Source organism: Advenella sp. FME57, from assembly GCF_014897675.1.
Classification (GTDB): domain Bacteria; phylum Pseudomonadota; class Gammaproteobacteria; order Burkholderiales; family Burkholderiaceae_B; genus Advenella.
Genome location: NZ_JABUXU010000012.1, coordinates 1 through 56453 on the forward strand (window position 1 = coordinate 1; position 56453 = coordinate 56453).

54 protein-coding genes and 1 pseudogene (1 of these 55 running past the window's edge) are annotated in these 56453 nt (G+C 55.3%); 24 read left to right on the top strand and 31 right to left on the bottom strand.

The window, feature by feature from the left end:
* Nucleotides 1-180: 180 nt before the first annotated feature.
* The 3 genes from INT32_RS14420 (at nt 181) to INT32_RS14430 (ending at nt 3369) form a co-directional block, all read left to right on the top strand.
* Nucleotides 181-1155: a tripartite tricarboxylate transporter substrate binding protein gene (locus INT32_RS14420; RefSeq protein ID WP_193089446.1), complete on the top strand. Its 975-nt coding sequence runs from the start codon at nt 181-183 to the stop codon at nt 1153-1155.
* A gap of 7 nt (nt 1156-1162) precedes the next feature.
* Complete coding sequence (locus INT32_RS14425) at nt 1163-2725, top strand: sulfatase-like hydrolase/transferase (RefSeq protein ID WP_193089447.1); 1563 nt, start codon at nt 1163-1165, stop codon at nt 2723-2725.
* Nucleotides 2726-2883: 158 nt separating this feature from the next.
* Nucleotides 2884-3369: a thermonuclease family protein gene (locus tag INT32_RS14430; RefSeq protein WP_193089448.1), complete on the top strand. Its 486-nt coding sequence runs from the start codon at nt 2884-2886 to the stop codon at nt 3367-3369.
* Here the strand turns inward: INT32_RS14430 and INT32_RS14435 are convergent.
* Entirely contained in the window at nt 3366-4514 is a 1149-nt protein-coding gene (locus INT32_RS14435; RefSeq protein ID WP_193089449.1) for a glycosyltransferase family 4 protein, read from the bottom strand. The two genes, INT32_RS14430 and INT32_RS14435, sit on opposite strands and share 4 nt — an antisense overlap.
* Before the next feature lie 483 nt (nt 4515-4997).
* The gene (locus INT32_RS14440; protein WP_193089450.1) at nt 4998-5210 is read right to left on the bottom strand and encodes a DUF1778 domain-containing protein; all 213 of its coding nucleotides are present in this window, start codon (nt 5208-5210) and stop codon (nt 4998-5000) included.
* A gap of 166 nt (nt 5211-5376) precedes the next feature.
* Between INT32_RS14440 and INT32_RS14445 the strand changes: the two genes are divergently transcribed.
* Together INT32_RS14445 and INT32_RS14450 are read left to right on the top strand one after the other, a co-directional pair.
* Nucleotides 5377-6066: a type 1 glutamine amidotransferase domain-containing protein gene (locus INT32_RS14445; RefSeq protein WP_193089546.1), complete on the top strand. Its 690-nt coding sequence runs from the start codon at nt 5377-5379 to the stop codon at nt 6064-6066.
* Between the two features lie 156 nt (nt 6067-6222).
* The gene (locus INT32_RS14450) at nt 6223-7521 is read left to right on the top strand and encodes a M20/M25/M40 family metallo-hydrolase (RefSeq protein ID WP_193089451.1); all 1299 of its coding nucleotides are present in this window, start codon (nt 6223-6225) and stop codon (nt 7519-7521) included.
* Between the two features lie 170 nt (nt 7522-7691).
* Here INT32_RS14450 and INT32_RS14455 read toward each other — a convergent pair whose 3' ends face one another.
* Nucleotides 7692-8186, bottom strand: coding sequence for a methylated-DNA--[protein]-cysteine S-methyltransferase (locus tag INT32_RS14455; RefSeq protein ID WP_193089452.1), 495 nt, complete (start codon nt 8184-8186; stop codon nt 7692-7694).
* A 311-nt stretch (nt 8187-8497) separates the two neighbouring features.
* Between INT32_RS14455 and hmgA the strand changes: the two genes are divergently transcribed.
* Both hmgA and phaP read left to right on the top strand, forming a co-directional pair.
* On the top strand, nt 8498-9853 hold the full coding sequence (gene hmgA, locus INT32_RS14460; RefSeq protein ID WP_226817078.1) for a homogentisate 1,2-dioxygenase: 1356 nt from the start codon (nt 8498-8500) through the stop codon (nt 9851-9853).
* Nucleotides 9854-9967: 114 nt separating this feature from the next.
* Nucleotides 9968-10402 (top strand): TIGR01841 family phasin, encoded by a 435-nt coding sequence (gene phaP, locus INT32_RS14465; RefSeq protein WP_193089453.1) that lies wholly within the window; start codon nt 9968-9970, stop codon nt 10400-10402.
* Between the two features lie 83 nt (nt 10403-10485).
* Here phaP and INT32_RS14470 read toward each other — a convergent pair whose 3' ends face one another.
* On the bottom strand, nt 10486-11436 hold the full coding sequence (locus tag INT32_RS14470) for a GlxA family transcriptional regulator (RefSeq protein ID WP_193089454.1): 951 nt from the start codon (nt 11434-11436) through the stop codon (nt 10486-10488).
* A gap of 92 nt (nt 11437-11528) precedes the next feature.
* Here INT32_RS14470 and INT32_RS14475 point away from each other — a divergent pair, with 92 nt between their 5' ends.
* The 3 genes from INT32_RS14475 to INT32_RS14485 all read left to right on the top strand — a co-directional run bounded on the left by INT32_RS14475 (nt 11529) and on the right by INT32_RS14485 (nt 14972).
* Nucleotides 11529-12224, top strand: a complete 696-nt coding sequence (locus INT32_RS14475) for a DJ-1/PfpI family protein (RefSeq protein WP_193089455.1) — start codon at nt 11529-11531, stop codon at nt 12222-12224.
* 104 nt (nt 12225-12328) lie between these two features.
* Nucleotides 12329-13594 carry an MASE1 domain-containing protein gene (locus INT32_RS14480; protein WP_193089456.1) on the top strand — a complete coding sequence of 422 codons (1266 nt, stop codon included), beginning with the start codon at nt 12329-12331 and terminating at the stop codon, nt 13592-13594.
* Between the two features lie 43 nt (nt 13595-13637).
* On the top strand, nt 13638-14972 hold the full coding sequence (locus INT32_RS14485; RefSeq protein ID WP_193089457.1) for an HdeD family acid-resistance protein: 1335 nt from the start codon (nt 13638-13640) through the stop codon (nt 14970-14972).
* 167 nt (nt 14973-15139) lie between these two features.
* Here INT32_RS14485 and INT32_RS14490 read toward each other — a convergent pair whose 3' ends face one another.
* The 7 genes from INT32_RS14490 to INT32_RS14520 all read right to left on the bottom strand — a co-directional run bounded on the left by INT32_RS14490 (nt 15140) and on the right by INT32_RS14520 (nt 23409).
* Nucleotides 15140-16126, bottom strand: coding sequence for a DUF4105 domain-containing protein (locus INT32_RS14490; RefSeq protein WP_193089458.1), 987 nt, complete (start codon nt 16124-16126; stop codon nt 15140-15142).
* A gap of 298 nt (nt 16127-16424) precedes the next feature.
* Nucleotides 16425-16913 carry an EF-hand domain-containing protein gene (locus INT32_RS14495; RefSeq protein WP_193089459.1) on the bottom strand — a complete coding sequence of 163 codons (489 nt, stop codon included), beginning with the start codon at nt 16911-16913 and terminating at the stop codon, nt 16425-16427.
* Nucleotides 16914-17195: 282 nt separating this feature from the next.
* The gene (locus INT32_RS14500; protein ID WP_193089460.1) at nt 17196-18650 is read right to left on the bottom strand and encodes a sodium:alanine symporter family protein; all 1455 of its coding nucleotides are present in this window, start codon (nt 18648-18650) and stop codon (nt 17196-17198) included.
* Between the two features lie 111 nt (nt 18651-18761).
* The gene (locus tag INT32_RS14505; RefSeq protein ID WP_193089461.1) at nt 18762-20243 is read right to left on the bottom strand and encodes an aldehyde dehydrogenase; all 1482 of its coding nucleotides are present in this window, start codon (nt 20241-20243) and stop codon (nt 18762-18764) included.
* Nucleotides 20244-20256: 13 nt separating this feature from the next.
* Nucleotides 20257-21120 (bottom strand): 4-hydroxy-tetrahydrodipicolinate synthase, encoded by an 864-nt coding sequence (gene dapA / locus INT32_RS14510; protein WP_193089462.1) that lies wholly within the window; start codon nt 21118-21120, stop codon nt 20257-20259.
* Nucleotides 21117-22496: an FAD-binding oxidoreductase gene (locus INT32_RS14515; RefSeq protein WP_226817080.1), complete on the bottom strand. Its 1380-nt coding sequence runs from the start codon at nt 22494-22496 to the stop codon at nt 21117-21119. The genes dapA and INT32_RS14515 overlap by 4 nt, the downstream gene beginning before the upstream one ends.
* Nucleotides 22456-23409: a 4-hydroxyproline epimerase gene (locus INT32_RS14520; protein WP_193089463.1), complete on the bottom strand. Its 954-nt coding sequence runs from the start codon at nt 23407-23409 to the stop codon at nt 22456-22458. Before INT32_RS14520 ends, INT32_RS14515 begins: the two co-directional genes overlap by 41 nt.
* 236 nt (nt 23410-23645) lie before the next feature.
* Between INT32_RS14520 and INT32_RS14525 the strand changes: the two genes are divergently transcribed.
* Nucleotides 23646-24494: an AraC family transcriptional regulator gene (locus INT32_RS14525; protein ID WP_226817082.1), complete on the top strand. Its 849-nt coding sequence runs from the start codon at nt 23646-23648 to the stop codon at nt 24492-24494.
* Nucleotides 24495-24518: 24 nt separating this feature from the next.
* Here the strand turns inward: INT32_RS14525 and queC are convergent, their stop codons facing one another.
* A complete protein-coding gene (gene queC, locus INT32_RS14530; RefSeq protein ID WP_193089464.1) occupies nt 24519-25226 on the bottom strand; it encodes a 7-cyano-7-deazaguanine synthase QueC in 708 nt (235 codons plus the stop codon).
* Nucleotides 25227-25294: 68 nt separating this feature from the next.
* Nucleotides 25295-26200 (bottom strand): LysR family transcriptional regulator, encoded by a 906-nt coding sequence (locus tag INT32_RS14535; RefSeq protein ID WP_193089465.1) that lies wholly within the window; start codon nt 26198-26200, stop codon nt 25295-25297.
* 107 nt (nt 26201-26307) lie between these two features.
* Here INT32_RS14535 and INT32_RS14540 point away from each other — a divergent pair, with 107 nt between their 5' ends.
* Together INT32_RS14540 and ycaC are read left to right on the top strand one after the other, a co-directional pair.
* Nucleotides 26308-27186 (top strand): pirin family protein, encoded by an 879-nt coding sequence (locus tag INT32_RS14540; RefSeq protein ID WP_193089466.1) that lies wholly within the window; start codon nt 26308-26310, stop codon nt 27184-27186.
* A gap of 92 nt (nt 27187-27278) precedes the next feature.
* Nucleotides 27279-27923, top strand: a complete 645-nt coding sequence (gene ycaC, locus INT32_RS14545; RefSeq protein WP_193089467.1) for an isochorismate family cysteine hydrolase YcaC — start codon at nt 27279-27281, stop codon at nt 27921-27923.
* A gap of 164 nt (nt 27924-28087) precedes the next feature.
* Here the strand turns inward: ycaC and INT32_RS14550 are convergent, their stop codons facing one another.
* Both INT32_RS14550 and INT32_RS14555 read right to left on the bottom strand, forming a co-directional pair.
* A complete protein-coding gene (locus INT32_RS14550; RefSeq protein WP_193089468.1) occupies nt 28088-28474 on the bottom strand; it encodes a DUF2784 domain-containing protein in 387 nt (128 codons plus the stop codon).
* Nucleotides 28475-28690: 216 nt separating this feature from the next.
* Nucleotides 28691-29596 (bottom strand): LysR family transcriptional regulator, encoded by a 906-nt coding sequence (locus tag INT32_RS14555; RefSeq protein ID WP_193089469.1) that lies wholly within the window; start codon nt 29594-29596, stop codon nt 28691-28693.
* Between the two features lie 136 nt (nt 29597-29732).
* Here INT32_RS14555 and trpB point away from each other — a divergent pair, with 136 nt between their 5' ends.
* On the top strand, nt 29733-30944 hold the full coding sequence (gene trpB, locus INT32_RS14560; protein WP_193089550.1) for a tryptophan synthase subunit beta: 1212 nt from the start codon (nt 29733-29735) through the stop codon (nt 30942-30944).
* Nucleotides 30941-31750: a tryptophan synthase subunit alpha gene (trpA, locus tag INT32_RS14565; RefSeq protein ID WP_193089470.1), complete on the top strand. Its 810-nt coding sequence runs from the start codon at nt 30941-30943 to the stop codon at nt 31748-31750. The genes trpB and trpA overlap by 4 nt, the downstream gene beginning before the upstream one ends.
* A gap of 102 nt (nt 31751-31852) precedes the next feature.
* Here trpA and INT32_RS14570 read toward each other — a convergent pair whose 3' ends face one another.
* The 8 genes from INT32_RS14570 to INT32_RS14605 all read right to left on the bottom strand — a co-directional run bounded on the left by INT32_RS14570 (nt 31853) and on the right by INT32_RS14605 (nt 39582).
* Nucleotides 31853-32839 (bottom strand): MDR family oxidoreductase, encoded by a 987-nt coding sequence (locus INT32_RS14570; protein ID WP_193089471.1) that lies wholly within the window; start codon nt 32837-32839, stop codon nt 31853-31855.
* Nucleotides 32840-33037: 198 nt separating this feature from the next.
* Nucleotides 33038-33805, bottom strand: coding sequence for an IclR family transcriptional regulator (locus tag INT32_RS14575; RefSeq protein ID WP_193089472.1), 768 nt, complete (start codon nt 33803-33805; stop codon nt 33038-33040).
* A gap of 91 nt (nt 33806-33896) precedes the next feature.
* Entirely contained in the window at nt 33897-34508 is a 612-nt protein-coding gene (locus tag INT32_RS14580; protein ID WP_193089473.1) for a cysteine dioxygenase, read from the bottom strand.
* Between the two features lie 81 nt (nt 34509-34589).
* Nucleotides 34590-35336 (bottom strand): enoyl-CoA hydratase/isomerase family protein, encoded by a 747-nt coding sequence (locus INT32_RS14585; RefSeq protein ID WP_193089474.1) that lies wholly within the window; start codon nt 35334-35336, stop codon nt 34590-34592.
* Nucleotides 35333-36829, bottom strand: a complete 1497-nt coding sequence (locus tag INT32_RS14590) for a class I adenylate-forming enzyme family protein (RefSeq protein ID WP_193089475.1) — start codon at nt 36827-36829, stop codon at nt 35333-35335. Before INT32_RS14590 ends, INT32_RS14585 begins: the two co-directional genes overlap by 4 nt.
* 40 nt (nt 36830-36869) lie before the next feature.
* A complete protein-coding gene (locus INT32_RS14595; RefSeq protein WP_193089476.1) occupies nt 36870-37850 on the bottom strand; it encodes a tripartite tricarboxylate transporter substrate binding protein in 981 nt (326 codons plus the stop codon).
* Between the two features lie 123 nt (nt 37851-37973).
* Entirely contained in the window at nt 37974-38315 is a 342-nt protein-coding gene (locus INT32_RS14600; RefSeq protein WP_193089477.1) for a carboxymuconolactone decarboxylase family protein, read from the bottom strand.
* Between the two features lie 64 nt (nt 38316-38379).
* The gene (locus tag INT32_RS14605; RefSeq protein ID WP_193089478.1) at nt 38380-39582 is read right to left on the bottom strand and encodes a mandelate racemase/muconate lactonizing enzyme family protein; all 1203 of its coding nucleotides are present in this window, start codon (nt 39580-39582) and stop codon (nt 38380-38382) included.
* Between the two features lie 391 nt (nt 39583-39973).
* On the opposite strand from INT32_RS14605, the gene INT32_RS14610 reads away from it, so the two are divergent.
* The gene (locus INT32_RS14610) at nt 39974-40963 is read left to right on the top strand and encodes an NAD(P)-dependent oxidoreductase (protein WP_193089479.1); all 990 of its coding nucleotides are present in this window, start codon (nt 39974-39976) and stop codon (nt 40961-40963) included.
* 72 nt (nt 40964-41035) lie between these two features.
* On the opposite strand, the gene wrbA is transcribed toward INT32_RS14610, so the two are convergent.
* Together wrbA and INT32_RS14620 are read right to left on the bottom strand one after the other, a co-directional pair.
* Nucleotides 41036-41635 (bottom strand): NAD(P)H:quinone oxidoreductase, encoded by a 600-nt coding sequence (gene wrbA / locus INT32_RS14615; RefSeq protein ID WP_193089480.1) that lies wholly within the window; start codon nt 41633-41635, stop codon nt 41036-41038.
* 275 nt (nt 41636-41910) lie between these two features.
* Complete coding sequence (locus INT32_RS14620) at nt 41911-42510, bottom strand: TetR/AcrR family transcriptional regulator (RefSeq protein ID WP_193089481.1); 600 nt, start codon at nt 42508-42510, stop codon at nt 41911-41913.
* A 138-nt stretch (nt 42511-42648) separates the two neighbouring features.
* Here INT32_RS14620 and soxC point away from each other — a divergent pair, with 138 nt between their 5' ends.
* Together soxC and INT32_RS14630 are read left to right on the top strand one after the other, a co-directional pair.
* Nucleotides 42649-43992, top strand: coding sequence for a sulfite dehydrogenase (gene soxC / locus INT32_RS14625; RefSeq protein ID WP_193089482.1), 1344 nt, complete (start codon nt 42649-42651; stop codon nt 43990-43992).
* Nucleotides 43979-44554, top strand: a complete 576-nt coding sequence (locus INT32_RS14630) for a cytochrome c (protein ID WP_193089483.1) — start codon at nt 43979-43981, stop codon at nt 44552-44554. Before soxC ends, INT32_RS14630 begins: the two co-directional genes overlap by 14 nt.
* Before the next feature lie 247 nt (nt 44555-44801).
* Here INT32_RS14630 and INT32_RS14635 read toward each other — a convergent pair whose 3' ends face one another.
* From INT32_RS14635 to INT32_RS14660, 6 genes and pseudogenes are all read right to left on the bottom strand, one after another.
* Nucleotides 44802-45536 carry a GntR family transcriptional regulator gene (locus INT32_RS14635; protein WP_193089484.1) on the bottom strand — a complete coding sequence of 245 codons (735 nt, stop codon included), beginning with the start codon at nt 45534-45536 and terminating at the stop codon, nt 44802-44804.
* Nucleotides 45537-45597: 61 nt separating this feature from the next.
* Entirely contained in the window at nt 45598-46353 is a 756-nt protein-coding gene (locus INT32_RS14640; protein ID WP_193089485.1) for an aspartate/glutamate racemase family protein, read from the bottom strand.
* On the bottom strand, nt 46350-47786 hold the full coding sequence (gene hydA, locus INT32_RS14645) for a dihydropyrimidinase (RefSeq protein WP_193089486.1): 1437 nt from the start codon (nt 47784-47786) through the stop codon (nt 46350-46352). Before hydA ends, INT32_RS14640 begins: the two co-directional genes overlap by 4 nt.
* An 11-nt stretch (nt 47787-47797) precedes the next feature.
* Nucleotides 47798-48529, bottom strand: a complete 732-nt coding sequence (locus tag INT32_RS14650) for an aspartate/glutamate racemase family protein (RefSeq protein ID WP_193089487.1) — start codon at nt 48527-48529, stop codon at nt 47798-47800.
* A 78-nt stretch (nt 48530-48607) separates the two neighbouring features.
* Nucleotides 48608-49921: an MFS transporter gene (locus INT32_RS14655; protein WP_193089488.1), complete on the bottom strand. Its 1314-nt coding sequence runs from the start codon at nt 49919-49921 to the stop codon at nt 48608-48610.
* A gap of 527 nt (nt 49922-50448) precedes the next feature.
* Nucleotides 50449-50771 (bottom strand): annotated as a pseudogene (locus INT32_RS14660) (type II toxin-antitoxin system HicB family antitoxin).
* 300 nt (nt 50772-51071) lie between these two features.
* On the opposite strand from INT32_RS14660, the gene INT32_RS14665 reads away from it, so the two are divergent.
* The 6 genes from INT32_RS14665 to INT32_RS14690 form a co-directional block, all read left to right on the top strand.
* Nucleotides 51072-52088: a LacI family DNA-binding transcriptional regulator gene (locus tag INT32_RS14665; RefSeq protein ID WP_193089551.1), complete on the top strand. Its 1017-nt coding sequence runs from the start codon at nt 51072-51074 to the stop codon at nt 52086-52088.
* Nucleotides 52089-52123: 35 nt separating this feature from the next.
* A complete protein-coding gene (locus tag INT32_RS14670; protein ID WP_193089489.1) occupies nt 52124-53137 on the top strand; it encodes an ABC transporter substrate-binding protein in 1014 nt (337 codons plus the stop codon).
* Between the two features lie 73 nt (nt 53138-53210).
* A complete protein-coding gene (locus INT32_RS14675; RefSeq protein WP_193089490.1) occupies nt 53211-54038 on the top strand; it encodes an ABC transporter permease in 828 nt (275 codons plus the stop codon).
* 9 nt (nt 54039-54047) lie between these two features.
* Nucleotides 54048-54848, top strand: a complete 801-nt coding sequence (locus INT32_RS14680) for an ABC transporter permease (RefSeq protein ID WP_193089491.1) — start codon at nt 54048-54050, stop codon at nt 54846-54848.
* A 12-nt stretch (nt 54849-54860) separates the two neighbouring features.
* Nucleotides 54861-55916 (top strand): ABC transporter ATP-binding protein, encoded by a 1056-nt coding sequence (locus INT32_RS14685; protein ID WP_193089492.1) that lies wholly within the window; start codon nt 54861-54863, stop codon nt 55914-55916.
* A 4-nt stretch (nt 55917-55920) separates the two neighbouring features.
* On the top strand, nt 55921-56453 hold the 5' portion of the coding sequence (locus INT32_RS14690) for a phosphodiesterase (protein WP_226817088.1). Its footprint extends 292 nt past the window's final position; 533 of the gene's 825 nt are visible here — the first part of the coding sequence; its start codon is at nt 55921-55923; its stop codon lies off the right edge, out of view.

Consider the following 56453-nt stretch of genomic DNA (forward strand, 5'->3'; position numbering starts at 1 on the left):
CCCGCGCGGGGTGCTTCGTGCGTCCTCCATTGCGTCCCCCCTTGGCCGATGATCCCGTGCCATACGCGTTATCTGCCGCCAATTCAGCTAAAATAATGAGCTTATCAATGCTCTGTTGCTGCTGCGCTCGCCTGTCGTTGCTGGCGCGACATGGGCCATAACGAAAATCGGGAGACTCAGATGATGATACGTTTCAAGCCGTGGTTTCTGGCTGTCGGGCTGTTGCCGGCAGCGATGACAGCATGGGCGCAAACCCCCAAGTTTACGGAACCGGTCACATTAACGGTTGGATATGTTCCCGGAGGGGCAAGTGATAACGCGGCGCGGATTCTGGCCAGGGCTCTGGCCAAGGAAATCGGAGTGCCCGTCATTGTGGAAAACAAACCGGGCGGCGGCGGCAGGATTGCTGCGGCTGACCTGAAAAACACAAAGAAAGGCGCGAACGTTCTGATGCTGGGAAACCCGGCAGTCACCGTGATTGCGCCGATCGTTTTTTCTGATCTCAATTACGATCCGCAAGCGGATTTCAAGCCGGTTTCTCTCGTCACCGAATATAGTTTTGCGCTTGGCGTGCCGGCATCCAGCAAGATCAATTCAGTTGAGCAATTCGTACAATGGGCCAAAGCCAATCCGCAGCAGCTCAATATCGGCGTGCCGGCAACAGGCAGCCTGCCTCACTTTTTTGGCCTCATGCTGGCCGACACACTCGGACTGAAGCCGGAAATTGTCGGCTATAAAGGATCATCGCAATTGCTCACAGACCTGGCGGGCGCCAATATTCCGGTTGCCATCGATACGCTGGATACCTTCATCCCCATGGCCAAAGGTGGCAAGGTGAAGGTGTTGGGCGTTTCCAGCGAAAAGCGGGACGCAAGCCTGCCCGATGTCGCGCCGTTTCACGAGGCCGGGATCAATATCCGAGCGACAGGCTGGAACGCCGTATTTGCGCCGTCCTCCATGGACGATGAAGTTGTGACCTATCTGGGCGATGCCATCAGTAAAGCCATGGCTGACGCGACGGTTCAGAAAGAGATCCGTTCGGTCAATCTTGTCCCAGTGCAAGCCAATGCCGCACAGACACGCAAGGCGATTGATGCATTCAGACAGCAATGGGAACCTGTTGTTCGTGATTCCGGCTTCAAGGTAGGCAAGTAAACAAGATATGGCAAAAGTAAAAAACGTATTGTTCGTCATGGCGGATCAACTTCGGGCCGATCATCTGAGTTGTTATGGGCATCCCCATCTTCAGACGACGCATATTGACAGCCTTGCCAGGCGGGGCGTCCTGTTCGAGCAGGCCTTTGTCAACTCGGGGGTGTGCGGGCCGTCTCGGATGAGCTATTACACCGGTCGCTATCCGTCCTCACACGGCGCAACATGGAATCGTGTGCCGTTGTCCATTGACGAAGCGACCCTGGGCGAGTATCTGAAGGCACGCGACATTGATCTGGTGCTGGCCGGCAAGACCCACGTGATGCCGGATAACCACGGACTGGAGCGATTGAACATCGATGGCCAGAGCGAACTTGGCGTGCTCTTGCGACAAGGCGGTTTCGTGCAGCTTGACCGCTATGACGGTCATCATGAACCCGGGGCAGAAAGCGGTTATCCTGCTTATTTGAAAGCGCAGGGCTACGATAGCCCGGATCCGTGGACCGACTATGTCATTGCGGTAGAGGATGACCAGGGCCAGGTGCAAAGCGGCTGGCATATGCGCAATGTCAATTTTCCTGCCCGGGTAAAAGAAGCGCATTCCGAAACCGCATATATGACCAATTGCGCCATATCGTATATGCAATCGGCCGGCGATAAACCATGGGTGATGCACTTGAGTTACGTCAAGCCGCATTGGCCTTATGTGGCGCCGGCTCCGTATCATGCAATGTACTCGCCGCAACAGTGCCTGCCCGTGCGCCGGACCGAGTACGAAAAAGAACATGCGCACCCGGTGGTGCAAGCCTATCGCCAGCAGGAGGAAAGTCTCAGTTTCTCCAGCGATGAGTGTGTGGCGCGGGTGCGCCCGGCTTACCAAGGACTGATCAAACAGCTGGACGACCATCTGGGCAGGCTTTTCGATTACATGGAATCTGCGGGTCTGATGGACAACACACTGGTCATCATTACCGCCGATCATGGTGACCTGCTGGGCGATCACTGGCTTGGCGAGAAGGAACTATTTTACGATGTCGTGCAACGGGTTCCGCTGATCATCTATGATCCTTCCGAGCAGGCCGATGCGACCCGCGGCCGACGCGAATCACGGCTGGTGGAAAGCGTGGATATCGTGCCGACCATATTGGCGGCGCTGGACATGCACATCCCGGCCCATCGGGTTGAGGGGCGGCAGCTTCAGCCTCTCGTCCATAACGAGTCGGTAACCTGGCGCGATTGTGTCTTTTCTGAACTGGATTACAGTTATCGGCAAGCCAGACTGACGTTGGGCAAATCCACAAGCGAATGCCGGGCGTGGTCGGTGCGTACAGACCGGTGGCGTTATGTTTACTGGAGTACAGAGAGACCCCAGTTGTTTGACTTGCAGAACGATCCGGACGAATTCAATGATTTGGGGGACCACCCCGAGTATGAATCGATCAGGCGTCAGATGAAACAGCGGCTGCTGGACTGGTTTGCCGGCCTTAAACGGCGCACGACCGTGACCGAAGAGGAAGTGGATAAGCAGACGAATAAATACAAGCAGGCCGGCGTGTTCTACGGGCAGTGGTGAGTGGAATCAGAGTGACATATTTACCCGGATCGGCCTGTGCGATGGGCAACAGGGCTGGCGGATCACTGGCGGCTGCCGGCAATATGGCAGAACGGATGCACATGTGTCCGTGGCACGAGCCTGCCTGTTGATTGAATTGGCTGCCAGGATTGAACTTGATGTCATCTGAAATATTGCGCTGGCTGATCGCGATCATCGTGATCGCACCGGTACCGCCGGTGTTCGCGGCAACCTGGCTTGAAGGCTGGGTAGTGGCGGTTGCAGACGGAGACACGCTGACCATCCTGGATAAGGCCAGGCAGCAGCACAAAATCCGGCTGGCCCAGATTGACGCACCGGAATCCGGTATGCCATACGCACGGGCTGCCAAAAAGTTTTTGTCTGATACCGTCTATCGCAGGACCGTGACAGTGCAGGCAGGCAAACGCGACCGCTATGGACGGGTGGTTAGCACCGTTTATCTGGACCAGGAAAATATTAATATGCAGATGGTTTCCAGTGGCTACGCATGGGCCTATCGGAACTATGTCACGGACACTGCCTATTACAAAGCGGAAGATCTGGCCCGACGCCTGCGTCGCGGCTTATGGAAAGACAAAAAACCTGTGCCGCCCTGGCAGTGGCGTCGTCAGAAACAACGCTAGCTAATGGCTGCAGCCTGAGGGCGTGCATGGCGTTGCAGGGCCTTGCGATACACGTTTTCTGTCGCGCTGATAAATTTTGCCTGACCGAAACGCTGTTCGCTTTTGCTGCGGGCAGCGCGCCCCATATTGCGCAGATCGTAATGACCCTGAACGATTTGCTCCAGCAAGGCGGCCAAAGCTTGCGGATCGCGCGGCGGGATCACCCAGCCGTCCGTTTCGGCGTCAATGTTTTCCGGAAGTCCCCCTTGCCGGGTCACGATTACCGGTTTGCCCATAGCCATCATTTCACGGCATGCGAACGATATTGTTTCAACACGATAGGATAGAACAAAGCCGACATCAATGGCGCCGATAAAGGATCGGACATCGTCCAGATCGCCCACGAAACTGATGTGCCTGGTCATGCCCAGTTGCTGCACTTCATCCAGCAGCTTTTGCGGGGCGCGCGGGCCGGCGATCGCAATATGCAGGCGATCGAGCCGGCGCGGGTCCAGTTGCGCCAGCGCGCGCACCATGTCTATCCAGCCCTTGTACTCTGTCGTACCGGCGTTGCTGCCCAGCAGAATGCGCGAATCGTCGGCCAAACCCAGAATGGATTGACGCATCGAGCGGGTATCGCCGCCGTTACGAGCGCTAAAATAGTCTGTATTGATGCCGTTGTGAATGGTCGTGACGCCGGCTCGATCGTAGGGGCCGCCGGCCAGTCGATCGGCGACAAAATCACATACGGCAATGCAGTGATCTGTCCCGAAACGGGCGCGCAGCCGTGAACCGACAGAGTCTGTTGCATGGTCATTGTGTTTAGTGAAAACAATCGCAGGCTTGCGGCGCAACCCCAGCATGGCAAGCATGACCAGGCGGTGATCCGCAGTCCCGTTGACGTGTACGACATCATATTGGCCCTTGCGCATAATACCGCACAGGTGGGTGGCTGCGGCTGGCAATTGTTGCAGTTTGCTGGGGTAATCCTGTGCGTATACCTGAACCTCGTCAATTGCACTTGCAATACGGAAGAGGGCGCTTTGCGCAGGAACGGCAACTGCAATATCGTGATCGGGGTTAAGCCCGGCGATCAGTCTGCTGATGTACGAGGTATGGCCCCCAATGCCGGGGCTGGTGTGAAAGTTGGTATACAGTATTTTCATTTTTTGGTTGGGGTTCCCGGTTGATCTGGACCAATTGCCTTGTTGAAGGCCCGACTGGCTAGAGGATCCACGATCAGCGTGAGCAATGATTGTGCATGGCACAAAGCTTACTACCGCCCTCGTAGACAGCCGATGGGCGGTAACCGTAAGAAAGATTCTTGATGGCTTGAATACAGGAAAATGTGTAATAAAAAGTGCAACTTGTGTCATTCGTTTCTACATGCACCAAAAGCAGGCAAAACACGAGCAGGCACCGATATCAGACGGACTGCCACGCCGCGTTCTTTAAACTCTTAAAGTGATAAAAAAAAATCATATACTTCAAAAAAAAGACTGCCCGGTGCTGGCACTGGCAAGTATCGGATTCATATCGCCCACGCCAGTTAGTGCGCTAGCGGTGGTGGTGCAAGTTGCAGGAGAGCAGGCCGGGGTGAAAGACCTCGGTAGGCGTTGACCGAGTGCTTGTGAAACGGGAAAAATCTATTAACGAATGCGCTCATGGTTGGCATCGGGCGCGAGTGCAACCGGGGCGCCTGAATGCAAGGCGCTACGGGCCGCTTCCCTTGCCGCGACGACGATAAAATCGGTGCGTGTCATGCCGCGAGCGCTGGCAGCGCGATCGATCAGCACAATATCGTCATTTTTGATCCGCAGACTGCATGCATCGCGTCTGCGGTTGGTCGATTGCGTATTCATGATGGCTCCAGTCTGTGCGCAAGGCGGTCCGTGCAGCTGGTGTCATTGTAGGCGGCGCATCTTTCAGTAATTTGACACTGTTTGTTCGTGGCGCGTGTGATAATGAATTGCTCTTTGGCTCGGTTTTTTGCAATGCTACTATTGAATGGTACAACAGGAGAATATGATGAAGATTTTGATGATACTCACCTCACACGCCACACTGGGTGCGACAGGCAAACCAACCGGCTTCTGGTTGGAAGAATTTGCGGCTCCTTATTATGCGTTCCTCGATAGTGGCGCCGACATCACGCTGGCGTCTCCGCTGGGCGGACAGCCGCCGCTGGATCCAAAAAGCGATGAGCCAGACGCCCAGACAGCAGCGACTCAACGCTTCAAGAACGATCCGCAGGCACAGTCCGTGCTGGCAACTACGCAGCGTCTGGCCGATGTGAAGGCCGGATCATTTGACGCCGTCTTTTTCCCCGGGGGACATGGGCCCTTATGGGATCTGGCGGAAAACGGCTACGTCATGGCGTTGATCAAAGACGTTTATTCAAGTGGCAAGATCGTGTCCGCTGTCTGTCATGCTCCCGCTGTGTTTCGCCACGTGAAAACGGCTGAGGGTCAGTTTCTGGTTAACGATAGGAACGTGACTGGATTCAGTAACGCAGAAGAAGAGGCGGTGGGACTGACCGATGTTGTTCCCTTTCTGGTTGAGAATATGCTCAAAGACCATGGCGCCCACTATACCAGCGGCGATGATTGGCAGCCGCATATCGTTGTCGACGGCAGGCTAATTACAGGGCAGAATCCGGCCTCTTCAGTTGGTGTGGCCGATGCGGTGATCAGGCAGTTGCAGCAGAACAAATCATAAAGCATCGCATGTTGGTTCGCCCTGGCGCATCGCTGCCGGTATTGCTCGCATGCCGCCCGGTTCTGCAGCGTCGCCACGGTAGCGCGCGCAGCCTTGCATTGCTGCAGACACTGGTAAAAAATAAAATTTAACAACGTGTTTTTGCAAGGAGACAATATGAAACACAAAAGCAGACCGCCGCACACAACCGGATGGCAGCTGGCCACCGGCACTGCCCTGGCCCTGGCGACTGGCATTGTGCTGGCTGCACCCGTGGCCAAGGTGCATGACCTGGCCAAGAGCGAACAGCCAGCCTACCTGGATACACTGCGTGACTTGGTGCACATTGAGTCCGGCAGCAGGGATATTGAAGGGGTAGCGAAAATTGCGAGGTTTGTCGCTGACCGGCTCAGGCATTTGGGCGCAGAAACTGAGATTATCGAGCCCAAGGATGTCTATCGCATGGACGACACGCCCGAGAAAACCGGGCCGGTCGTGCATGCAACCATCACAGGGACAGGGCAATCAAAAATCATGATGATTGCGCATATGGATACCGTGTACCAAAAAGGGGACCTCAAAGATCAGCCGTTTCGTGTTGATGGCGACAAGGCCTATGGTCTGGGTATTGCAGATGACAAACAAGGCGTGGCTGCCATCCTGCATGTGGTTGATATGTTGAAAAAACTGGACTACAAGCAGTTTGGGACGGTGACCGTGGTCTTGAACTCTGATGAGGAAATCAGCTCGCCGGGCGCTCGTGCGTTGATCACGAAATTTGCCGAGGACCAGGATGCGGTATTCTCCTTTGAAAGCGGAGGCAAAGACGGGGGTGTGCGGCTAGCAACCAGCGGTATCGGTGCGGCGTATCTGAAAGTCCATGGCAAATCGTCCCATGCAGGAGCCCGGCCCGAAGGCGGCGTCAATTCATTGTACGAGCTGGCGCACCAGGTATTGCAAATGAAAGACTTGTCCAAACCCGAAGAAGGTCTAAAGTTAAACTGGACCCTGGCCAAGGTGGGCACGGTACGCAACATGATTCCAGCCGAAGCGACTGCTCAGGCCGATGCGCGGGCATTGAAGGTGCAGGATTTTGACGCACTGGAAAAAGCCATGCAGGAAAAAATCAAGAACACGTTAGTGCCGGAGGCCAAGGTAGCGCTTAAATTCGAAGTGCGGCGTCCGCCGCTTGAAGCCAGCGAGATTGGTCGCAAACTGGCTGCGCATGCCCAGGGCATTTATAAGAATGAGCTGGCGCTGGACATGAGTGTGGCCGACAAGGCGACCGGTGGCGGAACCGATGCGGCGTTTGCCGCTGTGAAAAGCCGCGGGGGGGTGATCGAAGGCTTTGGCCTGAGCGGATTTGGCGCACATTCGAACAATGCCGAATATGTGCAAATTCCAACCATTGTGCCGCGTTTGTATCTGGCTACCCGCATGATCATGGACATATCGGAAGGAAAAATGACGCCCTGAAGCTGGTTGATTGGGTCAAAGACAGTGCGACCGGCGTTTTTCAGCCGATGCCGCGTAGCACTGTTCTGCAGCGCATTTATCAGCCCACGGATAGCACCCACGAAACTGCACCCCAAAGGTTGGATTGATGTCCAACTTATGGGGGCAGATCACACGCCGTGAGCTGATGACTATTGCAGCGGCATCGACTGGCTTTCCAGCTGCAACAGTGTTCGCTTGGCATCCAGGCCACCTGCAAATCCGGTCAGTTTGCCCGAGCTGCCCACGACGCGATGACAAGGCGTGACAATGGATACGGGATTGCGGCCGACTGCTGCGCCAACTGCACGGGAGGCTGCAGGGTTTCCTGCCAGTTGGGCAAGTTGCCGATAGCTGCGGGTCTGCCCAAAAGGAATGGTCAGCAACAGCGCCCATACTTTTTTCTGGAATGGCGTGCCTTGCATATCCAGATCGAGCTCAAAGCGATCGCGCTTGCCCGCAAAATATTCCTTCAGTTGTGCTTGCGTCTGCTGCAATACAGGATGCGTATCGTCACGCTGCAGGCTGCCCAACTTCACACGGCCGGGTCTGTCGTTCTCCCACAATATGGCGGCCAGGGCATTGTCTCTGGCAACCAGTGTCAGCTCGCCTAAGGTAGAGGGCATGATGGTGTATGAATAGGGCATTCTGATTTCTCCGGTTGCGGACCAACTCTGAATATCACAGGCCAGTATAACGATGGTTTGAGATAGCCAGGCGTCACGATGATGTTCGAGGGTCAGGTTTGATAACAACGGTGTCACTATACTGCGATCCGGCTTTGGCCACACTCCGCCTCTTGCGCTTGAATCAGGCGGGTTTTCCCATGCATTTGCCTGCTGTAGACCACCGCAAAAGAAGTCACCCCGCGTGGCGGCTGGGCTATACTTTCAATATCGATGATCATGCCAGGCGCAATGATCACAAGTGGAGTAATACGCCTACAGGAGCATACGGAATGAACCATAACAGCCAGATTGATGCCAGCACCCGGCAGGATGTATCCTCCAGCGGTGGCCACGATCTTGCCTACCAGAGCGGCTTTGGCAATGAATATGCCAGTCAGGCCATTGCCGGTGCGCTGCCGCAGGGCAGGAACAGTCCCCAACAGGGCCCGCGGGGTCTGTACACCGAACTGATTTCAGGGACCGCCTTTACCGCGCCGCGCCATGAAAACCGGCGCACCTGGATGTATCGCCGTCAACCTTCCGTTGTCGCCGGTCACTATGAACCTTTTGAGCAGCCATATTGGCAAACGGGGGCGGATCCGACGATTGCCTTGCCTCCCGAGCCATTGCGCTGGGCGCCCTGGAGCAATGATCATCCCCAGGCCGATTTCATTGACGGCATGCGAACCATTGCGGCCAATGGCGGGCCCGACGTGCAAAGTGGTGTGGCGATCCATATCTATATTGCCGATCGTCCGATGGCCCGACGAGCGTTGGTCAATGCAGACGGCGAGATGCTGATCGTGCCGCAACAGGGGACATTGCTGATTACAACCGAAATGGGCCTGTTACAGGTTCAGCCACGGGAAATTGTCATTATTCCCCGTGGTGTTGCATTCAAAGTCGAGCCAATAGACGGCACCGGGCAGCCGGCCCGGGGCTATGTCTGCGAGAATTACGGGGCGCAGTTCCGTTTGCCGGAGCTGGGGCCGATCGGTTCCAACGGCCTGGCCAATGCGCGCGACTTTCTGGCCCCGGTTGCCGCTTTTGAAGATACCGTGGGCGAGTATGAACTGATCCGAAAATTCGGCGGCCGTCTCTGGCGTGTGCCCCTGCATAGTTCACCCTTCAATGTCGTGGCCTGGCATGGCAATCTGAGCCCGGTGAAGTATGACACGGCGCACTTTATGACGATCGGTTCCATCAGCTACGATCATCCTGATCCATCCATTTTCACCGTTCTGACGTCGCCCAGTGACACGCCGGGCACCGCCAACTGCGATTTTGTGATTTTTCCGCCGCGCTGGCTGGTAATGGAAGACACCTTCCGTCCACCATGGTTTCATCGCAATTTCATGAGCGAGTTCATGGGGCTGGTGTATGGTCAATACGATGCCAAGCCGGGCGGATTCAAGCCGGGTGGCGCCAGTTTGCACAACTGCATGGTGCCTCACGGCCCGGATGAAGAGTCCTATGGCAAGGCAACGGCCGCTGAGCTCAAGCCGCAGAAGCTGGATAACACACTGGCATTCATGTTTGAAAGCCGCTACCGTTTTGTACCCACCCAGTTTGCAATGCAGGGGCCCGAGCTTGATAAAAATTATATTGACTGCTGGATGGGGTTGAAAGACCGGTTCGAACGCTAGGCAAAGCGGGCTGACCCATATGGCGGTCATCATTTTCCCGCGCACGCGCGTTTTCATGTTAATTTACTATGAAGTTCATCGCTATTATATTTCTATATACCAAGGAGACGTGCCATGGCTAAAAGTACGAAAGACGATGCAAACCAGAGCGCAGGCAACCCTTTTGCTGAACTGAGCAAAATGTATGAACAGTTTCAGGTTCCAGGACTGGATTTTTCTGCGATCGCAGATGCACGTCGCAAAGATGTGGAAGCGTTGGTGCAGGCCAATAAGGCTGTTTATGATGGCATGCAGGCGCTCGCTGCCAAGCAGGCCGAGATGTTCCGGCAGGCGATGGCCGATATTCAGGGCGCAGCTGGCACTGCAGGCACCAACCCTGCCGCGCAAACCGAACTGGCGCGCAAGGCCTACGAAAAAGCATTGGTCGATATGAAAGAGCTGGCCGAGATTGCGCGGCAATCCCAGACCGAAGCAATGGCCAGCATCAGTGAGAGGGCGACTCAGAATCTGCAGGAAATTCGCGATATGGTCAAAAAGCAATCGGGATAAGTTTTTTGTGTTTGCAACAGGCGCGCAGGCGCAGATTCGTGCCGGCGCGGCCGGCATCAGGTTCAGGGGCGCCCCGTCTCTAATTAGCGCCGCTCAGCTGCAAGCATGCGTCTTCTGATGACCTGCGGGGGATGACCCGTCCAGCGGATGAACGCACGGCGCATGCGCTCCTGGGTCCCAAAACCGACGGCTGCCGCAATCTGCTGGATATTGCCGGTGCCCGACTCCAGTCGGGTGCGGGCCGCTTCTATTCTTAATCGCTCGATTGCCCGTGCCGGGGTCTCTCCCGTCTCGGCTTTGAACATTCTGCTGAACTGACGCACACTCAGGCATGCAATTGCAGCCAGTTGCTCCATATCCCTTATCTCGCGCAGATGCTGTTGCGCATAATCCATCGCCTTCCTGATACGTGCCGTTTCCGGCTCCATCTGCAAAATGGGCGAAAATTGCGACTGGCCGCCAGCTCGCCTTTGGGATACCACCATGTGCTGCGCCACATCACGTGACATGTTACTGCCGCAGTCGTGTTCGATCAGCGCCAGCGCCAGGTCGATGCCGCTGGTGATGCCGGCGGAGGTCCAGATATTGCCGTCGCGCACGAAGATCCGGTCGCCATCCATGCGAACCTGCGGATAGGCTTTCTGCATGCGTGCCACCTGCTGCCAGTGTGTTGTCGCTCGCTTTTGATTGAGCAGCCCCAGTTGCGCAAGAATAAATGCACCGGTACAGACACTGGCAATACGCCGCGATTTTGCTGCCGCCTTGGCAAGCCGCTGCAACGCCGATTCATCTTCAAGCAATGCGCCAACGCCCTGACCGCCGCAGACAATCAGCGTGTCAGGCGCCTGGTCTTCAAGTTTTTCAGACAAGACACTCACACCACCGGAACTGGTAATGGCCCCGCCGGTCGCCGACAGCAATGAAATCGTGTAGGGCGAAGGAGCCTGGCGCGTGCTGGCGATCTGGAACGCGGTGTGCGGGCCGGACAGATCAAGCAGCTGGAAGTCTGGAAAAATATAGAAGGCGATCTTCATGATGGCTGAAAAGGTTGGAAATGTGTCATTCAGGACAAGTATAGCTGCGTTAGACTGCATTGATCGCGAACCGTTACTTTTTGGAGAACGCCATGGCTGAACCGGATGTTGCACCCATTACCATTGTCATACCGCTCTACCAGGGCGTGACCCAGCTGGATTTCACCGGCCCGCATCAGTTCTTTTCCCGCTTGCCTGGCACCGAGGTGATTGTGGCGTCAATCGAAGCCCAGCCTGTCAGCGCCGATGGGCTTGTTTTTTCCGGATTACATGACCTGGGCCAGGTGAGCCGCTGTGATGTCCTGTGCGTGCCCGGTGGCCTCGGGTGCACCGAGGCGATGGAGTCAGATGACTATATGAACAGCATCCGGCGTCTGGCGCAGGCAGCCACATATGTGACCTCGGTGTGTACGGGTTCGCTGATTCTGGGCGCGGCTGGTTTGCTCAAAGGCAGGCGTGCTGCGTGTCACTGGGCATGGCGTGACCAGTTGCCGGCCTTTGGCGCCATTGCCGATGAAGGCAGAGTAGTCCAGGACGGTAATATCATTACGGGAGGCGGTGTTACCGCCGGTATTGATTTTGCGCTTACGGTGATCAGTGAATTATTTGACGAGCGCACTGCGCAAATGATTCAGCTTGGACTTGAGTACGCGCCACAGCCGCCGTTTGACGCAGGCAGACCCGAGCTGGCGCCTGCCTTGGTTCTGGATGAAGTAACCCGGCGCATGTCCGCCAGTATGGCGGAGCGCCGGTCCCAAATAAGCAAGGCGGCGCAGCGCCTGGTATAGCAATAGCGGGTGCGCAAGGAAGTTAGCCATTCTATAACCATCACGTCCGTGATATATTGCATGCATTGCAAAGTGTGACCAAAATATATCCGGAACGTATGCCTGTGTTCGAGCCAAAAAACCGCGCTGCTGCCTCTGTCCTTGGATGGGCCCTCTTGTACTGGGCAGCAGCCTATATCTCCCTGATGCTGGACGATCCGCTGTCGCACGTGGGCTTTGTCTGGTTCCCCGCAGGCGTTGGCGTGGCCGCTTTTTTGGTCAGCGATTATCGGCGCTGGCCCTGGTTGCTGGCGGCGTTTTTTATTGCCCATCTGATTGCGGATATCAACTTCGGTCATGATATTCCCATCGCCGTGCCGCTTGCGATCATTACGCTGACCTCGGATATGGCCACCGCCTGGATCGTGAGCAGATATGCTCAGAACAAAGATGGTCTGCAGATCGTGCTGCGCTGGATAGTTGCCACATTCGTCATCAGTGCAGTTGCCGCGGTACTGAGTGCCGGGTGGCTGACACTGTTTGATAATGCGCCGTTTGACGAACTGGTCTGGGTCTGGTGGGGGGCGCATGCCTCGGGTGTACTGTATCTGACCGCTGTCGTGATGGGGCTGCGTGGCTATCAACTTGGGAGTACCAACACCGGTACCAAAGCGATCGTGGTGGGAGTGGCGTCCCTGATACTGATGGTAATCTGTGCATGGCTCATTTTCGACGCTGAGCAGATGGACATGACACGCCGTCATGCGCCATGGCGAGCCACGCTGGTATTTGCGCTGACCGGAATCCCTGTTGTTCTGGCTGTGGTCGCAGCGATTTCCTGCGGCAACCGCATGGGCTCGCTGGCCCTGCTATGTCTGGGCGCCATCGTTATCTATCATTCTTCGCAAGGCACGGGTCCGTTTTTCCTCAAGTCGCTGCGGCCGGGCGAGTCGCTTTTGCTGGCGCAGTGCTATTTGGTGGGCACCGCGCTGTTGATTGTTTTTCTGCGCGTCTTTACACAGACGGTCAAGCGATATGGCGGGGTCCGGGAGCAGCGACAGGAAACGGCTTTCATGTACCGCCTGGACGCCACTAGTGGGCATATGGACTGGGACGGTCGCATCCATGAGGCCCTGGGCACGGACCAGGAAACCATGAGCAGCGCAACGCAGATTCTGGCCATGGCGCATCCCGATGACCGTTCTGCACTTGCGGCCATGTTGGCAACCGATGGCGACAAATCAGGTGGTGAGCAGGCAGCGGAATTTCGATTGAAATCGGCGGCAACCGACTGGATTCGGATCCGCGCGACTGCGCCCGTGCTTATCAGCGAGCCGGACAAAGCCATTCTGGTTGGCACCTGGCTTGTTGGGCAAGGGGGGCAATCATGATGAGAAAATCCACTGCCTGCGCTGGGTTTGGCTGGAGCGTGTCATGATACAAATCGCTCTGCTATTGTTTGGCGCCAATTTCGTTCGCCGCAATGCTTACCTGCTGGGTATTATGGGGTTTTTATGGCTGGTGGCAGGACTGGTGATTTTCGTGGATGCGTTCGATGGCGTGCGTTACTTTCCACTGACGCTTTTCGGTGTGCTGCTGCTGATCGAAAGCGTGATTACGTTAAGCGTGGCCTCCAGTGGTATTGGCGCGCAAAAGGCAGTGCTATATTTCAAGGGCGGCGGTTTCTTCCTGATTTCGTTGTTGATCCTTGCCAATGAAACCATCAGCAATATGCTGCTTGCCCTTATCCTGGGCATGGCTTATTTTGTGATGGGCCTATTGCAGATGGCTTCGGCATGGGTGGTTCGGTTTCCCAACTGGCGTACTGCGTTTGGGTTCGGCCTGGCAAAAATCGGTTTTGCCCTATTCATGTTCGGCCCTTATCCCAGCCATTACTCGGCAACGATTTCAGTCTTTATCGGTATCACCCTCATGATGGGCGGTCTTGTCACGCTGAACGTTTTTTTAAGGGCGCGTCAGTTGAAGGATGGCACATCCGTATTCGAGCTGTTCGTGCCTTCGGATGTGCTGCCCAAAATCCGCAAGTCGCAGTTGTCCCGACCCGTCAATGACAACGCGCCGTCTGGCCAGACCCAGAGCGAACCCTTGACAGTGCATGTCTGGACCCCCGAAGGCTCATCCAAAGGCGCGCCCGTGCCGCGTCCGGTCATTAACCGGTATATAGCGGCAGTGGATATCAATGGCGTTATCTCCACGGGACATGCTGCGCTGGAGAGGCTGCCCGATACCTATATCAGCCTTTATCCCGGTAGCGATATCGACCGTTCACCCTCCGAGTTCTTTCGCATTCTCAAGGCGACTCGTGACAACGATGTGCCGGGACAATTCCAGCCGGATTACAGTACTGAATCGGCGGCCTGGTGTCCGTCAAACTGGCAGATAAAATTCAATACCTACAATCCGGACGGCCTGCTGCGGTTCTGGCAGGAGTATAGACAGCATGAAATTTACAATCTGACTTACCGCAACTGTTCCAGTTCAGTCAGTTATGCGCTGGAGGCTGCGTTGGACGGCGTACTGCATGACAGGGCTTCGCGCTCATGGCAAGAGGTATTGCGGGTCATGGTCATGCCCGAATTATGGATTGCGGCCCAGATCAGAAAACGCGCTACCACCATGGCATGGACGCCGGGCCTGACGCTGGACTATGCGCGTGCGTTGCGCGCTGTGGTGCACCCGGTCAGTACACCGTGGTTTGCTCGCTTGCTACGTGTGAGCAAGGCCTCGAATGTCTCCATTTCCGGATAAGCCGGCGCATGTGTGCGCAGAACCCCGCAGTGGACAACAACCTGGATTATAGCGGCCCCATTGGACCTTATTGGCGGTCTCATCGGTGGTCCCCATAGCTGATCCCCATAGACGATCCTACCGGCTGTCCTTATGATTCATCATGGCTGTGCGGCTCACGCCGTGATTCAGATGCCTGGCACGCCATCGCGGATGACACGCGAGTAGTTGCTGCCATCCGGGTTGGCGCGCGCCCGATCTGTATAGCGTGCGCGGTTGCGATATTCCTTGATTGAATCGGCACCTCGCAAAGCGCCGACCTTGTACAAATACTCCGGCAGGTAGCCGGAAGCCAGCAGTCGCCAGTTCAGTGGTAGCCCGGGCACAATACGATCCATCATCCGGAATATCAGCGTCGTACAATTTGCCGTGATGGTATGGTAAAAACGTGGCGTGTGAACCAGCCGGTTGGCTTCGTCCAGATATGCCAACAGCAGCGATTGCCGTGCCGCCGGCGCCATATGCACACGATATAAATAACCGTCTTCCTGACGGATATTGCTGCGCACGAAAAGCACATCCTTTTCATCGGCTGCGACAATGCTCAATTCGTACATTTTGAAAAAACCGCCCAGCTCGGAGAAGGCATCGCCAACTTTACGGCGGATCTCGACTGAAAAAACCAGATGCTCATCATCGTTGAAACCGAAAGAAACCAGTGCATGCGCAATGGCGGGGCCGCTCCAGTAGGAAAGGACAAGATCTACCGACGTCAGTTTGCTCAAATCATACTGCCTGGTCTCCCATTGTTCCGTAAAGTGCTCGGGCGAATGCCAGATGAAATTGCGTACGTTTTCAATCGTCATGGTATTGCCAGCCAGTGAGCCGTGCGCCTGGCGAGATACATCGGGTATCCAGTTGCGATCGTTGGCGGCACGAATAGTTCGCCACCAGTACACCAGCGCCAGTATCGACAGGGTATAGGTGATGCCGGCGATGGTTTGCAGGGGTTCAATGGTCGGATTGAGCAGGGCGGCCACAAAGAGGGCGCTGACCAGCGCCCACAGAGCGATCAGCAATCTGCGCCGCACTTTCTGACGGGTGAACTGCACCCATAACGCCAGCGTGCCCCAGATAAAAACGGCGATGACAATGAATGCCAACGTTATTATCATTGTGATAATTGCCAGAGAAAACAACGGTAAACCATATTACAGTAATTTGATGATTCTTTAAAGACAAGCGCCAGGGCACCCGTCTGCGGGCGCCGTTGCCGGTGCTCGGTTATGTGCTGCCTTGCAGGCCTGCTTAGCAACGATATGAGTGGCGGGGCCGCCGTCACCGTCACCTGCGCCTGCTTATACCCGGCCCAAAAAAACACACCGTGGTGTCAGCACGGTGTGATTCGTTTGGCTGCGTCAGTGTTGTCAGCCGTGGCCATTATGAGTAAAGCCCGGCTTGTCCGGGCGTCTGTTATTTGAGCTGACCGTCTTTATTGGTGTCAGCAGCATCAAAGTCACTGGTGACCTGTGTGATCATCTCGTCACTACTGATCTTGCCATCCTTGTTGGCATCAACGGCGGCAAACTGCTCTGTCGTCAGAATAGTTCCGACTTCTTCTGCTGTCAGCGCGTTGTCGCTGTTCTTGTCCAGATTTTTGAATGCGGCGGCCATTGCCTGATTGTATTCTTCTCTGCCAACAGAGCCATCCTTGTTCAAATCAAGCTTGACCAGTTGATCTTGCGGGATTTCTCCACCACTCGATGGCATGGCAGCCTGGGGCATGCCCTGGCCACCTGCGGACGGTGCTGCCTGTCCTGATGGTTGTTCCATGGTCTGGCCGGTACCCTGATTCGTTGTCTGGGCCGTGGCGCTATTGGCGAGAAACATGGCAGAGCCAAGGCTGGCGCTGACTGCGAGTAAAGCGGCGGCAGTTTTGCTTCTCAAAAATGTGTTACTCATATATGAAACTCCTTTCTTTAACGGCGACAGGCAAAAAGCTACCTGTAAATGCCCGTTGCGACAGGTTTGTGGTGAACGACAGGCTCCTGCAGCACCAAATCGACTTTTTATACTAACACCATTCAATCGGCTATTTCATTTGGAATAATGAGGAGATGTAACGGTTTGATTCGCTGCAAAAGCAGGCGTGGCGGGCCTGTTTTCCTGTATTCCATCACAGATTTACCCCTGTTGCTGTGGCGGACAGCAGCGTGCGCCGCTGCGGCCGCCATGCCGCACTAATTAGCGAGTTTTATTGGCTTTCTCGCTATACTCAATCCAGAAGTCTGCATTGTCTACGCCTGCTATCCGGGGATCAAACACGGGGTCCAGACCGGCTTTTTTCTGACGGTCATAATCCTTGAGCACCTTGATCGCCGGTTTGCTCAACAGCACAATGGCGACAAAGTTCAGGTAGCACATACTGCCAAAGCCGATATCACCCAGGCCCCACATCAGGCTGACCGACTCGACGCTGCCCAGATAGACGACAACGAGAAACACAATTTTCAATACGAATTTCAGTATGGGATAGCGCAATTTACTGTCCAGATACACCATGGTGGTTTCAGCGATGTAGTAGTAAGCCATCAACGTGGTAAAGGCAAAGAGGAAGATCGCAACGGCGACAAAACCACTGCCATAATCGGCAAAAAGGGTGGACACTGCCGTCTGGGTATACGCAGTGCCGGCAACCAGTCCTGGTACATGTTCTACCAGCGGCGACGCCGCGCCAGGCGGGATAACGTTGTATGACTCCGTCATCAGGATCATCAATGCCGTAGCGGTGCATACGAGGACAGTGTCGATATAGACCGAGAAGCCCTGTACCAGTCCCTGTTTGGCCGGATGCGAGACTTCCGCAGCAGCCGAGCTGAAGGTGGCTTCACCTGCCCCGGCGACATTGGAAAATACCGCGCGGCGTACTCCCCATGCTATGGCGGTTCCGACAATGCCACCGAAAACGGCATCGGCGCCAAAAGCGCTGGCGACAATAAGTTGCAGCAGTGCAGGAATTTTTTCGACGTTCGCCCCCAGAATGATCACCATCAATATGACATAGGCAATAGCCATGACCGGCACGACCTTATCGGCGACCCGGGCAATGCGCTTGATGCCTCCGAAGATGATCAGGCCGAGTAACGCAGTCACAATGAGGCCAGTGATGTACGAAGGCAGTCCGAAGGCGGTCGAAAAGGATTCGGCAATGGTGTTGGCCTGTATCCCAGGCACCAGCACGCCATAGGAAAGGCAAATGACCGTTGCTGCCACGACTGCGAAGGCCTTCAGGCCCAGGCCTTTTTCGATATAGTAGGGCGAGCCGCCGCGATACTGGTCGTCTGCCCGCTCCTTGTACACTTGCGCCAGGGTTGATTCAATAAATGCACTGGCGCCGCCCAGTAATGCCATCACGATCATCCAGAAAACGGCGCCCGGCCCGCCTGCCGCGATGGCAGTAGCCACCCCTGCGATATTGCCCACACCCACGCGGCCCGATAGCGCCATGCAAAATGCCTGAAAGGAAGAGATGCCATCGGCAGATTCCTTGCGTTCGCGCAACAGCCGAATCATTTCGAAAAAATATCTGAACTGAACGGCGCGGGTGATGATGGTAAAGTAAAGACCCACACCCAATGCAAGATACACGAGGGTGTCCCCCCAGATATACCCGACCAGGGTATTGACGAGTTGCTCCATGATTGACTTCTCCTTTGCAAGCGGTCGTGGCATGTTCTGCCAGCGTAGTTTTTGTAATCAAGCGGGTAAAAAAAAGGCAGACCGGACGTACCGGTTTGCCTTGTCATGCAGTCAGTTCACATACCAGATGGTTTTGGTTTGCAAATACTGGTCAAGCGCCTCTACACCCTTGTCCCGACCACCGAAACCGGACTGCTTGTAGCCGCCAAAAGGCGTTGCAATGCTGCCTTCCGAGAAGCCGTTAACCGACACCGTACCGGCCTTGACGGCTCGGGCAACATGATGGGCTCGTCTCAGGCTGCGTGTGTAAAAGGATGCGGCCAATCCGTAGTTGGAGTTGTTGGCAAGATCAATGGCCTGCTGGTCCGTGTTGAAACTGGTCACTGCCAGCAATGGGCCAAATACTTCTTCCTGGAAAATGGTCATTTCAGGTGTGATATTGTCGAAAATGGTCGGTTCGATATACCATCCGCTTCCCAGGCCGTCGTGAATATTGCCGCCTGCAGCCAGCGTGCCTCCCTGGGCCAGCGTTTTCTCCAGATAGGTTTTGACCTTGTCGAAATGGGCCTGTTCGATCATTGGACCGATGGCGACTGTCTCATCGCGCGGATCGCCCACTTTCCAGTCGGCCAGCCCTGCCTTGAGTCTGGCCAGAAGTGCCTCTTTGATGGATGCGTGCACAATCAGCCGGGATCCGCAGCTGCAATTTTCGCTCATGTTCCAGAACGCAGCAGCCAGGATGGATGGTGCGGCGGCTTCCAGATCGGCATCTTCGAAAACGATTTGCGGGCTTTTTCCTCCGCACTCGAGCACGATTTCCTTCAAATTGCTTTGGGCTGAATACTGCAGAAAATAACGACCCACTTCGGTGGAACCGGTAAAGGAGACCATGTCGACGTCATCATGTCGACCTAGTGCTTCGCCTACCTTTTCCCCCAGGCCGCAAACCAGTGTGAGCGCACCCGGCGGCACGCCCGCCTGATGCGCCAGCTGCACCATGCGATAGGCGCTGAGCGAGGTCAGTTCTGCAGGCTTGACCACAACTGAATTGCCGGCCGCCAGTGCGGGCGCCACTTTCCAAGCGAACATCTGGGCAGGAAAATTCCATGGCAGGACAACCCCAACGACGCCCATGGGCTCCCTGACAACCAGGCCCAACGCTTCTTTTCCAGTAGGCGCCACCTTGTCGAACAGTTTGTCGATGACTTCTGCGTACCAGTAAAACGTCTCGATGGTGGCCGGCATATCGGTGTTGATGCATTCAGTAATCGGCTTGCCTGCATCGATACAGTCGAGTGCCGCCAGTTCTTCCAGGTTGGCCTGGAGCAGGGCGGCCCAGCGCAACAGAATTTGCTTTCGTTCTGCCGGCGCAAGTTCCGACCACTCACCTGACACAAACGAAGCGCGCGCAGCGGTGACAGCTGCATCTATGTCGCGACCCTCACCGTCGGCAATATGGCCGATCACCGAGTTGTCGATCGGGCTGCGGTTCTCCAGTTTGCCGCCTGTGCTACTGTGATTCGGGATCAGGTGGCCGGCCCAGAGTTCTGCCCGGGCCGCCTGTTCAAAAATGGTGTCTTTGGTCAATGTCATCTCAAACTCCGGTTTATTTGAGCAGCGCAAGAAATTCCTGCTTCTCGTTGTCGGACAGATTGGCCAGCGGCAGACGGACATTGCCTGCATCGAACGTGCCACGCAGGCAGCCGATTTTTGCCTTCTGGTTGTAGTTGCCAGACTCCATGGAGTGGATGGCCGGATACATATCGGTCATGATTTTTTTTGCCATGTCCCAATCCTTGCTGGCGGCTGCGTTGAACAAGGCAATTTGCTCGTCCGGGAAAACATTCGCGGCACCTGCAATCCAGCTGCTGGCGCCCCAGAAAAAATAGTCGACTGGCTGATCATCACAACCGCAAATCACCTGGAAATCATCGAAGTTGGCCTGAATCATGCGTAATGCCTGACTGAAATTGCCACTGCTTTCCTTGATTGCCTTGATGTTGGGATGGCGCGCCAGGCGTGCTACCGTATCGAACTCGATTTCGACGCCGACGCGCGCGGGGAAGTTGTACATGATGATAGGCAAGTCAGTGGCTGACGCGACATATTCAAAAAATGCAATGATTCCCTCCTGGCTGGGCAGGCTATAGGGCGGGACCGACAGCATCAGGCCGTCGTAGCCCAGACGCTTGGCTTCGTGTGCACGGCGTACCGCAACGTCGGCGGACAAGTCGCTGATTCCGGCGATCAGCGTCGCCTTGCCTTTGCCTGCCTGGGCGATTGTCTGCAGGACCGTGGCGCGTTCTTCTTCCGAAAAAGTGTAATATTCCCCGGTGGTGCCGCAGGCCACCAGGCCGGTCACTCCTTTGTCGATATAGGCCAGCGCCAGTTCATGCAGACGGGCGGTATCGACTTTGTTATTCGAGTCAAACGGTGTGACCATGGGTACTAGAATGCCATTCAGATTCATTGTGTTGCTCCTTTTTGATGAGATGCGTGAAAACGGTGTAAGCGATAGGGGCGTACGTCAACGCCCGGCTCGGTATTGAAGTACAGTGCCTGGACCAGTTCAGCGGTAACGGCAGCCTGGGTCAGTCCCAGGTGCTGATGACCAAATGCCAGCAGCACCGGCCCCTGCCGATCGATGACCGGCAGCGAGTCGGCAATGGAGGGACGAAAGCCCATCCAGGATGTCGCATCCGAATTATCCAGGGGGGCGTTCATCATCGGCTGCGCCAGTTGCAGCAATTGCTGCGCGCGCTGCATGTTGGGCGGTGCCTGCAAACCGGCAAATTCCACTGTTCCGGCCAGCCTCAACCCCTCCTGCATTGGCGTCATGATGAAGCGCCGGTCGATGCTCGATACCGGGACAGACAGTCGTGCTGTTTCGTTCGGCAGCATCAGGTGATAGCCGCGCTCTGTATCCAGTGGCACATCAACGCCTGTAAGCTGGCGCACCAGCGGTCTGGAATGGGCGCCTGCACAAACGACAACATGCTTTGCGCACCACTGGCCCGATGACGTATGCAATAGCACAGTGTGATCGTCCTGAACGCCTGCCTGCAAAACCTTGCAACCTTCGTATAGCTGGCCGCCCATTTGCGTGAATGCGGTCTTTAAATGTCCGGTCATGGCATTCAGGTTTGTCACATGACCGGTCTGAGGATAGAAAAGCGCGCCCAGCTGATTGGCTGCCAGTGCGGGCTCCCGTTCGCGCAATGCGTTCGTATCCAGCCAGTTATTGGCAATGCCCATGGCATTGAGGCGTGCGCCATGCTGTTGTAATCCGGCGACGCTTGCCGGGTTTTCTGCCAGCAACAACGATCCCTGTATTCGGATCCATTGCGACAAGCCCCATTCCTGGGAGAACGTCTGCCACGCGTTCAGGCTCTGTTGGTTAAGCGCCAGCAAGGCCTGATGGATTTGCTCTGCGCGGGCGGGGCGCATATTGGTCAGCAATTTGAACAGCCAAGGCATGATCTGCGCAAGATAGCGCCAGTCCAGTCGCAACGGACCCATGGGGTCCAGCAGCATGCGTGGCAATTGCCGGACAATAGCCAGATCGGCAATGGGGAAAACCTGCTCAATGGCAATATGCCCTGCATTGCCGCAAGAGGCGCCACCACCGGCCTTGTCCGTCTCCAGCAAGACCACTTGCACGCCTGCGCGTTGCAGGCTGACCGCAATGCTCAGGCCGATGATGCCTGCGCCAATGATAATCAGGCGAGCGCAAGAGGGCGCGCCTGTCACGTCTGAAAATACCAGGAGCGTGGTGAGGCTGCAGCGGGAAACAAAGCGGTGCTGTTCATTGTGCAGCGATCCCCCATTTGAAAGGATCACGGTCATCAAGAATCAGGCAGTTCTCGGCGCACATATAGGCATTGCCGCGGATCACAGGCACGATCCCGTCGCCACTGACCTCCGGGCGATAATAGGCAGTAAAATGGCTGCCGATCACACTGGCCTGGCGCCAGCTTTGCCCGGGTTCAAGCAACCTGTCTGCAGCCAGGCACGCCAGTTTGGCGCTTGTTCCCGTTCCGCAAGGTGAGCGATCATAGGCCTTGCCCGGACACAGGACAAAACTCTGGCTATCGGCCGAGGCGGACTGCCCGAACAGTTCGATATGATCGATATCACCGCCATTTTCTCCGGTAATGCCAGCGGCGGTAAGTGCCTGTCGAATGGCCCAACTGATGTGAGTCAACTGATCGACATTGTCAATATGAATATCAGCAAGCGCCTGGTTCACCAGGAAAAACCAGTTGCCGCCCCAGGCTATATCGCCTGTGACCGGACCGATTTCGGGCACTTGCACTGTGACGTCTTTGCGATACCGCCAGGATCGCACATTGCGCACTGATACACTGCCATCCTCATGCAGGGTGCAATGAACATTGCCTACCGGTGTCTCGATGGTATGCTCCCCGGCCTGAATGCGTCCCAGATAGGCGAGCGATGCGATCAGACCAATGGTGCCATGTCCGCACATGCCCAGATACCCGCTGTTATTGAAGAAAATAACCCCGGCAGTCGCTTGCGGATCTATCGGTTCACACAGCAATGCGCCGACCAGTATGTCGTTGCCACGCGGCTCCAGGATAATCGCCCGGCGTAGCAGGTCGTATTTTTCTTTGAAGATATCCAGCTTATCGGCCATGGAGCCGCCGCCCAGGCTGGGAAATCCTTCGTAGACCAATCGGGTCGGCTCTCCTTCGGTATGGGAGTCGATGACGTGCAGTTTTTTATATCGATCATGCATAAATGGTGTCTTCGCTAAAACAGGAAAGGGATGAATGTTCATCGAGTCCTGATTAGCTTGATCGAAATAGCGGTCCATGTCTTGACCGTTTTCTCCATTTCTATGTCGAAAACTGCATAGCCGGGTTTGCAGGGCGGTGGTAATATCGGCAATATGCACCGCTTGCGGAAATGATCAGGATTTTCCCGAATCCGACTCCGTTTTTGGCTGCAACGCGGACAGAATGAAAAATGCAAATGGCAAATGAACTTTCCTTATCGAGACGCGATCCGCTTCTTTCAGGCAGACCGTCTGAAGCTGCACCCATTGCAGATCTGGTCAATGCGGTGGCTGAGAACTTTCGGCCGCAGAACCTGGAAGCGCTATTGAGTCATCTGTCGATTCTTGCGCCGATTTTCGATGCTTTACCCAATGTCGTGTTTTTTATCAAGAATACGCGCGCAGAGTATGTCCTGGTCAACCAGACATTGGCCAAGCGTTGCGGTCTTGAGTGTGTGGCAGATGTGCTCGGCAAGCCGTCGCGGGACGTGTTCAATACGCGACAGGGTAATGAGTATACGGAGCAGGATTATCGTGTGCTGCATACCGGCAATTGCATTGCCGACAAGCTTGAGCTGCACTTTTATAGTTCAGGTGAGCTTGGCTGGTGCCTGACGCACAAAATGCCGATATACGGTGCTTGCGGCGACATTATCGCGATGGCCGGCGTGTCTGTCGATATCCAGTCGGACGAACTGAACCAGCCTGGCACCAATGAAAGACTGGAGAAAGTAGAAAGTTATGTGCGTACGCATTTTGATCAGGTGATACGCATGGAGACGCTGGCCGATATTTCAGGGCTATCGATGTCGCAGCTGGAGCGAAACTTCAAGAAGATATTCCATATGACCCCCCTGCAGTTCATTCAGAAAACCCGTCTGGAGCATGCGCTGCGCCTGCTTGATCAGAACATGACAATCACCGAGATCTCCGCTCGTTGTGGTTATACAGACCACAGCGCATTCAGTCGGCAGTTCAAGCAGCTTACGGGCGTATCACCTTCGCAATTCAAGGAAAAAAGAGCGGGCCATCACGCTATGGTGTAGCAGCCGCCCTGTGGGCGGCGTGGTTCAATGGTTTTCGTGGGCGCTTTTGTACAGTTCATAACCCTTGCGTCGCAGGTCACAGGCCGGGCATTGATTGCAGCCGTAACCCCATGGATGGCGATGTTGCCGGTCTCCCAGATAACAGGTATGAGTGTGCTCTTCAATGAGCTGCACCAGCGGTTGTCCGCCCAGTGTTCTTGCCATGTCCCAGGTTTTTTCCTTGTCAATCCACATCAACGGGGTTTCAATCACCATGGGTCGATCCAGGCCCAGACTGAGTGAGACCTGCAGCGATTTGAGCGTATTGTCGCGGCAGTCGGGATAGCCAGAATAGTCGGTTTCGCACATGCCGCCAACCAGTACTTCCAGCCCGCGCCGGTACGCCAGCGCAGCGGCAAAGTTGAAGAACAGCAGGTTGCGCCCGGGTACAAAGGTGTTGGGCAGGCCGCTTTGTTCGAACTCGATGGCTTTGTCCTGCGTCAGTGCCGTATCGCTGATTTGCCCCAGTACTGACAGATCGAGCATATGATCATCGCCAAGCTTGGCGCTCCAGGCGGGAAAGTGCACGCGCAACTGTTCGATGACCTGATCGCGGCACGTCAATTCAATGGCGTGCCGTTGCCCATAGGAAAAGCCAATGGTTTCTACATATTGGTACCGGTCCAGCGCCCAGGCCAGACAGGTGGTGGAATCCTGGCCACCGGAAAAAAGGACAAGCGCCTTGTTATTCATGTCATATTTCCTGTGTAATATAAAGTGGACTGACCGCTATCATATCAAGCCCACGTGCCGGTGGCGTTTCAATCCTCCTCCAGTGCATCAAAGCGCTGGACCAGGTAGTCAATCAACGCCCGCACGGCTGGCATCTGGCCGCGTCGCGATGAAAACACCGCATGGATGATTTCGCGCCGGGGTCTCCAATCGGGAAGCGGCCTGACCAGTGTGCCTTGTGCGAGCTGATCACAGACCATCAGGGTTGGCAACTGCACGATACCGACGCTCGCCAGGGCTGCAATACGCAGGCCGATCATGTCGGTTGTGATCAGGCGGGGAAAGTGATGAATCACGGCCTGGGCAGAGTCTGGCCCGAATAATGTCCAGGCATAGTGCTGTTGCGGCTGACCCAGGCCAAGGCTGGGCCAGTCCGCCAGGTCGGCCGGCGCGGCAGGAAGGCCATGGCGTTCCACCAGCGCAGGGCTGGCGACCAGGCACTGACTACGGTCAGACAGAGTACGCATGATCAGATTGCTGTCCTGTATTGGTGGCGGGCGCACACGAAGGGCAATATCAATGGCCTCTGCCACAGGGTCAACCCGCCGATTGGTGGCGTCGATCTGTATGGTGACTTGCGGGTACAGCATCATGAAGTCGGCAAGCATGCACCCCACATTTGTTTGAAGCAGGGCGATGGGGCAACTGATGCGTATGACGCCACGCGGCTCGGCCCGGGTCATATCGATGATCGCCTGGGCGGCTTCGGCCTCGATCAGCATCGCTTTGCAGTGTTCGTAATACGCCAGGCCGACGTCGGTTATGCCGAATTGGCGGGTGGAGCGGTGTATCAGGCGTACGCCCAATTGCTCTTCCAGCATTCTGAGCTTGCGGCTGAGTGTGGATTTTGGGATGCCAAGCGCCCTGCCGGCAGGCGCCAGGCCCTTGTGATCGACAATCTGCACGAAGTAATAAAGGTTATTGAGGTCTTGCATCCTATTTATCGTTCCATTACTGGAACGATGTCTCCAATTTTTAGATCTACCGGAAAAGTCGTTCCAAGTTTATGCTATCTGTACTGTCACTACAAGGAGATGACGAAATGAAAAAAGTACTTGGAATCTATAGCGCACCCCGCCCTCATTGGGTAGGAGACGGTTTTCCCGTCAGGTCCATGTTTTCGTATCAAAGCCATGGCAAACAACTGAGCCCCTTTTTGCTGCTGGATTATGCTGGTCCGGCCGATTTTGGGCCAGTTCAGAAAAAACGCGGGGTGGGTCAGCATCCTCACCGGGGTTTCGAGACGGTTACGATCGTCTATAAGGGCGAAGTTAGCCATCGCGATTCAACCGGGCAGGGCGGCACAATCGGTCCCGGCGATGTGCAATGGATGACGGCGGGCGCCGGCATATTGCATGAGGAATTTCATTCAGAGGCCTTCACCACCCAGGGTGGTGCGCTGGAGATGGTGCAGCTGTGGGTCAATTTGCCGGCCAAAGACAAAATGGCCGCGCCGGGTTATCAGGCGGTGCTCGATAGCGATATACCCATGGTGGCGCTGCCGAATGACGCTGGCTCGGTACGCGTGATTGCAGGTGAATATGGGCAAGAGAAAGGACCTGCACACACGTTTACGCCAATGCATGTCTGGGATATGCGCATCAAGCAAGGCGGCATTACCGAGTTTGAGGTCCCTGAAGGCTGGAGCACTGCGTTGGTTGTATTGCGTGGAACCGTGCTGGTCAACGGCGATACGGTGGCGCGCGAAGCGCAACTGGTAGTGCTGGACCAAGCCGACCGCCACATGGCTATCGAGGCAAACAACGATGCCGTTGTCTTGTTGCTCAGTGGCGAGCCGATTGATGAGCCGATTGTTGGTTACGGTCCGTTTGTCATGAATAGCCAGGACCAGATTGCCCAGGCCATCAGCGACTTCAATAGCGGTCGTTTTGGCCAGATGGCTGAAGTATCAGCACCATAGCGGTTGTGCTGCATTTTTAAAGCGATGGGCGCCCAGCCCATCGCGCAACATGTGTGTTGCAGTATTTTTTTAATTATTCAGGAGAATGAACAATGAGCGCTTCATCCACTCAATCAACAACATACAAGCGTCTGGACAAGGATCAGGCTGCAGTGCTGCTGGTCGATCACCAAACTGGCCTGCTTTCCCTGGTGCGGGACATTGATCCGGACAAATTCAAAAACAACGTGTTGGCCTTGGCCGATCTGGCCAACTATTTTAAGCTGCCGACGATTCTTACGACCAGTTTCGAGGAAGGCCCCAATGGTCCCCTGGTGCCCGAGTTGAAAGAGGCCTTTCCCGATGCGCCTTATATCGCACGTCCGGGCCAGATCAATGCCTGGGACAATGAAGATTTCGTCAAGGCGATTGAAGCGACTGGCAAAAAGCAGCTGATTATTGCCGGTGTGGTAACCGAGGTGTGCGTCGCGTTTCCTGCCTTGTCAGCCATTGAGGCCGGGTATGAGGTGTTTGTGGTAACAGACGCTTCAGGCACATTCAATGAGATCACACGCCATTCCGCATGGAATCGCATGTCGGCAGCGGGCGCTCAGCTCATGACCTGGTTCGGGCTGGCAGCCGAGCTGCACCGCGACTGGCGCAATGATATAGAAGGCCTGGGAACCCTGTTCTCCAACCACATTCCAGACTATCGAAACCTGATGACCAGCCATGCCAAGCTGACCTCCGGAAAGTAAGCCCTGGCACTGCCGATGCTGACCCGAGCTGGTTGTATTGGCCAGCACCGGCCATCCCCAGTAGAGCGGTGCATCAGAGTTGTCGATCAATGCAATGGATGCACAGTCTGGTGTTCAGCCCGAATTCGTGTTGGTAAAGTGCATGGAGCGCCCGCGGGTGCTCTTCATTGGTTTCTGTCGGCCGTTTTCTGTCTGCCATAGCGCCGCCACACCAGGATATAAATAATGACATTCAGGATAACCAGGCCGGCCGCCAACAGTACCTGTACTTCCCGGGTAAGCCCTGGCGGGTAAATGACCAATAACAGATAATGCTCCAGAAAACCGCCGGTATAGGCTTGTTGTCCTGCCATGTCCCGTAATGTATTTTCCAGTGGTGTCAACGGGCAGATGGCGCCCAGCCCGACAATGGCGGCGCCCCAGACCAGCGCCGGTACATGCAGCCAGATAATGTGAAAGCGCAGCAAAACAAGCAGCCCGCCGAATATGGCAAACAGAATAAAGGCAAAATGCGCAACTAGAACCAGGTCGGCAAGCACGCGATAAATCATGGTTTTCCTATTGGCACTCTTGGCAGGAAGTAACATAAGCGCTGCCTGGACCATGCAAGCTACGCCAGTCATCTATACACCGCCCGCATCTGTTCACGGTGGCGTGCTTGCAATGCTGTGAGCGTGTATGACGGACAGGCGGGGCGTAAGTGGTATGAACGGCCAGCCTTGCGTATATTCTAGGGCAGCAGGCGATTTATCACAAATGTATAAATACTAGGATTTGGGCTGGCCTGCGAAATCCAGCGCCTTACCCAGCCAGTCTGCCAGCAGGGCAGAGCGCTGATCCGCACGGGCTCGCGGCACCCAAAGACTTAAGCGTGCGCTTGTTTGCACAAAGCCCCAGGGCGCCTCCAGCCGCCGGGCGGCCAGGTCATCGGCGACGACCTGTTTGGGGGCGATAGCCACGCCCAGGCCTGCCGTAGCCGCTTCCAGAAGGTAATAAAGATGCTCGAATGCGGTACCCAACTGCAGATTGTCGGCAGGTAATTGGTTTGCCTGCGCCCATTGGGCCCAAGCCTGCGGCCGGGACGCCGGATACATAAGCGGCTCGTTCAATAGCGCGCTTACCGGGGCATCGACCAGGGAACCATAGTTGACATATCTCGGACTGATCACGGCGCCGATATATTCCGCGCCCAGGTCATGCACGAGCATGTCATCAGGCCAGGGAGGGGCTGCAAAGCAAAGGGTTGCGTCGACATTGGGATTGCGTGGGTCCAGTTCTCCTTCTCCCGCAGTCAATTGCAATCGCAATTGGGGCAGGTCCTGATTGAGTTTGTCCAGCCTGGGGATGAACCAGCGCGCCAACAGGCTGCCCGGACAGGCAAGCACAAACGGCAGGTTACCGCTACGATGGCGGATCTCGGCGCAGGCGCTGCGTACCCGGCCAAAGGCCGCGGCACTGGCGTCACGCAGCAATACGCCGGAATCTGTGAGTTTTATACCACGTCCTTCTTTCTCGATGAGCGCGATGCCAAGGGAAGACTCAAGCACCCGGATCTGCCGGCTGATCGCTCCGTGGGTAACGTGCAGCTCATTTCCCGCTTTGCTCACGCTGAGCAGGCGCGCTGCAGCTTCGAATGCAAGCAAGGCGTTAAGGGGTGGGATATCTCTGGTCATAATGTGTGAGTTTATTTGACATATCAGGGCTATTTTATCGCTTTTTTTATAACGGCAGCTGGCTTATGCTGTATTCATGGAAACAGGCTTTCCGATCGAAACTGGCGGAAAGCAAATGACAGGAGAATGGACACCCATGGTTTCATTGAATACAGATACCGGCGCGGCGGGGATGTTTGGCGACTTTGGCGGGCAATACGTGGCCGAAACACTGATGCCGCTGATTCACGAACTGGCTGCCGAATACGAAAAAGCCAAGACCGATGAGCGCTTTCAAAAGGAATTGGCCTATTTCCAGCGGGATTATGTGGGACGACCCAGCCCGCTCTATTATGCAGAGCGGCTGACCGAACACCTGGGCGGGGCAAAAATTTATCTCAAGCGTGAGGAGCTCAATCATACCGGGGCTCACAAAATCAATAACTGTATCGGCCAGATTCTGCTGGCGCGACGCATGGGCAAGAAACGAATTATTGCCGAGACCGGGGCCGGAATGCATGGGGTCGCAACAGCGACTGTTGCCGCCCGCTTTGGTTTGCAATGCGTCATTTACATGGGTAGCACCGATATTGATCGCCAGCAGGCCAACGTATTTCGTATGAAATTGCTGGGGGCGCAGGTGTTGCCTGTCACAGCAGGCACTGGCACGTTAAAGGACGCCATGAACGAGGCCTTGCGTGATTGGGTCACCAATGTCGACACTACTTATTATCTGATTGGTACGGTGGCCGGCCCTCATCCCTATCCCACTATGGTCCGGGATTTCCAGGCAGTGATCGGCCGGGAAACCCGTGAGCAGATGTTGGCTCAGGAAGGCCGCTTGCCCGACTCGCTTGTCGCCTGCGTAGGGGGCGGTTCCAACGCGATAGGGCTGTTCCATGATTTTCTGGATGACAAGGATGTGAAGATTATCGGCGTAGAAGCGGCCGGCCATGGAATTGAAAGCGGCAAGCATGCGGCGAGTCTGAACGGGGGCGTACCTGGCGTATTACACGGCAATCGCACGTTCTTGCTGCAGGATGACGATGGGCAAATTATTGATGCCCATTCAATATCTGCCGGCCTGGATTATCCTGGCATCGGTCCTGAACATGCCTGGCTGCACAGCATTGGACGTGTGCAATATACGGCAATAACAGACGATGAAGCGCTTGACGCCCTGCATCAATGTTGCCGCCTGGAAGGTATTATTCCCGCGCTGGAAAGCGCTCATGCGCTGGCCGAAGCGTTCAAGCAGGCGCCATCGCTGCCCAGGGATCACCTGATGGTCGTGAACCTGTCCGGGCGCGGAGACAAGGATATGCAAACTGTGATGCAACATAGCAAAGAGAAGGAGCAACAAGCATGAGTCGCCTGCAACAGCGTTTTGCACAACTTAAGAACGAGAATCGCGCGGCCCTGGTCACGTTTCTGACTGCCGGTGATCCCGACTATGATACCGCCGCAGCCATTCTTAACGGATTGCCACAAGCGGGCGCCGATATTATCGAACTGGGCATGCCGTTTACCGATCCGATGGCCGACGGTCCTGCCATTCAGCTTTCCAGCCTTCGCGCACTGGCACAGGGTCAGAATGTTGCCGCCACCCTGAAAATGATCGGCGAGTTTCGGCAGCACGACAACGAAACGCCAATTGTGCTGATGGGGTATTTCAACCCTATTCATCGCTATGGCGTGGATCGGTTTATTGCCGACGCAGGCAAGGCTGGGGTAGATGGGCTGATTGTGGTAGATCTGCCAGCCGAACACGATCGTGATCTTTGTCTTCCGGCGCAGGCTGCCGGCATTGATTTTGTACGCTTGACCACACCCACTAGCGATGACGCGCGTTTGCAGCAGATCCTGGGCAATGCCGGCGGCTTTGTCTATTACGTTTCTGTTGCGGGCACCACCGGCGCCGGTTCAGCGACCATAGAGCATGTTCAGCAAGCCGTCACACGGATTCGCAGACATACCGATCTACCGGTAAGCGTGGGTTTCGGGATTCGTACTCCGGAACAGGCGGCCAATATTGCCAGAGTGGCCGATGGCGTTGTTGTCGGCTCGGCGTTGGTGCAGAAGATTGCAGAGGCAAACAGTGGTGAGCAGGCCCGGGTCGATGTGCTGGAGCTGTGCAGTGAATTGGCACAGGCGGTGCGCAAGGCGCGTGGTTGATTGGTGTTCATTACGTATGTGTTATTGAAAAAAGATGGCCAGGCTGCGAGAAGATTCGCGACCTGGCCATGTCCAACGACTGAACTCGATTGTGAACGTTGTCTAACGATTCACATCCACAACAATTCGCCCGCGCACTTTTCCTTCCAGAATCTGGCCGGCCAGGGGAATGACTTCATTTAAACCGACCGTCCGGGAGCCAATCAATGCCAGCTTGGCCGGATCCAGTTCCTTGCTCAGCCTATCCCAGGCCTGCTGGCGTTCCTTGACCGGGCAGTGTACGCTGTCGATCCCGACCAGCGTAATGCCGCGCAGAATGAATGGCGCGACGGACGCAGGAAAATCCAGACCTTGCGCCAGACCACACGCGGCAATCGCACCGCGATACTTGATGCCTGCGCAAACATTGGCCAGCGTGTGGCTGCCGACACTGTCCACGGCGCCTGCCCAGCGTTCCTTGCCCAGCGGTTTGCCGGGCTCGCTCAGGGTATTGCGATCAATAATTTCGGCGGCACCCAATTTTCTCAAATAATCTTCCTCTTGCTGCCTGCCGGTGGATGCGATCACGCGGAATCCCAGAGAGGAAAGCAGCGCGACGGCTACGCTGCCGACGCCGCCTGCCGCACCGGTCACAAGGATGTCACCCGATTCGGGCGTCAGGCCGTTGCGTTGCAGCGCCATGACACACAGCATGGCAGTGTAGCCGGCAGTGCCGATGGACATCGCCTGCTCGGGTTTCATGCCCGAGGGCAGGCGGATCAGCCATTTGCCGTTGACGCTGGCCTGCTGAGCCAGGCCTCCCCAATGGGTTTCGCCTACGCCCCAGCCATTGAGGATCACGGCGTCCCCCGTCTTAAAATCCGGGTGCTGGCTTTGCCTGACGGTACCGCAAAAGTCAATGCCCGGTACCATGGGAAACTGCCGGACCACTGGTGATTTTCCTGTAATAGCCAGTCCGTCCTTGTAATTGATGGTTGAATATTGCACATCGACAAGAACGTCTCCTTGGGGCAACTGCGCCTCGTCCACGGACGTTGCTGCGGCACGGTATCCGGCATCATCTTTTTCAATCAATATGGCGTTGAACATTCGGTATTTCCTCCAATTGGGTGAATGACTGGTTGCTCAGCAAGTGCGTCTGCTGAGCTGATGGCTTCAAGCACACAGCCTGTTTAGCTTGTAGGCAGCGCGAGTCGCCATGGCTGGCGGCTGATCGTCGCTATGCAAAGTGTGGCTTATTTATGTCTCATACAGCACATTCCATTTCAGTTGAGATACTCACGCGGGCTACGTATCGGGCTTGGCCGTTTTTGCGGTGTAGCCCAGCTGTTGCGAAATTGCGCCGGCGCACTGGATGACTTCGGGAACCAGTTGGCGTATGCGAGCGGGTGTCAGGCGATCCAGGGGTGCCGAAATGCCAACAGCTCCCATAATTTGTCCCAGTCCGTTAAAAATGGGGACCGCGATTCCCCCAACGCCGTCGCGCCACTCGCCGCGATTGACGGCATAGCCCTGTTTGACTGTCCGGGCCAGCGCGCGCCGCAGTGTATCCAGGTCTGCCATGGTTGCGGCTGTATGCTTTTGCAATTGCCCGGCGTGGCTGTCCAGAAAACTGTCTGTCTGATAAGCCAGAATGGCCTTGCCTGTGGCGACAGCATAGGCGGGAGCCCGTCCGCCAATCATGGAGTAAGCGCGAATTGGCTGCGGGCTGTCTATCTTGTCTACATACACGACATCGAACCCGTCCAGTACAGACAGGTGGATGGTTTCTCCGGTGCTTTCTGCCAGCACGTGCATGGCGCCAGAGGCGATGCGCCGCAGATCCAGCTGCGCCAGCTGGTTCGCTGCCAGTTCAAACAGCCGGATACCCCCTATGTAGTTGTCCTGGTCATCGCGTGCCACAAAACCTGCATGAATAAGTGTCTGCAAAGTGCGGTGCGTATTGCTGCGTGTCAGACCGACTTTATCGGCCAGTTCCTCGATGGTCCGGATTCTCTCGGTAGAGCCAGTAACGACTTCCAGCACCTTCAGGCCTTTGATGAGTGTTTTATCCATGACGTTATATATCCTTCCCTGTACGCTAAGTGATAAGGCGACAGAATACATCAGAGGAGGGGGAAAGAACGCGTTCGTCATACCGGCGACATCAGGTTTTTCGGCTCGCAGAACGATCCCAGACATTGGGAATCAGGTCAGAAGAGTAGCCGGAGATAAACGTTTTTGGCTGACCGCTTGCAAGGTCGAAAACATGCCGGCTGACCGCGCCGATGTTGCCGCCATAAAGATGAATACTGATAGAAGGCTTATCGTCGTATGCATTGAATACCTGATGTATATCGCCTTCTGCCGGCAGCAGCGCGTCGACCATGCCGGGTTCGAGCCGGTCTGGTTCTCCGTCTGCAGTGAGCGAGCCATCCGGATTGGTGCGATAGCGCTGACTCAGTTCTGCACCGCGCAACATGCCAATATACCCCCACACCATATGGTCGTGAACCGGTGTCTGTTGTCCGGGACCCCATACAAAACTGACCAGTGAGAAGCGCTCCAGGGGATCACAGTGCAGGAGAAACTGTTGGTAAAAAGTGGGGTGCGGCACGGTGCAGAATTCGGGCAGCCAGTCGTCCTGGGCAACGAGATCTGCTAGCAAGGACTTCATGCCAGCCGGTGGTTGCTGATTGTCATCATGGCCGTCCATGAGTCTGGTGGCTGCTTGAATAAAATCGCTCAGGCGGTTCAGGTTCGGCGTATTCATTGTCATTTGTCTCTTGGTTTGTTTCAATAATTTCCATTGCTTTGCAGGCGGCGTGAACGCTCCCTGTTTATAGAATCATGCACGGTTTTACTGTCCTTTGAAAGCCGGCGGGCGTTTTTCGATAAAGCTTGCCAAACCTTCGGCAAAGTCGGCACTCTCGAACACCCGCTGGTTCTCCCGCCAGGCATGGCCGGCGATTTCTACCGGACTCATGGGCGTGGTCTGGGCGGCCAGGCGCTTGAGCATAGTCATCACCAATGGGGCATTGGCGGCCAGGCGTCGCGCCAGTTTCATGGCTTCGACCATATGCTGACCTGCCGGGACCACACGGTTAACCATACCAACATCATAAGCGCGCTGGGCGGTAATTGGTTCGCCAAGCAACATTAATTCCATTGCCACCTTATGCGGAATCCTGGCTGCTGCCGATGCAATCATCCCGCCGGCAAAGCCCAGCTTGGCTTCCGGATACATGAATTTGGCGTCTTCGGTAGCCACGCACAGATCGCACATCAGCGTCAGGACAATGGAGCCGCCAATGCACCAGCCGCTGATCGCCGCGATGAGCGGCTTTTCCAGCAGAACGCCGACATTGGGCGTGAAGCTGCGGTAATCGGGCGGTGCCGTAGAGGCCATGTCCTTGCCGGCAGAGAACGCCTTGGTGCCAGCACCGGTAAGAATGCCGACGCGATCTTGCGCGCTGTCATTCAGGCGTTTCCACGCCAGGGCCAGGCCGGCTTCCACCTCAGGGCCGATGGCATTCATGCGGTCTTCGCGATTGATGGTGATAATGGCAATACCATCACGGGATTCATAGGTCACGGCATCGGTCATGTCAGCTCCTTCAGGGTTTGTTTCAGTTGGTGTTTGAGTACCTTGCCATTGGGGGCAATGGGCATATTGTCGACAAAAAAGATTCTTCCAGGCCGCTTGTATGGAGAGAGGCGATCTTGCAAGAACAGGCGTACGTCTTCCTCTTTCAAGCAGGCGCCCGGGTATAGTTCGATCATTGCCACGATCTGCTCGTTGCCACAGATGGTGTGTCCCAGCACTGCCGAATGCTGAATCTGTTCATGGGCATTCAATGCGGTTTCAACCTCAAGTGGCGAAACATTGAAGCCGGAACGGATAATCAGATCCTTGGTGCGTCCTTCAATATTGATGCGCCCATCGGGCAATTGTCTGGCCAGATCCTCTGTGTTGAACCAGCCATCGGATGTCAGGACTGCCGCAGTTCGTTGTGGATCCCGAAAATAGCCTTTCATGATATTGGGACCTTTGACCCACAATGAGCCTTGCTCTCCCTGCTTGACTGGTCTATTTTCAGCATCCAGGATTGCAATCTGCACGCCAGGGTTGGGCGGTCCCACGGCACAATCAGGATTCGCAGATTCCAGCCGGGTCCAGCAGATAGCCGACCCTTCGGTCAGGCCGTAACCATTATGCAGTGTCAGACCGAAAGTCTGCTCCGCCTGTCGCTTGAGGGTGGGATCCAGCGGAGCGCCTCCTGCCGCAATGACTCTGAGCGTCGTAGACTTTAAATCCCGTATTTGTTCCGATTTGGCCAGGCGGGAAAACATGGCGGGGGCACCCTGCAAAACAGAGATACCTTCCCGGTTCAGACTGTTCAAGCAATGGGCAATGGTAAAACGCGGCACCAGTTGCACATGGGCGCCAGAGGCCAGGGTGCCAAGCAGACCCGAAGACAGGCCCATGACATGTGTAATGGGTAAAATGCCGTACACCCGATCCTCGGGTATCAGGTGTCGCTGCTGCTGCATCAGTGAACCAATATAAAGCAAGTTGCCGTGTGTGAGCATCACGCCCTTGGGGGTGCCGGTGCTACCAGTGGTGTAGATCAGCGCAGCCACCTGGTCCTGCGCCGATGCGTAACACGGCTCTGGCAATGTATCCATTAGCGGGCCCATTGCCAGTGTCCCAAACGGCGTCGTTACCGGTTGCGCTTCGTGACGGTTGGCATGCTCGCTTGCCGAAGGCGAGTTCTCGGTCAGGTAAAGAATACGTCGAGGCTCGGCATGGCTGCATACAGCATCGGTTTCAAGCGGGGCACGGCGGGCATTTTCCAGGACAACCCAGATATCATCAAGCCCGGCGGCAAGAATGAGTGTTGCCAGCACAGTGCTGTTTTCCCCGATCAATGCAAGGCGATCGCCGGGCCGAAGGCCGCAACTGGCCAGAAAGCGCCGGCAATCGGCCACAGCCTGGTTCAACTGCCCATAACTGAGAGAGCGGATCTCGTCCGAAATCGCCGGGTTGTTCGGGGTATGTTCTGCCCAATATTTCAGTACATCACCTAGTCGTCGCATCACGGTTCCTGTTGTATGCGTATTGCCATGTCGTGCTGTGTCATTTAGCCTGAACATTCATCTCTTTGGTGATCGCGGCCCATCGATCAATTTCGCTATTGACGTAATCTGCAAATTGCTGCGGATCCGACGGCTTTGGCGTGGCGCCCAGTTGCTTCAGGGTATTCAATACTTCCTGGCTTTGCAGCGCGTCTGCGGCTGCCTTGCTTAGCGCATTGGTGATCTTGTCTGGTGTCTTGGAAGGCACCCAAAACCCGTACCAGGCGGTAACGTCATATTTAGGCAATGTTTCTGATATGGCGGGGATATCCCTGGAATAGGGCGATCGCTGCGCAGTGGTAACGCCCAGGCCACGCAACTGGCCCGAATCTATGTAAGGCCAGGCTTCGTTGGCAAACACCATGGTCGTCTGATTGCCGATCGTCGATTGAATGGCGGGCGCACCACCCTTGAACGGCGTGTTGATAAGCTCAATGCCAGCCATGACCTTGAACAGTTCGCACGACAGGTAGGGCGAGGAGCCGACCCCAGAGGTTGCGCAACTGAGTTCCCCGGGTTTCTGCTTGGCAAGCGCGATCAGTTCGGCAACATTCTTTGCCGGTACCGATTTGCCCACGGCCAGAAAATTGGGCACGGATACAATTTGCGCGACCGGCTTGAGATCTTTGCTCAGATCATAAAGCGGGTCCTTGTAGAAATACATGTTCAGTACATTTGAAATACTTCCCAGCAAAATCGTGTAACCGTCAGGCTCTGAACGCACCACTTGTTGCGAGCCCAGCATACTGCCGGCGCCAGGCTTATTTTCCACAACAATTGTTTGCTTCAGCTCCTTGGCCATTTGGTTTCCAACCGCGCGACCCAGAATATCGGTGGCGCCGCCTGGGGCATAGGGCACAATCAGGCGTATTGGCTTATCGGCGGGCCAGGCGGCATAAGCACTGGCAGATGCCAGTATGCACGCAGCGGCCAGCGCTATTGATGTTCCCAACCGAACTGCTTGTTCTGTTTGTCTGCTCATTTTGTTTCTCCTTTGGGTACTTCCTGATCTGAAAGTGATAACTGTTACCCGTGGCTTGGAATTATTGTTGCCACGCCCCCGCAAACTGCGCCCGGTAAAAATTCCTTTTCACCGGCAGAGACTTCATTTGTCCATTTGCTCAAATGCTTCAATTGCACGTACTGAATACACATAGGCTGCACCGGCGTTAAGCGCCACCGCGGTGCCAAGGGCCTCGCTGACTTCTTCCACGGTTGCGCCCGCCTTCTGGGCTGCGGCAGCGTGCGACGAAATGCAGCCGTCGCATCGCGTGGTTACGGCCACAGCCAGCGCAATCAATTCACGCGTCTTGTCGTCCAGGTGCCTGGCTTGCCCAAGCGCCTCGTTCAGGCCACGATAGGCCGTTACCACCGCAGGGTTATGTTTGGCAAAAGCGGCGCCACCCTTGCGAAGATTGCTCAGTGTTGAATTCCAATCGTTGATCATGTGGTTGTCTCCTTGGTAAATGATGAGAAGTCACTGCGTTGTTGAAAAAATGGTCGTTGGCAAACTATCGGGACTGGCGCGGCTGGATCAATCCGCCACCTGGTTTTGGCGGGTGCGCCCTGATGGCTTCTTCGACGGGTTCTGTTCCCCAGCCCGGGCGGTCCGGAACGATCAGGTGCCCGTCGATATACTCAGGAACGTAGGTGAACAATTCCCTGTCCCAGGAAAGCCGGTCGATGTCCGTCTCCATGATGCGAAAATTAGGCACTGCGCTTGCAAAATGGGCGTTCATCATGGTGCACAGATGGCCGTAAAAATTATGCGGAGCGACATTCACTTCGTGGATATCGGCCAGGTTGGCGATCTTCATCGACTGCCATGCACCATTCCAGACGACATCGACAATCGCAACGTCAACGGCATTTTTCTGAAAATAAGGCAGGAACTCCCGGGCGCCGAACAGGGTCTCGCACGAACTGACCGGATGCGGGCTGTGATTCCGTATATAGGCAAGCGCATCGGGACTATAGCTGTCAATTTCCACCCAGAAAATGTCATGATCGGCAATTGCGCGCAGAATCTTCAGGTAACCCTCTGTCTTGAAATTGAAATTCAGATCCAGCAGGATCTCCATGTCCTGTCCGGCACCGTCACGCAATGCCTCCAGGCAATCGCGCAGGTTTCGGATGATCCGGCGATCGGCATTCAATTCAGGATGGAACGGAGCGGCAAAACCCGGGCGCCAGGCGTAGGCCGGACCCTCATCAAAAATGAACGTGTTGGATTTGAGTGCAGTAAAACCGCGCTCACGCGCCTCGGCCCCCATGGCCTTGACGCCGTCCAGATCTGTTACGGCAGGCCCAAAAAACTTTGGATGATTGATGCGCCAGGCTGGGCAATGAGACCAGTAAACGCGCAGCTTATCGCGTACTTTTCCGCCCAGCAATTCATAGCAGGGCACGCCAAGTGATTTGGCGCGCACGTCCAGCAACGCATTTTCCAGGGCGCCAATGCCTTCGGCAACCACTCCGCCGGCTGCGGGTCGGGTTCGGCTGTAGGCTTCGGCGTAAAACCGTTCCTGGCTGGGTACCGGATTGCCGATAAGCATTTCGCTCAGCTTCTGAATGACCGCGGTAACGCCGGGGGAACCGAAGCCTTCGTCAAACTCCGCCCATCCGCAAATACCGGTGTCGGTCGTGATCTTGACGAAATAGTAATTGCGCCAACCGGCGTCGCAGGACAGCGTCTGGACATCTGTGATATTCAACTTAGGCTCCTTTGACTCCGGTTTATAAACTGGAGGGTATTAATTTATAAATCCCAATTATTAGGACGGACGTTCTTAAAAATAGGAAGTTTTGGGAATACTAAAACAATTCGGTAGGAATGAAAAGCTCTTTCAAAAAATTTTCATATGAAATAACGATGCCGAGCATGGACCGGGGGCGTGCAACACCGTTTATCAGGTGTGGCGATATTTCAATTGTCATGGGTCTAGATCGGTTGCTGTGGGTTTTCCCTGATGGCGCGCTTTGCACCATTCCACGGTACACTTCGCATTTGCAAAAAAGCTTTTGAAGTGCGCGTCATTTGTTGCGCGCACAGTCGATGCCTAGACGTTGTTCCATTGACGTATCAACCCAAACCAGGGAGCGCCCGTGAGTGCGATTGTGCTGCTGACCAACCCGATTGATTCCAGCGAAACAGAACGCCTGCGTGAACATGCGCAAGTGCGCGTTGCTTCGTCGCTGGATCCGCAGGTGCTTGCCAAAGAGATACGTGACGCCGACGTGCTGATTGTGCGTTCGCCCGTTGCTGCTGAGGTTCTGGCGCATGCTGATCGTCTTCGCGGTATTGTCAGGCACGGTGCCGGGGTCGATATCGTTCCGGTTGCGCAAGCGACCGCCAGGGCAATCCCGGTGAGCAATGCACCCGGTGCAAATGCCGTTGCCGTGGCGGAGTATGTGGTGGGTCAAATGCTGCTGCTTTCACGTCGCCTGCATACGGTAGATGCGTTGCTTCGCAGCGACGGATGGAGTGCATCGCGTGCGCTGTCCGATGGTGCCATTGAACTTCATGGAAAAACGGTCGGTATTATTGGCGTCGGTGCCATTGGCCAGGCGCTGGCCCGCATCTGTCATTATGGGTTCGGCATGTCCGTCATCGGCAATCGCCGCGATCCGAGCAAAATGCCCGACTACATCGGCGCAGCATCCATTGACGATATTTTTCGAACGGCCGACTTCGTGGTGCTTGCCTGCCCGCTGACCGCAGAAACCAAAGGCCTGGCAAACCAGCGAACATTGGGCCTGATGAAGCAGGGCGCCAGTATCATCAATGTGGCGCGTGGCGCGGTGATAAACCAGGCCGATCTCGTTGATGTGCTGGTGCAGCAGAAAATAAGCGCTGCACTGGATGTTTTTGAATTGCAGCCGCTACCTGACGACTCACCACTTCGTACGATGACAAATGTCATTCTCAGCAGCCACATCGCGGGCATTACCCTTGAAAGCATGCGTCGCATCAGCGAGTTGTCAGTAAACCAGACGCTGGATCTGCTTGCCGGAAAACTGCCAACGCCATTGGTCAATCCTGAGGTAACGCAGCGGGCATTGGAGCGGATGGAAATGTTGAAAACGTCGTTCTGATATAAAGGTAGGCCTTTCTTGTCTCTTGAGAAAGCCGGGCTCGCCCATCAGACCAGCGCCGGCGCTTGTTCCTCATCCCTTCAATTTAACCGCTACTTTTGCCACGTACTCACCTTGATGCCTGGCGATACCAAGCTCACGCTCGTCAGGCTGGCGCGAACCATCTCCGCCGGCAATGGTAGAGGCGCCATAAGGGGTCCCGCCGCCGACTTGCGATATGTCGAACAGGGCCTGGCTCGTGTAGCCGATCGGTACGATAATCATGCCATGGTGGGCAAGGGTGGTCCAGGTAGAGGTGATGGTCATTTCCTGGCCGCCGCCGGTGCCGGTAGAGGTAAAGACACTTGCAATTTTTCCGGCAAGGGCGCCTTTGGCCCACAGGCCACCGGTTTGATCCAGAAACGTACGCATCTGGCCTGCCATATTGCCAAAACGGGTTGGCGTACCAATAATAATGGCGTCGTAGTCGGCCAGTTCCTGGACAGACGCGACAGGCGCAACCTGGTCCGCTTTGCCACCCGCGTTGCCAAAGGCCTCTTCATTCATCGTTTCGGGCACGCGCCTGATAGTGACCTCGGTGCCCTGTACAAGGCGGGCACCGTCTGCAACGCTGTTTGCCATGGTCTCGATATGGCCATACATGGAGTAGTAAAGTACAAGTATCTTCGTCATGCAAAAACTCCTGTCATTGGTAAATGAACCGGCTGGCGAATGCTTGCCGGGTACGAACGAAATGCGATATGTTCAGTATAGTAAAAACGAGAGTCGTGCAGGTGACAGCAGTTCACCGCTGTCGAATAAACAGCGGCGAAAACGTTTGCAGGCAGGAAGCTGCAACGAGCGCTGACCTTAACCTTTTCCCTGTGTGCGTACGAACTGAGTACTTCAGAAGTCTTTAGTGAAACAATGGGCGTCTTGGACAAACGTGCCTGCGACGCGTGGCCGGATTACTTTCGCAGACCTTTTAACGCGATGTCGTTGAAGGACGCAATTGCGCCGGCCAGTTCATCGGCCCGTGCGGGGTTGAGCCAGATATAACTGTAATAATACATTCCCAGCACGGCTTTCATGCGCACCCGCGAGTAGGGCAGCAGGGCCCCTGTCTGCGCGCCGCGTTCGACTGTTTCCTTCCAGAGAGATTCGTATTTGCGGTGCAGGTCGATTACCTTTTGGCGGCGCTCGCTGCCCAGGCTCTGTATTTCGCGAAAGCACACCGTCAGCTCCGGAAGATTTGCTGCAATCACTTGCAGCAGATCCTGTCCGAGACGTTGCAGACAGCGCTCGGGATCCGCCTCGTCCCTTAACGTTTGCCGGCCCTTGTGCACCAACTCTGTCATATAACGGGTGCAGATATCGTCCAGGACATCGTCCTTGCTACGGAAGTGATGGTAGAACGCGCCGCGACTGATTTGCAGCGCGTCGCACAGCGCCTGCATGCCAACGGCATGAAAACCGTGGGCAGCAAAAAGTTGCGCTGCTGTTTTCAGGATGCGCTGTTGCAGGGTTTGCCCGGACGGGTCCGTAGCGATGACTTCGGTTGTGGCCATGGTGGCGCGTCATGTGATGTTAATGAGCCAATTTTAGCAGCAAGTTGCGCTTGCCAAGCAAGGTAGATATCGTTATCATGCATAAAACCGATCGGTCGGTCGGTGTGTTTTATGACATTGGCAATGTGGGGAGATAATATGAACGACAATGATGCATCAACACCGGCAGTTGCCGAGCCTGCGGCGTCGCAGGTGACGCCTGTGCCAGCAGGGACCCGGGCCGGTCGACGTAATTTTCTTTTGCACAGCAGCGCTGTAGTGACGGCAGTGGCTACGGCCGGCGTGGCGCGCGAAGCGCTTGCAGCCGATACGGCCAAAGAGGCAGCGGCTGATGCTGCAGCCAATCTGCCGCCGAACGTGCCCAAGTGGACCCGCTCCCTGGGCAGCCCGACGGCAAGCCCTTATGGCAAGCCGTCTGCCTTTGAAAAAAAGGCAATCAGAAATATGTACCCCGGTCTCAAAGAGCCGATGTCTGCCTACAGCACCTCGCCATTGCAGGAACTCGATGGCGCGATCACACCCAATGGCCTGTTTTACGAACGACATCATGCCGGCGTTCCGCAGATAGATCCTGCAGAACATCGCCTGATGCTGCATGGGCTGGTTGATCGGCCTTTGGTATTCACGATGGATGAGATCAGGCAATTTCCCAGTGTTTCGCCTATTTATTTTCTGGAATGCTCGGGCAATCCGTCCTTTTTGCCACCTTACGGAAAGACAGCCGCCGAGGTAGCAGGACTGGTCAGTTGTGCGCAGTGGACGGGCGTTCCCTTGAGAACGCTGCTGGAACATGCGGGCCTGAAAAAAGAAGCGAAATGGATTGTGGCCGAGGGGGCCGACGGTGCGGCCATGACACGCAGTATTCCAATTGAAAAGTGTCTTGACGACGTGCTGGTTGCCTATAGCCAGAACGGCGAGCGTTTACGGCCGGAACAAGGTTATCCGATCCGGCTTTTCGTTCCGGGGTTTGAAGGCAATATGAGCATCAAGTGGTTGCGCCGGCTGCATGTGACCGACCAGCCGGGGTACACAAGAGAGGAAACGGGCAAGTACACAGACCTGATGGCTGACGGGCGTGCACGCAAATTTTCATTTGTGATGGAGTGCAAGTCCCTTATTACCCAGCCATCGGGCACGCATAAACTCACGCGCAAGGGAACGCAAGAAATTCGCGGCATTGCCTGGAGCGGACACGGCAAAATCACGGCCGTTGATATTTCGACAGACGGCGGCAATACCTGGCAGCCGGCCACATTGCAGGAGCCAGTTATAAGTAAAGCCCTGACGGCATTTCGCTTCTTGTTTGACTGGAATGGCGAGGAACAGGTCATTATGAGCCGGGCTGTCGATGAAACCGGCTATGTACAGCCAACGCTTGACCAGCTGATTGAAGCACGCGGCAAGGTCTCTTTTTATCATAACAATGCGATTCAGCCATGGAAAATCGCCACGACCGGAGAGGTGACCAATGGACGGGTTTAAACAATTCATGCTAGGCGCCTGTTTTATGGCAATGTCATCTGTCATATATGCCCAGCAAGCCCATGATTTCAAGGGGCTGGGTTCGCCGGCAGGGCATGAGCAGATCGCTGGCTGGAATATCGATATCTTGCCGGACGGAACCGGACTGCCTGATGGGCAGGGAACCGTTGCGCTGGGAGACAAAGTGTATAAAACCCAGTGCATGAGCTGCCATGGCGTTAATCTGGAAGGCGGCCTGGGGCCAAAACTGGTGGGAGGGCAGGGTAGCCTGGCCAGCGATAAACCGGTCAAGACCATCGGCAGTTACTGGCCCTATGCCACGACGATATTCGATTACGTGCGACGCTCCATGCCGTTCCAGAGTCCGCAATCGCTGAGCAACGAAGACGTGTACAGCGTGACAGCCTATTTGTTAAGCAAAAACAACATCGTGCCTGCTGACGCAACACTGGATGCCAAGTCACTGGCAGCCGTCAAGATGCCCAATCGCGATAATTTCTATGTCGATGATCGACCAGACACCAAGAACACGCGGTGCATGACTGATTGTTTGAAGAAGTAAATGGTCAGGTAATCAGGGGAGTGTCATTGGTGTGGCTGGGCTCGTTGTTGGGGTCCTGGCCAGCAAATCGGGCCATGTTAGCGTGGAGCTGGTTGAGTGCCAGCCACACGTTAATGCTTCGGTATATCAGGCTGATCAGGTGCTTGCCGCCATCTGTTCAGGATGGCGCTGCATCAGTTGCCGTGCCATGCCCACTGCGGATCATTCATTTTCCTGTTTAGTCTGAGACCTGATTCAGAAGGGGCTATCAGGGCGCCAGGGCGCCGAAAATGCGTTCAAGATCAATATCATCCGATGTTTCCCGCAGCTTCAGGCTGTTCAAGATATGATCCAGATGTGCCAGCATCAGTTGAACTGCCGTATCGCTATCTTTGTTGATGATGGCCTGGACGATCTCAGAATGCTCGTCGGCCCGGCAACTGAAGGCGGTCGGGGCATCGTAAAGGGAAATAATCAGGCAGGTGAGCGTGGCCAGTTCGCGGATGGTGCGCAATAAAGACGAATTGCCGGCAAGCTCGGCCAGCAATATATGGAATTCGCCGGAAAGCCTGATGATGCTGGGCTGGTCTTGTCGGAGCCTGGCCTGGTCTTCCAGTTCAAGATGTTCGCGCAACTGGGCGATTTTGGCCTTGTCCAGTGTTGCAACAAGTTTACGTACTGCAAAAGGTTCAATCAATTGCCGCGCTTCGAAGACATCCCTAGCTTCCTCCACGGTCGGTTTGGCCACGAATGCGCCCTTCTGGGGGATCAGGTCTACCACGCGTTCATGAGCAAGCTTGGCCAGCACCTCGCGGATACGTGCGCGATTGACCGAGAAAATGACCGCAAGCCGGTCTTCCCCCAGTTTTGTGCCTGGAGGAATTCGGTGTTCCAGAATGGCCGAGTATAGTCTGCTGGTGATATCCCCCACGCTAAGCTCACGCCCTTTTCGCTTGGTGTTCACACTGTTGCTGACATCCTTGTCTACAGATTTCGTACGCATAGGCGCTATTCTAGCAACTTCCACGTACAGGCTGCGTGCCGCCCGATCTTTGATCACATAATCATTGTGCCGGCTGGTCTCTGGCAAGCAACCGCGATAGTGCATCGGGCAAGCCTTGATTCGGTTTGATCGGTGGTGCAGCAAAGCTGCCTTTGGTAGCACCGTGGGGCGCAAGGATTGCCAGGCTTTGTGCGTGGCACACAGCGCTGGACACCCCATCGACGACGGGCACAGGGATGCGGTCCTTGACCTGCCTGGCCAGTCCTGCGAGTGGCGCACCCGCCAGAATGATGACGTCAGCCCTATCGTGTTCAATGGCCGCTTCGCACAATTGCACCAGACGCTCAGCATGGTCGGTCTGTACAGTCCCGATATCGCGCAAGGGTTCCTCCAGACTGCGAATGCTTGCCAGGCGCGAGATCAGGCCGTTGCGTTCCACGCATTCGCGGTACCAGGCTGTAATACGCGGCGAAATGGCAATAATGGAAAAACGCTGACCCAGCAGGCAAGCACTTGCCAGCGCGGCTTCGGTCAATCCCACTACGGGTATGTTCATGGCTTCGCGCAACCCGTCAATGCCAGGGTCTCCGAAGGCGGCAATGATAACAGCATCATGCAAGTGAGCCTGTTGGGCGGCCATTATCGCCGCTGCGTAGCCGCCGATCAGGGCTTCGAAACGGGTTTCGATATAGGCGACGCCCAGTTCGGCGGTGCACATGGTAATTTGTGTTTCGGCATTGGCAGCGCGACGGGCTTCGGCTTCAATCAAGTCGCTGACGCTGGTCGATATGTTTGGATTGATAATCAGTAATTTCATTGATTTTCGCTACCTGGAGAATGAATGGGTTGCAGGGTAGGGGCGGTTCTTCGCAAGAACCGCCCCTGGCCCACGGCACCTTTGAACGTTCCATGATCATAGACGATCTGTCCACGGGACAGCGTCAGGCCCGGGGCAGCCCGCAAGCCGATTCCCTCGTAGGGGGTGTAGTCGACGGCGTGATGCAGGTTAATGTTCTGGATCGTCTGCGGATCTTCGGACCAGATGACAAGATCCGCGTCAGCGCCAATGGCGATCGTGCCTTTTTTCGGATGCAGGCCATATGCCTTGGCCGGATTGGTTGAGGTCAGCTCAACAAAGCGATTGATCGACAGTCTGCCATCCAGCACACCATAGGAAAACAGCAGTGCAAGCCGCGTTTCCAGGCCGGGTATGCCATTTGGAATACGTCGGAACGGCACCTGTTTGCCTCCTGGTTTTTTACCTTCCGGAGAATCATATGAAAATGGTGCGTGATCAGATGAAAATATCGTAAACAGTCCGTCCGACAAGCCTTGCCATACAAATTGCTGATTATTTTTGTCGCGCGGCGGCGGGCTGCAGACACATCGGGCGCCTTCATAACGGTCATCGCATCCCAGGTCCTGTTCCGTGAGGAATAAATACTGCGGGCAGGTTTCCGCGTAGATGGTGATGCCCTGGTTGCGAGCCCAACGGATCTGGTCCATGGCCTCTTTGCCTGAAACATGAACGATCATGATTGGTGCGCCGGCAAGCTCGGAAAGTGAAATCGCCCTGTGCGTGGCCTCGCGCTCCACCAGCATCGGGCGTGAGTGAGCGTGGTAGCGGGGGCTGGTGCGCTCCTGTTGCTCCAGGCGCCGGGTAAGCCATTCAATACAGTCGGCATTTTCCGCGTGGACCATGGCCATGGCGTTTTTCGTGCGTGCAATGTCCAGCAGATCCAGTATCTGATGATCATTTAATTTCATATCTTCGTACGTCATATACATCTTGAATGATGTATACCCCTCGTCGATCAGACCGGGCAACTCTTGCAGCACCTGTTCTGACGGGTCGGTGATGATCATATGAAAACCGTAGTCGATGCAGGCAAGGTCCTGAGCGCGGTCATGGTAGTTGCTCACCGCTTCGCGCAGGGACTGGCCTTTGCGCTGTACCGCAAAAGGAATAATCGTGGTGGTTCCGCCGCAAGCAGCCGAGCGGGTACCCGTTTCGAAATTGTCTGCCATGCGCAAAGGGGGCGCAATGGGTTCGTCCAAATGGCAATGCCCGTCAATCCCCCCGGGCGTGACCCAGGCGCCTTGCGCGTCTATTTCTTTTGAACCAGAAGCAATGCCCAATCCAAGCTGGGCGATCCGGCCATCCTGTATTCCAATATCACATTTGAAAGTATCGCTTGCCGTCGCTGCATGCGCATTGCGTATGACAAGATCGAAAGTATGTGTCGTCATGTTTTACCTTTTTACACTTGGGCTTCATAGAACATCCGACCCCAGCCCTTGAGGTTATGCGGATTTATCTTGAGCATCTCAAACGCTTTCCATACCACGGCGGCGACCGAGTCGTAGATCGGAATGTCAAGCTCCGCTTCCAGTTCCTTGACGATATGGGCCGCCCTAAGGTTGGTACATAACACGGTAATGGCATCCGGTCTTTTTTCTGCGACCTGGCGAATCATGGCGGCCAGTGTATCGGGTTCGACACAACCGAACTCATGGTTCACGGTAAGACCCAGGTGAGCCTGCGCAATGCAGTTGATGCCGGCTTTGTGGTAGTTATCGATAATCAGATCCTGTACGTCAGCAATGTACGGTGTGACCAGACCGAGATTGCGAACGTGATTGCGTTGCATCAGTTCTTGCAGCGCGAGTACTGCTGTGGTTGCAGGAATGCCGGTGCGTTCGGTAATTTGACGACACAATGTCTCATCGTGCTCAATACCAAGCCAGCCGGCCGATGTGCCGCTCCAGCAAATAACGTCTACATGAGCGTCAGCCAGCAACTGTGCGGCTTCAAGAATGACTGCCGGATCAAACTGGTTAACCGATTGCTCGCGCATGGATATCTCAGTAACCGGAAACCGCGAGAAGTGTGCTGAAACGTGCGGGGCATCGGCGACAATAGCACTGGTCAACGGCTCCAGTGCAGTATTGGAAGAAGGGGTGAGCACACCTATAAATTTTCTTTCCATCATTGAATTACCTTGTGGCAAAAACAGGTTCCGTGGCCGTCAAGCCAGAGAACCCGGATTGTGTTGAACTTGCCGATTGAACTAGACCGGAACCTTCTCTTCATATTTGATCAACAGCGTAGAGCAAATGAATAGGCCAATGCCGGCAGCGGTGAACAACATGAGCGCGTAAAAATAGGATCCTGTTGCCTGCACAATCATTCCCACGAAGATGGGCACGCCAATTCCGGCCACATTGCCGCCAAGATTCATGATGCCGCCCAGAATGCCCACGCGATTGCGGGTGCCAAGGATAGAGGGAATGCACCAGAACAAGCCACACCAGCGCAGGAAAAAGAGCGTTACAGAAAGCAGGATAACGACGGCGATGGGATCTTTGATGACCGACACGCTATAAATTGCGATCGTGGCGATGATCGAGGCAATGGCAAAAACAATTCGCAGTACGGTGCCTTGCGCGGTGCCGGACGCAATCCATTTATCGGCGATCCAGCCTCCTGCGATCTCGCCTACGAAGCCGGCGAAAAACATAAGAAATACCGCGCCGCCCATTTCCTTGATGTTAAAGCCGTGTACGGCCGCCAGATAGTTGGGCATCCAGGTGAGCAACCCGTAGAAGAGGGCGTTGAAACACATCCACCCGAAAAACATGCCCCAGACCGAGCGGTAGCGCAGAAAGTCCAGGACACGCCCGCTGGTAGTGGCGGGCTCGTTGGCCAGATCCTGTGCATGCGCCGCTTCAATGTATTCGGCCTCGGCATTATTGACGGCGGGATGATCGCGCGGGTGGTCGCGGATGATGCGCCAGGCAAACCATCCGCAAATCATCGTGCCGATACCCGCGACGGCAAAGGCCAGGCGCCATGAATCGAATGCAGCAATCAGGCCGGAAATAAGAATAGCGCCCAGTGCCGCGCCCAGCGGCGCGCCGCCGTCAAGCAATGTTGCTCCACGTCCCCGTTCTGTTTGGGTCATCCATATGCTGTTGAGTTTGCCGCCGGCCGGGTAGATGGGCGCTTCAGCGGCTCCCAGTCCGAGGCGGGTCAGCAGAAGGCTGAACCAACCGGTGCAAAGTGCGGCAATTCCTTGGAAAAATCCCCAGCCGATGGTTGAGGCAACAATGACTTTTCGCGGGCCGAAGCGATCAGCCAGCATACCGCCAGGAATTTGCATGAACGCATAGGTCCAGAAAAACGAGCTGAGCAAAATTCCCTGTACGGTCGGACTGATTTCAAATTCTTTGGAGATCAGTGGCATGGCCACAGAAAGCGAGGCACGATCAATATAGTTGATCGAGATAAGAAACAACATCATTAAAAATATGCGCCACCGTACTTTTGTAGGTTTCGCATCACTGTTGACCGTGTTCAACGCGGAAGCGGGTATGCCTGCCATGAGTTTCTCCGATAGTCGGGCTAATAAGGACCTCTTTCTGACAGGTACTTTAGCGTTTGTTATTTATTGTTGAAATAGGTGTTAACACTGAAGTTAACAAATAAATAATTAAATTTTATTTAATAAATACAATATGATAGATAGCAGTGCGAAATTATTCTACGGTGGTGCGGAATGTGCTTTTCGAGTGCAGGAAACAGGCTTCCACGAGCGTTTGTCGAGGAGGCGGATTCTTTCCTGTGGCAGGATGACCACACAGTGCTTGAATAGAGCAGATGGGTGGCTTGGGTACAGACTGCAGGTGACCCTGGGCAGATGCAACGGGGGAAAAGTGCTACGCATGAATCGAATTTTTCTTCGTAAGTAGAGCAATGTTCAAACACCACTAGCGATTGCGCGAAGATACGCCCCGTGCTGAGGTAAATCGAGGCGGTTAACTGAAGAGACGAGCTCCTGGAATGGCCTCAAATCAGGCCGTCGGTATGGATAATTTCCGGTGCTGCTTGATGCGATTGTCCAGGATTGGGCTAGCCTGCCAGTTTGGCGCTGACGAATCGATTCAACTTACTCCCTGCTCTGCTGCGGCAATTGCAAGGTTGCGATGCACCAAGGGTGGCACCCGCCCCCGGAATTGCCCACTTTATCGTTTATCTGCAATTGGCGCAGGAACGTCTTCGCCGTAGCACTGCATATCCTGAACCGCCTGGGCCACCACTTGCATAATGCCAGCCAATGCCTGGGCCGGATCACTAGCCAGCCATGACAACGAGGGGAGTTCGGCGCACAGGCCGATATGCTCCTGATCTTCGGGAGACCAGCTTACCCGGTATGTGTAGTGTTTAACATTCATTGTCATCGTTCAAAGTTGATTGCGTGTTTTTGGTTTTGTCGAGCGCAGCCAAGACCTGTCTGACCTGATAGGTTTTGGCCTTGCCATTACTGTTTTGAATATTCCAGAGTTTATTGGTACCGTTGACCGTACACAATATCGGAATCTACGAAGCGCTGAGCAGGACAACGATCAGATGGTCTTCACTGTCCCCAATGCATGCCGCAGTGCACGATTGTCACATCGGTGTAACAGTGCAAACCTAAAATGAAATCGTTTTCATACACCGTTTTCAATTCCATGAAAAACCGCAGCGACCGGATTTCGATTCTTGATATCGCCACCCAGGCGGGTGTCTCGCCGGCGACGGTGTCGCGCGTGTTCAATGCGCCACAATTGGTGAATGAACGAACGCGCCAGCAGATTCTGGCAGTTGCCTTGGAGCAAGGTTATCGTCCGAATGCGTCGGCACGTACTTTGCGAACGCAACGCAGTCGCGTGATCGGTGTCGTCTTGCCAACGTTGACCAACCCTGTATTTGCTGAATGCCTGCAGGGTATTACGCAGGCAACGGCCACCCATGGCTATGCCATCATGCCGGCGACCACAGAATACAAAATCGCAAATGAAATCGAAGCGGTCGCGCAGTTGCAGGCTTTCGGTGTGGACGGCGTGCTCCTGGTGGTATCCGATGCACAAACGTCACAAGCCGTGCGCAATTTGCGAGCGCAAGAGACGCCCTATGTGCTGGTTTACAACCGTCATCCCGATCATCCCTGTGTGTCGGTTGAAGGCGAGCTCGCCGTGCATGATCTGGTACAGGACCTGGTGCAGCTCGGCCATACGAGAATCGCCATGGTGTGTGGCCAGTTGCAGGCGTCTGATCGGGCGCAGCAGCGCTATGCAGGTTTCGTGGCAGGCATGAAAAAAGCACGCGTCAAACCAGCGGCCTTGATCGAAGTGCCATTTGTTGAAACTGCCATCGAGAAAGTTTCAAGCGTATTAAATACATACTCTCGTCCTACCGCATTGATCTGCTCCAACGATCTGTTGGCAGTGCGCGCCATGCGCGCGGCACATCAATGCCGATTGCGGGTACCACAGGATATCAGTGTAACCGGCTTCGATGGGATTGGTCTTGGCCAGGATCTGACCCCTGCCTTGTCGACTATCGCCCAGCCCAATGCCGAGATGGGACATGAGGGCGTGCAGTTGCTTGTCAGATCTATTGAAGAGGGCACGGTGCCTGCCGCCGGCGACAGCATCACGCTTGACTACGAGTTTCATCGGGGCGAGTCCTGTGCGCAGGCCCCAATTGATCACTGCGCCAATTCCTGACATATATCACTGCCTATTTTATTTTGGAGATTAGGATGTCACGCATTCTGAAACGTTTCGCTCAAGCCGGTCTGCTTAGCCTTGGGCTGGCTGCTGCCACTACTGTATCTGCACAAAGCGCCATCTGCTATAACTGTCCTACGGAATGGGCCGACTGGGGTACCCAGCTCAAAGCCATCAAGGACAAGACCGGGGTCGCCATTCCGCCGGACAATAAAAACTCCGGACAATCGCTAGCCCAGATGGTGGCAGAAAAAGCCAATCCTGTTGCAGACATCACATATCTGGGTATTTCATTTGCCGTTCAGGCGCAGAAAGAGGGCGTGCTGGCCACATATAAACCGGCACATTGGGAAGATATTCCGGCCGATTTGAAAGACCCCGATGGTCACTGGTTCACGACACACAGTGGCACCATGGGCTTTATGGTCAATGTTGATGCGCTGGAAGGCAAGCCGGTGCCCCGTTCGTGGAAGGACCTGCTCAAGCCGGAATACAAGGGATTGATCGGATATCTTGATCCATCTTCTGCGTTTGTAGGCTATGTTGGCGCAGTCGCCGCAAATGCAGCGCTGGGCGGAACGCTGGATAATTTCCAGCCAGGTATTGATTATTTCAAAGCCCTGCAGGCCAATGACCCCATTGTGCCCAAGCAGACCTCCTATGCACGGTTGCTCTCTGGCGAAATAGGGATTCTGCTGGACTATGACTTCAATGCTTACCGGGCGAAATACAAGGATAACGCCAACGTGGCGTTTGTGATCCCGGCCGAGGGTACGGTCGCGGTGCCTTACGTGATGAGTCTGGTGGCCAATGCGCCACATGCCGACAATGCGCGCAAGGCGCTGGATTTTGTCATGTCTGATGAAGGTCAGGCGATCTGGGCGCGAGCGTTCCTGCGCCCGGTGCGCGCCAGTGCCATGCCCGCCGATGTGCAAGCCAAGTTTTTGCCTGCTGCCGATTATGCGCGCGTCAAGGCCATCGATTACGGACGGATGGCCGAAGTACAACGCGATTTTTCCGAGCGCTACATGAAGCAAGTGCGCTAATGGTTTGGCGGCTGCTTCTTCAGCGCGATACTTACCGCCATTACATGTGAAATAGACAAGACAGGGAAAAAGTATGTCCGCCCGTGTTTCTGCTCGCCGCCAACGCAGTCCGATACTGCTCGCGTGCCTTGCCCCCGTGATCGTATTCTTTATTGCCTTCTGGATACTGCCGGTGGTGCGCCTGATTGCGCTTCCTGCCGATAAGGGCTGGCAGACCTATTTTCTTGTTTTGACCGATTCCAGGTATATGTGGAGCATGATCAATACGGTACTGCTCTCGCTTGCCACGACGTTTGTCACCCTGGTGGTTGGTGGCGCGGTGGGGGTCTATCTGGCACGCCGGCGTTTTGCCGGTCGCCAGGTATTGCTTTCGTTGCTGACGGCGCCGCTGGCCTTCCCGGGTGTCATTATCGGTTTTTTTATTATTCTGCTGGGCGGACGACAAGGCTGGTTTGCTGATATTGCCAGTATGTTGGGAATGGGGCGTATCACTTTTGCTTACGGCGTGGCTGGCCTGTTTCTTGGTTACTTATATTTCTCGCTGCCGCGCGCCATTGCCTCGTACACGGCTGCGGCCGAAGCCATGGATGGGCAATTGGAGGAAGCCGCCCGGGTATTGGGGGCCTCACGCTGGGAAATCACGCGGGATGTATGGCTACCACAGCTGGCGCCAACCACAGTGGCTTGTGGTGCGATCGTCTTCGCCACGGCGATGGGGGCGTTCGGAACTGCCTTCACGCTGGCCAGTAAATTCGAAGTGGTGCCCATTACTATCTACAACGAATTTACCAACTATGCCAATTTTGCACTCGCTGCCTCGCTCTCGATTGCCCTGGGGATCGTGACCTGGGCTGTCCTGTTTATCGCACGTGCGGCCGGTACGTCCTCGCCTGCTGCGTAAGAGTTTGTCATGACCACCCAATCTCAAAAATCTGCGCCTTTTCTGTTTTTCATCACATGTGCGGTTTGTTTGTTCATGTTCATACCGGTCATCATTTCTGTGATGGCCGGCTTGGTGAACAACTATCGCACAGGTCTCAAAAGCGGTCTTACATTGCGCTGGATTGAAGAAGTCTGGTCTGTGTACGGTTCAACAGTGAGCGCGTCTGTAATATTGGCCCTGGTTTGTGTGATTTGCACACTGTTGCTTGGTGTGCCCTGCGCCTATGCACTGGCGCGCAGTCGCTCGCGTTTTGCACGCGTTTTTGAAGAAATTCTGACACTGCCGGTGGCCGTGCCTGGGCTGGCCACGGCGCTAGCACTGATTCTTACCTACGGTGAAATCAATCTGCTACGGCAAAGTTTCGGCTTTATTCTGATCGGGCATGTTCTGTTTACACTGCCCTTCATGGTGCGCACGGTCTCGTCCGCATTTCAACGACCGGATCTGCTGGCTATCGAAGAAGCTGCCAGAACGCTGGGCGCTTCTTTTACCCAGCGCTTTCTGGGCGTGCTGGTGCCGGCCGTGTTTCCGGCGATTCTGGCGGGCATGCTGATGGTTTTTACGTTATCTATTGGTGAGTTTAATCTGACCTGGATGCTGCATACGCCCATGACCAGAACGCTTCCGGTCGGGCTGGCCGACAGCTACGCCTCCATGCGTATTGAAGTGGGTTCGGCCTATACCCTTATTTTTATTCTGGTTATTTTGCCCATACTCTGGTTGCTGCAAGGCGTGGCAAACTGGGTGCAAAAACGTTATGGCAACTGAATTATTATCGTTATGAATATTGAAAAAAACCGCATCAACATTATTGATTGTGCCAAAACCTATCCGGATGGCACACGCGGCCTGCAACCGGTCAGTTTGACCATCGAACCGGGCGAGGTGATTGCGCTGCTTGGCCCGTCTGGTTGTGGCAAGACAACATTGCTGCGTCTGTTGGCTGGGCTGGAAATCCCCGACCCAGGCAGCAGGATTGTGTTTGCAGATCAGGACGTCACGCATTTGCCTGTTGAAAAACGGGGGATTGGCATGGTGTTTCAAAGCTATGCGCTGTTTCCGCAGATGACAGTGCAAGCCAATATTGCCTATGGCTTGAAGGTCCGGGGTGTGCCGGTGCAGGAGCAGCGGCACACCATAGCAGAACTGGTCGATCTGGTCCGACTCAATGGCCTGGAAAAGAAACGGCCCGCAGAACTGTCCGGTGGTCAGCGGCAGCGCGTTGCGCTGGCTCGCGCCGTTGCGGTCAAGCCGCGGGTATTGCTGCTGGATGAGCCGTTGGCCGCGCTGGATGCCAAGCTCAAAGAGACGTTGCGCGATGAACTGGCGCAGTTGCTGCGCCGGCTGGGGATTACCACGGTGCATGTCACGCACGACCAGCACGAGGCCCTGGCCATTGCCGATCGTCTGGCGATCATGAGTGCCGGCCAGATTGTACAGGTGGGCGATGGCGAGTCTTTGTACAGAAAACCCGCGCATCCTTTCGTCGCTCAGTTTCTTGGCCGGGTCAACCGCGTAGAGCGTGATGATCATGCCATCACAAGCGGCGTTATTTCATTTGGCGATGCTGCCCTTAGGTGTCCTGAACATCTGAAAGCCCATCCGGCCGTTTTGCTGCGACCCGAGGATATTCGTATCGGCGCAGTTGTGCAAGGACACCCGCAGGCGACGATAGAACGTCGTGTATTCCTGGGCGATCGTGTGCAATTACAATTGAAATTGCCAAATCGGCACGTCTTGATGGCTGAACAACCGGGTGATACCATTTTTCGGGAGGGCGAAGTGATTGGGCTGCATATCGACACAGCGCGCTTCCTTCCTGCTTATGACAACTGAAACCATGACAATTCTTGTACAACTGACCGACCTGCATATTCGGGAACCCAACAAGCTGGCCTACGGTCGCCTGGACACTGCGCCGTATTTGCGCACCTGTGTTCAATCTGTGCTCAGGCTGCGCCAGAAGCCGGACGCTGTCGTGCTTACAGGCGATCTGACCGATTTTGGCAGACCGGCCGAGTACGCGCATTTGCGCCAACTGCTTGCGCCGCTGGATATGCCACTTTACCTGCTGCCGGGCAACCATGATGATCGGACCAATTTGCGTGCGGCCTTCCCCGAACATAGCTACATGGCGCAAGGCGAGTTCATCCAGTATGTGGTGGATATCGGGCCGCTGCGGCTTATTGCGCTGGACACCATGATTCCCGGGCAAAGCGGGGGGCAGTTGTGTGACTTGCGGCTGCAATGGTTGCGTGAGACCTTGGCCGATAGCCAGGGACGCCCGGTGGTTATTGCCATGCACCATCCGCCATTCCGAACCCTGATCGGACATATGGACGAGATCGGGCTGCAGGCAGGCGAGCAAGCCTT

What these genes read in the sequence shown, in the direction of transcription:
- INT32_RS14685 (WP_193089492.1), top strand. Translation starts at nt 54,861, where the DNA reads ATGAATATTGAAAAAAACCGCATCAACATTATTGATTGTGCCAAAACC.
- INT32_RS14520 (WP_193089463.1), bottom strand. Translation starts at nt 23,409, where the DNA reads ATGCATGATCGATATAAAAAACTGCACGTCATCGACTCCCATACCGAA.
- INT32_RS14490 (WP_193089458.1), bottom strand. Translation starts at nt 16,126, where the DNA reads ATGATAATAACGTTGGCATTCATTGTCATCGCCGTTTTTATCTGGGGC.
- INT32_RS14570 (WP_193089471.1), bottom strand. Translation starts at nt 32,839, where the DNA reads ATGTTCAACGCCATATTGATTGAAAAAGATGATGCCGGATACCGTGCC.
- dapA (WP_193089462.1), bottom strand. Translation starts at nt 21,120, where the DNA reads ATGAATCTGAATGGCATTCTAGTACCCATGGTCACACCGTTTGACTCG.
- INT32_RS14525 (WP_226817082.1), top strand. Translation starts at nt 23,646, where the DNA reads ATGGCAAATGAACTTTCCTTATCGAGACGCGATCCGCTTCTTTCAGGC.
- INT32_RS14620 (WP_193089481.1), bottom strand. Translation starts at nt 42,510, where the DNA reads ATGGCCACAACCGAAGTCATCGCTACGGACCCGTCCGGGCAAACCCTG.
- INT32_RS14650 (WP_193089487.1), bottom strand. Translation starts at nt 48,529, where the DNA reads ATGATGGAAAGAAAATTTATAGGTGTGCTCACCCCTTCTTCCAATACT.
- INT32_RS14440 (WP_193089450.1), bottom strand. Translation starts at nt 5,210, where the DNA reads ATGAATACGCAATCGACCAACCGCAGACGCGATGCATGCAGTCTGCGG.
- INT32_RS14535 (WP_193089465.1), bottom strand. Translation starts at nt 26,200, where the DNA reads ATGCAAGACCTCAATAACCTTTATTACTTCGTGCAGATTGTCGATCAC.
- INT32_RS14505 (WP_193089461.1), bottom strand. Translation starts at nt 20,243, where the DNA reads ATGACATTGACCAAAGACACCATTTTTGAACAGGCGGCCCGGGCAGAA.
- INT32_RS14485 (WP_193089457.1), top strand. Translation starts at nt 13,638, where the DNA reads ATGATACAAATCGCTCTGCTATTGTTTGGCGCCAATTTCGTTCGCCGC.
- soxC (WP_193089482.1), top strand. Translation starts at nt 42,649, where the DNA reads ATGAACGACAATGATGCATCAACACCGGCAGTTGCCGAGCCTGCGGCG.
- INT32_RS14495 (WP_193089459.1), bottom strand. Translation starts at nt 16,913, where the DNA reads ATGAGTAACACATTTTTGAGAAGCAAAACTGCCGCCGCTTTACTCGCA.
- ycaC (WP_193089467.1), top strand. Translation starts at nt 27,279, where the DNA reads ATGAGCGCTTCATCCACTCAATCAACAACATACAAGCGTCTGGACAAG.
- INT32_RS14550 (WP_193089468.1), bottom strand. Translation starts at nt 28,474, where the DNA reads ATGATTTATCGCGTGCTTGCCGACCTGGTTCTAGTTGCGCATTTTGCC.
- INT32_RS14575 (WP_193089472.1), bottom strand. Translation starts at nt 33,805, where the DNA reads ATGGATAAAACACTCATCAAAGGCCTGAAGGTGCTGGAAGTCGTTACT.
- INT32_RS14430 (WP_193089448.1), top strand. Translation starts at nt 2,884, where the DNA reads ATGTCATCTGAAATATTGCGCTGGCTGATCGCGATCATCGTGATCGCA.
- trpA (WP_193089470.1), top strand. Translation starts at nt 30,941, where the DNA reads ATGAGTCGCCTGCAACAGCGTTTTGCACAACTTAAGAACGAGAATCGC.
- INT32_RS14640 (WP_193089485.1), bottom strand. Translation starts at nt 46,353, where the DNA reads ATGAAATTACTGATTATCAATCCAAACATATCGACCAGCGTCAGCGAC.
- INT32_RS14630 (WP_193089483.1), top strand. Translation starts at nt 43,979, where the DNA reads ATGGACGGGTTTAAACAATTCATGCTAGGCGCCTGTTTTATGGCAATG.
- hmgA (WP_226817078.1), top strand. Translation starts at nt 8,498, where the DNA reads ATGAACCATAACAGCCAGATTGATGCCAGCACCCGGCAGGATGTATCC.
- INT32_RS14470 (WP_193089454.1), bottom strand. Translation starts at nt 11,436, where the DNA reads ATGAAGATCGCCTTCTATATTTTTCCAGACTTCCAGCTGCTTGATCTG.
- INT32_RS14635 (WP_193089484.1), bottom strand. Translation starts at nt 45,536, where the DNA reads ATGCGTACGAAATCTGTAGACAAGGATGTCAGCAACAGTGTGAACACC.
- INT32_RS14425 (WP_193089447.1), top strand. Translation starts at nt 1,163, where the DNA reads ATGGCAAAAGTAAAAAACGTATTGTTCGTCATGGCGGATCAACTTCGG.
- hydA (WP_193089486.1), bottom strand. Translation starts at nt 47,786, where the DNA reads ATGACGACACATACTTTCGATCTTGTCATACGCAATGCGCATGCAGCG.
- INT32_RS14455 (WP_193089452.1), bottom strand. Translation starts at nt 8,186, where the DNA reads ATGCCCTATTCATACACCATCATGCCCTCTACCTTAGGCGAGCTGACA.
- INT32_RS14515 (WP_226817080.1), bottom strand. Translation starts at nt 22,496, where the DNA reads ATGACCGTGATCCTTTCAAATGGGGGATCGCTGCACAATGAACAGCAC.
- INT32_RS14475 (WP_193089455.1), top strand. Translation starts at nt 11,529, where the DNA reads ATGGCTGAACCGGATGTTGCACCCATTACCATTGTCATACCGCTCTAC.
- INT32_RS14555 (WP_193089469.1), bottom strand. Translation starts at nt 29,596, where the DNA reads ATGACCAGAGATATCCCACCCCTTAACGCCTTGCTTGCATTCGAAGCT.
- INT32_RS14680 (WP_193089491.1), top strand. Translation starts at nt 54,048, where the DNA reads ATGACCACCCAATCTCAAAAATCTGCGCCTTTTCTGTTTTTCATCACA.
- INT32_RS14595 (WP_193089476.1), bottom strand. Translation starts at nt 37,850, where the DNA reads ATGAGCAGACAAACAGAACAAGCAGTTCGGTTGGGAACATCAATAGCG.
- queC (WP_193089464.1), bottom strand. Translation starts at nt 25,226, where the DNA reads ATGAATAACAAGGCGCTTGTCCTTTTTTCCGGTGGCCAGGATTCCACC.
- INT32_RS14500 (WP_193089460.1), bottom strand. Translation starts at nt 18,650, where the DNA reads ATGGAGCAACTCGTCAATACCCTGGTCGGGTATATCTGGGGGGACACC.
- INT32_RS14585 (WP_193089474.1), bottom strand. Translation starts at nt 35,336, where the DNA reads ATGACCGATGCCGTGACCTATGAATCCCGTGATGGTATTGCCATTATC.
- INT32_RS14540 (WP_193089466.1), top strand. Translation starts at nt 26,308, where the DNA reads ATGAAAAAAGTACTTGGAATCTATAGCGCACCCCGCCCTCATTGGGTA.
- phaP (WP_193089453.1), top strand. Translation starts at nt 9,968, where the DNA reads ATGGCTAAAAGTACGAAAGACGATGCAAACCAGAGCGCAGGCAACCCT.
- INT32_RS14450 (WP_193089451.1), top strand. Translation starts at nt 6,223, where the DNA reads ATGAAACACAAAAGCAGACCGCCGCACACAACCGGATGGCAGCTGGCC.
- INT32_RS14600 (WP_193089477.1), bottom strand. Translation starts at nt 38,315, where the DNA reads ATGATCAACGATTGGAATTCAACACTGAGCAATCTTCGCAAGGGTGGC.
- INT32_RS14655 (WP_193089488.1), bottom strand. Translation starts at nt 49,921, where the DNA reads ATGGCAGGCATACCCGCTTCCGCGTTGAACACGGTCAACAGTGATGCG.
- INT32_RS14445 (WP_193089546.1), top strand. Translation starts at nt 5,377, where the DNA reads ATGAAGATTTTGATGATACTCACCTCACACGCCACACTGGGTGCGACA.
- INT32_RS14435 (WP_193089449.1), bottom strand. Translation starts at nt 4,514, where the DNA reads ATGAAAATACTGTATACCAACTTTCACACCAGCCCCGGCATTGGGGGC.
- trpB (WP_193089550.1), top strand. Translation starts at nt 29,733, where the DNA reads ATGGTTTCATTGAATACAGATACCGGCGCGGCGGGGATGTTTGGCGAC.
- INT32_RS14675 (WP_193089490.1), top strand. Translation starts at nt 53,211, where the DNA reads ATGTCCGCCCGTGTTTCTGCTCGCCGCCAACGCAGTCCGATACTGCTC.
- INT32_RS14670 (WP_193089489.1), top strand. Translation starts at nt 52,124, where the DNA reads ATGTCACGCATTCTGAAACGTTTCGCTCAAGCCGGTCTGCTTAGCCTT.
- INT32_RS14420 (WP_193089446.1), top strand. Translation starts at nt 181, where the DNA reads ATGATGATACGTTTCAAGCCGTGGTTTCTGGCTGTCGGGCTGTTGCCG.
- INT32_RS14590 (WP_193089475.1), bottom strand. Translation starts at nt 36,829, where the DNA reads ATGCGACGACTAGGTGATGTACTGAAATATTGGGCAGAACATACCCCG.
- wrbA (WP_193089480.1), bottom strand. Translation starts at nt 41,635, where the DNA reads ATGACGAAGATACTTGTACTTTACTACTCCATGTATGGCCATATCGAG.
- INT32_RS14580 (WP_193089473.1), bottom strand. Translation starts at nt 34,508, where the DNA reads ATGACAATGAATACGCCGAACCTGAACCGCCTGAGCGATTTTATTCAA.